The sequence below is a fragment of the Mycoplana sp. 10N416 genome, from assembly GCF_056394765.1.
Window position 1 is genome coordinate 1 of record NZ_JBFTIM010000015.1, and the last position, 53,336, is coordinate 53,336.

A 53,336-nucleotide genomic window follows, 5' to 3' on the forward strand; every position below is an offset into this window, starting at 1 on the left:
AAAGGCACCTGCCTTGCGATCTATTCGCGTGTCGTCAATTCCGAATGCTCCATCACCGACGTCCTCAAGACGGCCTACCCATGGGTGATGGGGTGGGAGGAGCAGCTCAAGGAACTGTTTGCGAGCTATGTCGAGGCCAAGCAGGCGCAGAACGTTCTCGACTACGATGACTTGCTTCTCTATTGGGCGCAGATGGTTTCCGATCCGGAGCTCGCCGGCGACATCGGCAATCGCTTCGACCACGTGCTCGTCGACGAGTACCAGGACACCAACCGCCTGCAGGCGTCGATCCTGATGGCGCTGAAACCAGGCGGGCGGGGCCTGACCGTCGTTGGCGACGACGCGCAATCGATCTATTCCTTCCGTGCGGCAACCGTCCGCAACATCCTCGACTTCCCCAAGGAGTTCTCGCCCAAGCCTGCAGACGTGATCACACTCGACCGCAACTATCGCTCCACACAGCCGATCCTCGCGGCGGCGAACGGCGTCATCGACCTCGCCCGCGAGCGGTTCACCAAGAACCTCTGGACGGATCGGCAGTCAGAACAGCGCCCCCTCCTCGTCACTGTGAAGGATGAAGCCGACCAGGCGAACTATATCGTCGAGCAGGTGCTGGCGAACGGCGAGGTCGGCATTACGCTCAAGCAGCAGGCCGTGCTGTTCCGCTCGTCGAACCACAGCGGCGCGCTCGAGGTCGAACTCACCCGCCGCAACATCCCCTTCGTCAAATTCGGGGGTCTGAAGTTCCTCGACAGCGCCCACGTAAAGGACCTGCTCGCCGTCCTCCGCTTCGCCCAGAACCCGCGCGACCGCGTCGCCGGGTTTCGGATTCTCCAGATGCTGCCTGGCATCGGCCCGCAAACGGCCGGGAAGATCCTCGACACTATTTCCGCCGACCCCGAGCCCCTGCTCTCTCTCGCCGAGATCCCGCCGCCGCCGAAGACGGGCGAGGACTGGACCAATTTCGTCACCCTGCTTTCCGGTCTGAGGAAGTCAGGCGGTGGCTGGCCTGCGGAGATCGCCACGGCCCGTGCCTGGTACGAACCGCATCTCGATCGGATCCACGAGGACGCCGACACCCGCAAGGCAGATCTCCTGCAGCTTGAGCAGATTGCGGCTGGTTATCCCACCAGGGAGCGGTTCCTGACCGAACTCACCCTCGATCCGCCCGACGCCACCAGCGACCAGGCCGGCGTGCCGCTGCTTGACGAGGACTATCTCATCCTGTCGACCATCCATTCCGCCAAGGGACAGGAATGGCGTTCGGTGTTCATGCTGAACGTTGTCGACGGCTGCATCCCCTCCGACCTCGGCGCGGGCACGACGGCCGAGCTGGAGGAAGAGCGGCGGCTGCTCTACGTCGGGATGACCAGGGCGCGCGACAGCCTGACTCTACTCACACCGCAACGCTTCTTCACCCATGGCCAGAACAGCCAGGGCGATCGGCACGTTTACGCATCGCGGACGCGGTTCATCCCCGCCACCCTCCTGCAGTTTTTCGAGGTGACGAGCTGGCCAAAGGTCGCGGCAAGCGCCAGCGAGCGGAGCGCCCGCCAGGTGCGGATCGACGTCGCCGCCAGGATGCGTTCGATGTGGAAGTGAGCGCGTGGGAAAAGCTCTGATTGACGATCCAGCGCCATCGATCCGGAAGATCATCCACGTTGACATGGATGCCTTCTATGCGTCCGTCGAACAGAGGGATAATCCGGATTTGCGCGGCAAACCCGTCGCGGTCGGAAGTCCCCTTGCCCGCGGTGTCGTGGCGGCCGCAAGCTATGAGGCACGCGCGTTTGGTGTTCGCTCGGCCATGCCGTCGGTGACGGCGGCCCGCAAATGCCCCGATCTCATCTTCGTGAAGCCGCGGTTCGACGTCTACCGCGCCGTCTCGCAACAGATCAGGGCGATCTTCGCGGACTATACGCCGATGATCGAGCCGCTGTCGCTCGACGAGGCCTATCTCGATGTCACCGACAACCTGAAGGGCATGACGATCGCGACCGACATCGCCCTGGAGATTCGTACACGCATCAAGGAGGTCACAGGACTGAACGCGTCGGCAGGGATCTCTTACAACAAGTTCCTCGCCAAGATGGCGAGCGACCTGAACAAGCCCAACGGCCAGGCGGTGATCACCCCGAAGAATGGCCCGGCCTTCGTCGAGACCCTGCCGGTGAAGAGGTTTCATGGCGTCGGTCCGGCAACGGCAGAGAAGATGCTGCGGTTGGGGATCGAGACGGGCGCGGACCTCAGGGCGAGGTCGCTCGCGTTCCTCAGCGAGCATTTTGGCAAATCGGGGCCATACTTTTATGGCATTGCCCGCGGAATCGACAACCGACAGGTCGAACCCGATCGCGAGCGAAAATCCGTCGGTGCCGAGGACACCTTTGCGCAGGACATCTCGGAACTGGCCCGTGCGCAAGACGAGCTTGCGCCGCTCGTCAGCAAGGTCTGGCAGTATTGCGAGAGCCATCAGCTTTCGGCAAAGACTGTCACCCTGAAGGTCAAGTACTCGGATTTCCAGCAGGTCACGCGCAGCCGAACGCTCCCCAGATCGTTTTCAGACGAATTCGAAATGCTGGGCGTGGCAAACACGCTGCTGGAAGCGATCTATCCGTTTCCGAAGGCCATTCGTCTGCTGGGCGTGACGCTCTCGTCATTTGAAACCAGCCATTCACAAAATGAGCAACTCAAACTGTCACTACAAAATTGACCGTCAGTGTTGGTGAACAGCCGATCTCATTTTTTCGTTTCCTCTTTGTCAGGGGCATCAGACAGCTCGACCCATGTGGGGGCATGATCGCTGGTGTGCTCCCATCCGCGGACCTCCTTGTCGACCCCGGCCCTCGTCAGCCTTGCAGCGGGCTGCGGACTGAGCAGGAAGTGATCGATCCTGAGCCCCGCGTTCCTCGCGAAGGCATTTCGCGGCCTCAGGCAATTCATGCTACAGCGGCAAACCCTGGCCGCTACGGCTGCATCTGCATCATGTCTTCCATACGCGTCGGGCTCATGTTCTGCATCAGGTGATCCATAATCCAGATCGAACCGATGACGATAAGGAAGACCACCAGGACGCCAAAGGCGAGCGCCAATACATTGTTTGTATTGTCCGGTCCGGTCGTGATGTGGAGAAAGAACACCAGGTGGACGCCCATCTGAGCGATCGCGAGCACAATCAACGCGATTGGCACGGACGGGCCATAGATAATGTTCGTGCCTGCGAGTAGGAACGCCCCGACGGTGAGCAGGATTGACAGGGTTAGGCCCAGATTGGCGTTGCGCACCCAGTGGCCGGAGTCCTCCAGCGGTTCGTCGCCGGGAGAATGGTCCTCTCTGTCATCCAGAATCCCGGTGGGGCGGTCCTCGTCAGATGCAAGATTGCTCATTGGCCCACCCCCATCAGGTAGACGATCGTGAAAATGCCGATCCAGACGATATCGAGAGCATGCCAAAAGAGGTTGAAGCAGATCAACCGGTGAACGATCTCTCGACGAAAGCCCTTCACCACAATTTGCGCCATCATGGTCGCGAGCCACAACAGGCCCACCGACACATGCAATCCATGTAGGCCCACGAGGCCGAAGAAAGATGTCAGCATCCCGCTCCGCTGTGGCGTAATTCCGCGTTGCACCAGTTCGGCGAACTCTTGCAGTTCGAGAAGAATGAACACGAGGCCCAAAATTCCTGTGGCGGCCAGGAATATCTGGGTCCAAAGCTGGCTCCGCGCGTTCGTGGCAGCGAACGACAGCATGCAGGTGTAGCTCGACAGGAGCAGCACCGCAGTCTGCATCGCGACCCGGGGCACTTCGACGATCTGGTCAATCGTGGGGCCGCCGGCTGTTGCTCCCCGCTGGACCGCAAACGCTGCGAAGAAACAGGAGAACACAACGATATCACTCAGAAGGTAGATCCAGAAACCGTACCCGACGATGATGCGCTTGCTGGCTGGCCCTGTCATTCCGTGGCCCGCGCCTGCGATGATTTCGGCAGCCCCATGAGCACGGTGGCCGAGACGGTGTGGGTCCTCGCGGACGCGGCGGATGGCTTCGACGCTTGCAGGGAGTCCTGTGTCGGTCATGGCAGCGCGCCCTCTTCGGATAGTCGCCGCAATAGAGCCTCCCGCGCAGCTCTGCGAGCCCGTTCAGCGCGTGCGACCTCTTCCGCAGGCACTTCGAACTCGTGGACATCGCGCCAGGCGAACACGACAAAACCCGCGAAGGCGGCGATCAGGGCAACGATGGCGAGCCACCAGATGTACCAGATCATCGCAAATCCGAAGACGGTGGCGAAGAACGCCGTATAGATGCCAACCGGGCTGTGAACAGGCATCTCGATCGGCGCGTACTTGGGCTCCGGGGCCAGTTGTTGGGTTTCGATGGCGCGCAGCTTGATGCCCCAGTAGGCCTCCTCCCCCTCGACGTTCGGCATGACCGCGAAATTGAAGAAGGGCGGCGGAGAAGGCGTGGCCCATTCCAGGGAGCGCCCGTCCCATGGGTCGCCCGTCACATCACGCAACAGTTCACGATCCCGGATGCTTAGGACGAGTTGCAGCACCTGAGCGATCACGCCGACGACAAGGATTGCTACGCCGATCACGGAGACATAGAGCCAAGGCCCCCATTCAGGGACGTTGATGTGCTGCAGGCGTCGTGTCATTCCCTCCAGCCCAAGGATGTACAACGGCGTGAAGGTCACCCAGAAGCCGAGAAAGGCACACCAGAAGGCGACCTTGCCCCAACCAGCGTAAAGCCTGAAACCGAAGGCCTTTGGAAACCAGAACTCTGCCCCTGCGAATAGTCCGAACACGACGCCGCCGACGATGACGTTATGAAAGTGCGCCACCAGGAACATCGAGTTGTGTGTAACGAAGTCCGCTGGCGGGATAGCCAGGAGAACGCCGGTCAGGCCGCCGATGATAAAGGTGAAAATGAAGCCCATAGACCATAGCATTGGGACTTCGAACCGAACGCGGCCGCCGTACATAGTGAAGATCCAGTTGTAGATCTTCACCCCCGTGCCGACCGCTATGATGCTCGAGGAAATGCCGAAAAATGTGTTGACCGCCGCTCCCGCGCCCATGGTGAAGAAGTGATGCAACCACACAAGCATCGAGACCACGCAGATGAACAGGGTGGCAGCGACCATGGAGCGGTAGCCAAACAGAGGCTTGCCCGAAAAGGTTGAAAAAATCTCCGAGAAGATGCCAAAGGCTGGCAGGATCAGGATGTAAACTTCTGGGTGCCCCCACGCCCAGATCAGGTTCACGAACATCATAGGGTTCCCGCCTGCGGTATTGGTGAAGTAGTGCCACCCGACGTACCGATCCAAAGTCAGCATCGCCAGTGTGGCAGTCAGGACTGGAAAAACGGCGACGATCAACAGGCACGACGCAAGAGCCGTCCAGGTGAAGACTGGCATCCGCAGATAGCTCATTCCAGGGCAGCGCATCTTCAGGACCGTGGTGACGATGTTGATCCCGGTGATGAGGGTGCCGATTCCAGAGATTTGCACCGCCCAGAGGTAATAGTCGACGCCGACGCCCGGCGAGTAGGTCGTTTCGCTAAGGGGCGGATATGGCAACCATCCGGTGCGGGCGAACTCACCGATCAGAAGCGAAATGTTGACGAGCAGAGCCCCACTTGCAGTCAGCCAGAAGCCTACCGAGTTGAACGTGGGAAAAGCCACATCGCGGACGCCGAGTTGCAGCGGAACCAGATAGTTTATGAAGCCAAGGACCAGCGGCATGGCACCGAACAGGATCATGATCGTCCCGTGAGCGGTGAATATCTGGTTATAGTGCTCCGGCGGTAGATAGCCCTCCGCATTAATTGCCACTGCCTGCTGGGTGCGCATCATGATCGCATCCGCGAAACCCCTGATCAGCATAACGAGGCCAAGAGTGCAGTACATGATGCCAATTCGTTTGTGGTCGACGCTCGTGATCCAGTCGTGCCAGAGATAGGGCCACCAGCCCCGCACGGTAACCAGGGCAACCACCCCCAGGCCGATGAGGATTACGACGGCCGAGGTGATCAACGGGATAGGCTCGGACAGTGGGACTGCGGATAGATCGAGCTTCCCGAACATGATCAATCACTCCCTGTGGACACTTCACGCCCCGCGTGTCCCGGAGCGCCAGGCTGTGGGCCCGATCCCGGGGGTATTTGCTGGGTGGCGATGGCGTGGAAGAGGCCTGGATCCGCGGCTCGGTAGGCTGACGGCGTAACGCGCTGGCTCTGCTTTAGCAGTTCCGAATAGGCAGCCTGGTCCAAAGTTGGTCCGGTCGCGCGGATGCCGTCGACCCAGGGGCCGAATTCGGCATCCGGGAGGCTCCGAACTTCAAAATCCATGTCGGAAAAGCCGTCACCGGAGAACTGGGCCGACAGCCCTACAATCTGCGCCGCCCTGTCCGCCTGCAAATGCAACTCGGACACCATGCCCGGCATTGCATAGATCATCGAACCCAGACGCGGAACAAAGAAGACATTGAAGACGCTAGCCGATGTGATCGAGAAATGGACTGGAGTGCCAACTGGCATAACAAGCTGGTTGACCGTTGCGATACCCTGCTGGGGATAGATAAAAAGCCATTTCCAGTCGAGCGATACAACCTGCACCTCTAGGGCCGGGTTCTTGGAGGGAAGAGGTCGGAAGGGGTCCAGCCTGTAGGAGCCGATCCAGATCAGGCCGCCGATAAACATGATCGTCAGGATCGGGATCGACCAGACGACTGCCTCAATTCGTCCCGAATACGACCAGTACGGCAGATACTCGGCAGCGGTGTTGGAAGCTCGGTATCGCCACGCCACCCAAAAAGCCAGGATGATGGTGGGGATGACGATGACAAGCATCACCACCGTCGCGTCGATCAGGATCTCCGCATTCCCCTCTCCGACTGGCCCGATTGGAGCCAGGATGCCGGAGCAAGATGTTAAACCGGCACTCAACAGGGCGAAGATCGAGCACCGGCACACTCGCAGGCGGTGCGTCGAGATTGTCTCGCGATTCACCTCGACCACCCTCATTTGGGCACGCTCCACCGCCGAGAAAACTGCAAGTGTGATTGAGATTCGTGGCACGGTGTCCGAGCACCGGCATGTCCGAAGTGGCGGCGTCCCGCTCAATATCCAGAGCTCTTCGTGTGGATTGAACGAAGAGATCCGCATTGCGCATAAAATGCGCGCCACTACGGTGCGGACCGCAGTTGTAAGTCAGTGCATGTTACTTCTCATCAGTCCGGAACTCAATCGACATTCGGTGCGAATATCGCGGCAATGCTCTCGTAACGAGCACCGCGCCCGTGCTGCAGAGTGTCGCGTTCGAGTATATCCGCTGATCGCAACTTGATCAGGCGCGTACCCGAAAGCCGATCTGTCACGTACCTGGGCCGTTGCCAGTTGTCACATCCATCTACGTCATCACAATCCGAAACACTCAACTATCTTTGGTGCCCACCGCTTGGACGATTGCTGCAAGTGCCAGCATTCCAGGATCGTCAAGCTCCATGCTTCTTTCGGGCCACAAGCGGGCCCGGCCGACCCGGCATGGCCTGCCTCTGAATTCCTGAATCGCATCTTGCGCCGCCGACATTGCTGCAGATGCGATTTCTGTCGGCCTAGAACAGGCTTCGACTGCGATTGCGATCGCATCAAGGCCATCTATGATCGTTTTATCCCCTAGTTCCGAACGCCCCAATGAAAGCATCTCGTCGCGCGCGGTTTTCAGGAGGATCGACAGATCGGTCAGTGGCAAGCTCGCGCGATCGCCACAGCTGCGTCCCATCGCAAGTAGCGCGGCGCTGACAAGAGTTCCGAGGCTGGAACCCGTGCTGCCCGAAGCAGCCTTGGCCATCGCTCTGAACGTCTCGCCCAGGTTACCACATGCAGCGGTTGCTTCGACCGCTGTCAGCAGACGCGCGAGCATGGTTCCGGTGTCGCCATCGCCAAGACGACTATCGGCCAAATTCAAGTCCGATTCCATGGACCGCGCCGCGGCCGCGCAGCGGCTTGCTAAAGCAACAATGGCGTGGCTTGTTACCATCATTGAACCCTCCAGAAAGGCGATGCCGCCGGCGCGATGAACAGCGGTTCGGTTTCCCGATCGACAAAGCAGATGCTGATCGACAGCCCGGCCATTTCCATTGATGTCGCAAAGGATCCGACGAAGGTTTGAGCGATTGCGATCCTTTTCGCTGTCAGGACTTCGTGTGCTCTCCGCACAGCGATGTAGAGCTCGTCCACCGGTGTCGCACCGAGATTGTTGACGAGGAGAACGGCTCTGCCGCCCTCGCCCGGGTTCCCCCGGTCCTCAACAAGCCTTTCGATCATTTCATCCACCAGAGCATCCGCTGGTCCCATCGGCTTTCGCCAGATTCCGGGCTCCCCGTGGATACCAATTCCAAGTTCGACTTCATTGGACCCCATGTCCGCAAGGGGTGCCTCGGCAGCCGGCAGTCGGCACCCGGACCAGGCAAGCCCGATAGAATAGGTTGAGGCAACAGTCTTCTCAGCAATCCGAGTGACGTCATCAAGGCAAGCGCCCGCTTCTGCTGCAGCGCCTGCGGTCTTGAACGCGAGTGCAAGACCGGCAACGCCGCGCCGCTTTTGGCGTTCCTGCCGGGGAGCACTGGCCACGTCGTCTGTACCAAGGACACTGCGCACTGCTGCTACACGTGCCATCTTTGCAGCCATCTCAAAATTCATTCGATCGCCCCCGTAGTTTCCATAGAGGAGCAAGACGCCGGCGCCGCCATCCGCCATATCGATCGCGTCGACGCAAGACTGTAGCGTCGGCCCTTCGAAGACGTTGCCCACGGCACAGCTGTCAAGCAGTCCATGGCCGATATAGCCGCAGAACAGCGGCAGATGGCCAGACCCGCCGCCAGTGGCGATGCCGACCTTGCCCCGCCTTACGCCGCTGCGCCGGACGATAGTTCGCCCGGTCTGGCCTGCCCGTAACAGGTCGGAATGGGCTGCGACCAATCCTGAAAGGCTCTCGTCGACATAATTCGAAGGACTGTTCATAAATTTATTCAAGATTTCCTCCTTTGGTGCTCAAATTGCTTGTGTCGCCAGCGTTTCTGCCGCTTTGCTAGGCTTGGATTGCCCTTTTTCCAATGCCATGCCCCTCTCGATAGCCCGCACGGCCAACGACGCAGACCAGGCGATCACGAAGTACAATCCGGCAGTCAGCGCAAAAACGTGAAGCGGTAAAAAGCTCTCCGACATGATTGCGCGCGAAATCAGGGTGAGCTCGGGGACGGCGATCAGCGCGCAGATCGAACTGTCCTTGAGAAGCGAGATAAGGTTGACGAGGAGCGGCGCCAGCATGTGCCGGACTGCCTGCGGGAGCAGGACGAGACGGAATGCCTGGACCGGCGTGAGACCAACCGCGAGGGCTGCCTCGCGTTGGCCTGGCGCGATGACGGCCAGACCGGCTCTGAACACTTCAGACAGGAACGCGCCGTAGACGATTGCAAGTCCCAGGGTCCCGGCCGCAAAGGCGCCCAGGATAATGCCGGCGCCTGGTAATCCGAAGTACAGAAGATAGAGGATGACAAGGACTGGCACGCCACGGGCCAGGACGACATAAGATTTGGCAATGGAGCGCACAAGTGCCGAACGGCGGGTCCGAAGGTACTCGATGATCAACCCGATCAGGAACGCCAGACAGAACGCCACCACGGTCAACGCCAGGCTTGTCCAAAGCGCGTCCAGCAGGCGTGGCCCCCAATCGGCGAGATTGGCGTATATTGTTTGCAGAAAGAGCATATCAATACTCCAGCCGGCGTTCGGCGAGCGCGAACATTTGGCCGACCACGAAGGTGAGTGCGAGGTAGAGAAGTGCCGCTGCGCAGTAGACCCAGGCGGTCGCGAATGTCTCGTTCACGATCTGCCGTGCATTGAACATCACTTCCGGAGCGGCAATGGCAGCAACGAGCGAGGTATCCTTGACGAGGCCCAGGGCATAGTTTCCAAGCGGCGGCAGCGACAGACGCAATCCCTGTGGCAAAATCACCAGGCGGAAAGCCATAAGGGGTGCCAGGCCGATAGCCGCCGCCGCCTCGCTCTGACCTTTCGGCACTGATCGAAAGCCCGCCAGGAAGATATCGACGAGCACGGCGCCGCCAATCATTCCAAGACCCACCACCGCCGCAGTCATCGATGACAATCGCACACCGGTGGCGGCTAGCCCAAAGTAGAGTAGAAAAAGGAAGGTGAGGCTCGGAACGTTTCGCAGCAGTTCGACATAGATACGGATTGAAACCACTACGATACGATTGACCGTCAGATGTTCGATCGTGGCCAATACCAAGCCGATCAAGAGCGCCATTGTCAGTGCGCCGATGCTCACCTCAACGGTGACGGCGGCTCCCGACAGAAGCGCATGGAAAATGCGTTCAAAGAGGAGGGCGTTCATGCGCGATTCTCTGACAGGCTGGAGAGGAAGCGCCGAAGCCGCGGCTCTTTCGGTCGGTCAAGGAGTTCCCGCGCCGGGCCTTCCTCGACTACAGTCCCACCATCCATGAACAGGATGCGATCGGCGACTTCACGCGCAAAGGCGATCTCGTGTGTGACGAGCACCATGGAACGTCCTTCGGCTGCAAGTTCCTTGATGACATTCAGCACCTCTCCGACAAGCTCGGGGTCGAGCGCGGACGTAGGCTCGTCAAAAAGCAGAAGCTTGGGGCGCTGCGCGAGCGCCCGTGCAATCGCGACGCGTTGTTGCTGTCCGCCCGACAGTCGGCCCGGAAACTCCTGAGCCTTGTGCGAGAGGTGAACCTTTGCGAGCAACTCGTCGGCCAGTTCGCCGGCGGCGGTCGCGCTCATTCCCCGCACCTTCTTGGGCTGAAGTGCCACGTTTGCTCGTACATCGAGATGAGGCCAGAGATGGAAGTGCTGAAACACCATGCCGATTTCGGCGCGTTGAGGCGCCAGCTCAGCATCGGTGAGCGGTCGTCCACTCTGGTGTCGGCCCACCAGCTGCCCGTCGAGCCTGATCTCCCCGCTTGTCGGGGGATCGAGAAAGTTTATCGCACGCAGGCAGGTGGATTTTCCGGAGCCGCTTGGACCGATCAATGCGATGCGCTCGCCACGCCGGAGCGCAAATGAGACATCCTTGAGGACTGCGAGTTTGCCGTAGCATTTGGTGAGCTTTTGAACAGTGAGAAGGGTGTTGTCAGGCATGACGGCCTCCACGCGGGAATGGGTGCGACCGGCGAGCCGGTCGCATGAGCGGTTATCGGCCGCAGACAGGCGGATTCCAGGTTTCCGGGCGGTCGACACTGGCCCGAAAATTCTTCGGCGAAGGTGCGTAGTTCGCCTCGCTGACATTCCCGTACCTCCGGCCGATGACCTTGACCTCGCAGGTTTCCCAGAGCTTGCGGATCTCGGCGCTCAGCGCGTCGGCCAAATCCTTGTTTTCCTTTGACAGGCCGAAGACGTACTGCCGGCCGACGCCTGTCAGAAGTGGAAACTCGGGGTTGTTGTCGGTGAAGGGGAGATTGCTGAGTCCCCAGCCGGGATTCTTGGAGATTGCATAGTCGATAACCGGTGGGTCTCCGACCAGAGCCTGAATGCGACCGGTGGTCAGGTCACGCATTGCCGCATCCGAGCTGTCGTACAAAGCCAGCTCCAGACCGGAAATGCGCCGAAGCTCGGGCAGGAATGAAAAGCCCGTGATCGAGCCGACCTTCTTGTGTTCAAGATCCGACAGTACATGCCAGCCGGTTTCCGTCTTTGCCGTAATGCCGTTCTGGAAGTATCCGGTTGGATCGGTCAGGGACAAGGCGTCGGCCCGCTGTTCGGTCCAGGCCACGTTGCCGCCGATAATGTCGACGCGGCCGGTCTGGACAGCGGCAATCGCGCCCGACCATTCCATCGGTACAGGCTTCACTGAAAGGCCGAGGCGATCAGCCGCAATCTGCAGGATCTCGCCGTCATAGCCGACAAGCTTGCCATCACGCGCCACAAGTCCCGGCATGTCGCCTGTGATTGCGACCGAAAGCGTGCCAGCCTCGACAAGCTTGTACTTCGACGTCTCTGCCGCAGACGGTAATGCCGGATTGAGTCCAGCCAGCAAAGCGATCGTGCCGCCCATCATCAGTATCAGTTTATTTCTCATCGGTGTTATTCCCCTTCCTTTTTGGTTGGACTTTGTTGGCCGGCGGTGAGGTTGCCGCCGGATCTGGCACCCCGGCGAACCGGGTCATGGATAGTCCTGCGAGGCACGTCGGCGATCCGCCGTCGATGGCAAGCTCGGCCAGGACTGCCCCGACAGCGGGTCCGAGCTGAAAGCCGTGCCCGGAAAACCCGAAGGCGTGGTAGAGGTTGGGGACCGTGGGACTGGGGCCGACGACCGGCAAGTTGTCAGACATCCGGCCCTCGATGCCGGTCCAGCTGCGAACGACAAGAACATTCGCGAGCGCGGGCACCATGTCGATTGCCGCCTTGGCCGCGTCCATGGTCACTGCCGCAAGTGGCCTTGCCCGAAGGGCATCCCTATCGGCGATTCCAACGCCCGACCCGAAGATGATGCTTCCGTGTCCGCTCGCCTGCCTGATATAAATGCCACCGCCACAGATACCGAGATTGGGACCGATCAGCGGGGCGATCGGTTCTGTGACGCACATGTTCGGCGCCATCACGTCTTCGCGGACGGAGTCGCCAAACCATCTGGCTACATTGGCTCCCCATGCTCCGGCAGTGTTGACCAGTCGATGGGCACGGATCGGCGTATCTTGGCCGGTGACATGGATTTCGAACCCGAACGGCGACAGGACTGCGTGTTCGACGGGGCATTCTTCCTGGACATCGGCGCCCAGCTGCCGGGCTGCGCGCGCAAATGCCGGGGCGGCTAACCGTGGGTTTGCCTGTCCGTCTTCGGCGCAGAGAGAGGCGCCATAAAAGCGGTCGCCAATGTAGGGAAAGCGGCGGCGCAAATCGGCCCTGTCGAGAAGTTCAATGGTGATGCCGTGATCCGCGGCGATGGCTTGATGGGCGACCAGGTCGACCATGTCCCCGTCGTTTCGGGCGAGCTTAAGATGACCGGTCGCGATAAATTCGCAGTCGCAGCCGACAAGGGTGTAGAGATTGCCCCATATTCCTCGACTACGCCTTGCGAGCGGCAGCTCTGCGGGGTGGCGACCTTGCTGGCGCACCCCGCCATAATTGACGCCGCTCGCCTGTCCACCGCATCGGCCGCGCTCGAGAAGGATGACGGAAGCCCCCTTCTTCCTCGCGTGCAACGCTGTCGAACAGCCTGCGAGCCCGCCGCCGATGATGGCAAGGTCAAATACCTTCATCGCGGCCTCCTGCCAGCGTTGCAAGGGCGATAGGCTTCAACGGCGCCTGACCTCGAAGCCTGCCAACGTGAAGGATATCGGTCGATGCCGCAGCTGCGATCAGTTCGGCCGCGGCCGGACCGCATACGCGGCCCTGGCAGCGTCCCATGCCAAGTCGTGAAAATGCCTTCACGCGATTAATGTCGCTTTCTCCCGACAGTCCCACGACATCGCGCACAGCCCCCGCGGTCAGACCTTCGCAGCGACAAATGAGAGCCTCATCCGGAAGGGCTTTCAGTTGGTCGGTAGGAAAGGCAAAAACCGAGTCCAAGGCTCTTCGAAATCGCCGCGCCCGACTAATTTCCCGACGTAGCGATCCCGCTTGCGGCGCCTCAGAACCATTCATGTCCGACAATAGCGCAAGGGCTGCCAGCTCACCGGCAATGGCGGCAATCTGATTTCCACGGACCGAGACCCCGTCACCGGCAAGGTAGACACCATCGACACAGCTGCGACCATCGAGATCTGTTGTCGGCAACCACTGGCGCTGCTGCGGATCGAAATGAAAGTCGACCCCAAGAAGATCTGCCAGTTGCGTCTCTGATTTCAGGCCATAGCCGATCGCAAGCGCATCGCACGACAAGATGGTCTCGCGCCCCTGCCCCTTCCTGCGGTAACGCAGTCCGTTGGTTCGGCCATCGGATCCATGCAGGATCTCAAGCGGCTCAATGCCCGTCTTGATCGGCACGCCATGTGCCTTGAGCCAGGCAATATAGAAGACGCCCCTTGCGAAGGTCGCTCCTCCGGACGCTAGCGCTGGCAGGTCGGAAAAGCGCCGGAAGGGTCGCCCGACTTCCAAAACTGCTACAACGCGTGCACCCGCACGGGCGTATTGGTAGGCCACCAGGTAAAGCAACGGACCGCTACCCAGAAAGATGACGCTTTTTCCAATGATAGAGGCCTGTGCCTTGAGCGCGATTTGCGCTGCCCCCAGGGCGACAACGCCGGGGGCCGTCCAGCCGTTCGTCGGTACGATGCGGTCCATGGCGCCGGTCGCGAGAATGAGCCTCTTCCACGGCTGACATGTCGTCTTGTCGCCACGCGCGAGATGAAGGAGGTTGGACTCAACTGCCCAAACCATTGTTTCGGCGTGGTAGACGATAGAAGGCAACAGCGCGGCAAATTCGTCATGAAGGCGCCGGGCGCGGCGGGCATCGAAACCGTAGAGCTTTTCGTCGCTTTGCTGCAGCGGCGAAGGTGGGCGACGAAAGGCCTGGCCGCCGGGAAACATTCCTTCGTCGACGAGGATTGGTCTGTGCCCGGCACCCACCAGCGTCCGCGCCGCGCTGACGCCCGCAGGTCCGGCACCGACCACGACGATTGGCGGCTCGTCCCTCATCGGCCTAGTCCCGAAGCGGCGGTGGACAGGCACATACCGTCTTTGACCAGGCTGGAGCACGCACGGATGCGTTCTCCAGAGTCGGTCCAAAGCCAGCAATCCTGGCAGGCACCCATGTAGCAGAACCCAGCTCGCTTCTCGTCGCGAAACTCGAAGTCGCGGATGTGGCCGAACTCGGTGTTGAGGGCAGTCAACACGGTCTCCCCCTGGTGCGCCGAAAATCTCCGCCCATCGACCATCAACTCAACCTGAGGTGACAGTGAACGGTCCAGCCGTGCCGGTCCTTTCGATTGTTGTCGCTGCAACTCGCTGGCTCCTTCGCACAGTTGATAGTTGCAGACTAAGTAGCCATAATGTGGATGTCAAATGCGGAATCACCCATAGTATGGATACTCTAGCTGCAGGTGTACGAAAGTTCTCGACGACCTGGGGTAGTAGTCGAAAGGATGCTTATGCCAAATGCCTTCAGTCGGATTGCAGCTTTCACACGTTCGATTACCAAGGTGCCGAGCAAGCAGCGCGATGCCGCGTGCCGAACGCTTCTCGACACGCTCGGGGTTGCTGCAAGCGGAGCAGGAACGTCAGCCGGTCAGGCGTCGCTCGATGCAGCTCACGAGATCTGGGGCTCCGGATCATCATCGATCTGGTTCTCCACGAAGCGGTTGACGCCATCCGGTGCAGCTTTCGTCAACTCGACCTTTGCCTCAAGCCTTGACCTCGACGACGGTCATCGGGCGGCGGCGGGGCATCCCGCTGCCGCCATTGTCCCAGCGGTGTTGGCATTGAGCGAAAGTCAGGAGATATCCGGTCACAAAATGCTGTCGGCAATCGCGATCGGATACGAGGTGGCGGTTCGTGCGGCTGCTTCGCGCGACATCAATGAGCTTAGAACCACCGACACCGGTCTATGGTGCGGTTATGGCGTGGCGGCAGCCGCCGGCTGGCTCATGCAGTTGCCTGAGGATGTAGCTGCCCATGCCACGGCCATCGCCGGTCAGACGGCGACCGGCCAGTTCGGAACGGGCTGGACCCGACTTGGCCACACGGTCAAGGAGGGTATTCCCTGGGCAACCGCAAATGGACTTCAGTCGGCCTTTCTCGCAGCCGCCGGGCATACAGGTCCGCTTGACATGCTCGACGAGGAATCGCTCTACGACCAAAGGGTGCTTGTTTCGGGGCTGGGGGATGGCTGGGCTATCGAGCATGCCTATTTCAAGCGCTACAGCTGCTGCCGATGGGCTCATGCTGCGATCGATGCGGCAGTCCAATTGAAGGAGCGTCTTGGGGTTTCGGTTCTCGAGATCGACGAAGTCGTCATCGAGACATTCACCCGTGCGCTGTCTTTGCCGAACCAGGCGGCTCCTGTTTCGAGCGAGGCTGCGCAGTATAGCATTCCGTTCTGCACTTCCGTAGCCCTTGTTCGTGGGGCGGCTGCGCTGATGCCGCTCAAGCATGAAAGTCTTGGCGACGAAGAAGTGCTCGCTCTCGCTTCGAAAATTCGGCTTGTCGCCAGCCCCCTCTATGCCGGATCGTTTCCCGCGACCACACCAGCCAAGGTGACCCTGACTGTCAGGGGAAGGCCGGTGACACTGGAGATCGTGCACCCGAAAGGTGAACCCGGAAATCCGATGAGCGACGAGGAACTCAATGCCAAGTTTGCAGTGCTGACATCGCGTGGGCCACTATCGCAAACCCAATCGAAAGCGGTCGCCGACGCCGTACACGCTCTTTTGGACGACGCGCCGACCAGGCCGCTGTTCCATGCCCTTTGCAACCCGTCATAGTCATTCTACAAAGCTGCCATCTGACAAAGAGTGCTCGGCAGACGGATGGGGTTGAAATGGCAAAGGACGAGATCGCGGCGACAGGCACACAGCTGCTCGACAGAGCGGTCGCGATTTTGAAGTTCTTGGGTGATGTTGGTCAGCGCGGTGCGACAATGGCCATGATTGGCGAGGCCATGGGGCTAAAACAATCGACCGCGCATCGAATTGTGACCGCGATGGAGCGCCATGGTCTGGTTGACCGGGAGCGTGAAACGAAACGCTACCGTCTTGGGCTTGCCTTGTTTGCCATGGGCGCTGCGGCAGCCGACGGTACAGGCTTGCGGACAATGGCACGCCCTGCCCTCGTGCGGCTTTCTGCAAACACAGGAGATTCCGTCTTCTTAATGGCACGAGCCGGGTTCAACACCGTCTGCGTCGACCGCCAGCAGGGGACGTACGTCATAGACAGCCTGACGGGCCATACTGGAGGACAGATTCCAATGGGCGTCGGGCCGGCGAGCCAGGCGATCCTTGCATTCTTGCTCCCAACGGAGGCCGAGGTTGTCATGACGACAAATGCGCCTCTGTACAAGCAATATGGCGGACTGACTGAAAAGAAGGTCAAGAACGCTTTGGCCGAAATCCGCCATAACGGCTATGCGATTGATCGGGGCGCGCTGGTGGCTGGGATATCTGCGATCGCAGTGCCGATCCTGCCGCCTGGTCGGGACGCGGTGGCCGCAATTGCCATAAACCTGACAAGCGCGCGCTTGACGGACGAACGTCTTCCCCAGTTGGTCGAGATGCTGAAAGCCGAAGTTCGAAACATCGAGGCTTCTCTCAACCCATTGGATGAACTGCATGTCGGATAGTCGACAGCCGTTTCCTAGCAAAGGGCAAACCTCAGACCGGTCCGCCGCCGCCTTTCGGATTCCAGGAAAATGTTGGCAGTACGAACTTCGGGGAAACGTTGCTATCCAAGCACAATTGATGCAGTCGCTCATATGCCAGGCTTTGTTGTCGAAGCGTATCCTTGTGCAGGCCCGTCAGCACGAGCGCTGCATCGATTCCCGCTCTGATTGCGCCGGCCACATCCGTCTCAAGACTGTCTCCGATCGCAAGAACCACACGTGCGGGCACACCGAGTAGGTGAAGGGCAAGCGCATAGGCTGGCTGGAATGGCTTGCCGTAGTAGAGGACGGCTCCGCCGAGGAGTTCATATTGTTTGGCCACGCCGCCGGCGCATTCGATCAGCTTGTCTCCGATGAGCACGGTTCGGTCCGGATTGGCGCACACCATGGGGAGGCCCCTCGCACGGGACTGACCAAGAACCCGTTCGAGTTCCTCCGGTGGCTCTGTCGTTCCGGTTGCAAGCAGGAAGCTCGCTTCGTCGATCGAAGAAGCCGACGTTCGGCCGGAGCCCGCAAGAAGGTTGGCGAGTTCTGCTGGGCCAACGTGTAGGTAGCGATCGCCGAGACTGTCGCGACCCGTTTTCAAGCTCAACGCCTCAAAGGCGAGTTCGCCAGATGTCACCAGGCCGCTGTAGAGATCAGACGGGAAACCCATTTGGGCAAGCCGCATCGCAACCTCTTTGCTCCGCCGCGGGGAATTGGACAAGAGGCAAACGGCAATGTTCCGCCGTCGCAACTCAATGAGAGCGTCGAGCGCGCCTTCCAATGGCGTCACGCCGTCATGGATTGTTCCGAACAGGTCGAGAATGATCGCCCGGTATCCCTCTGCGATATCGCAAAGGCTCACTAACGTGCGCGGTAGGATCATGGCTTCTCCTGGCCTTGGCGGGTTCGCTGCTGCAGAAGATGGGTGACGATCGCAGCGATGATGAAAGCGCCGCCGAGCATACTTGGCGTCGAGGGACGTTGGTCGAAGAACAACCAGACCCAGAGTGGGGACAAGGGCGTTTCGACAAGCGATAGGAGTGCCGCTTCGCTGCTCGGAAGCAGTCGTGCGCCTTTGCCATAGAGCACGAGCCCCCCTGCCATCTGAAAAGTCGCAAAGCACAGGAGCGTCACAATCTCCGTGAAGGAAACGCCAATTGCTGGTGTAAACCACGCAGCCGCCGTGGCCGCGACGGTATTGGATGCCCCGACGATCCAAAGGATATTGTCACTGCGGCTCGCCCGAAGCGATATGGTCATGGCTGCCATCGATAGGGTCATGAGCAGGGCGAGAAGGTTGCCCAGTTGACCGACGGCGGAGCGCCCTGTTCCTGCAAATATCAAAAGCGCGCCAAAGAGGGTGAACCCGGAGGATATAAGAGTGGTTCGGGCGGGTCTTTCGCGCAGAATGAGGTTGGAGGCGATAGCGGCAACGAGCGGCAGTGAAGCGTGGATCATCGCAACGTTTGCAACGGATGTCAGCTGGAGCGCCGGGACAAAGGCGATCATTCCCAGCGCGGAAAAGAGTGTTGCGATCATGCCTGCCCGATCCAGCAAGAGCGGTTTGGACAAGGCGCGCCATAGCAATATTGCGACGATGAATACCAATGTCGCGCCAAAGAGGCTGCGCCAGAAGAGGATAGTCCAGACATTCACCGACGCGAGTAGCGCCATGAACAGGCCCGCAGTGCTCCAAAGTGAGGCAGCGGCAACGACAAAGATCGTGCCGCACTTGCGATCATTCATGGGCTACCAGCCTGTGGCTGCCAAAATCCAGGGGCGTCACGACAAGGCTGGGTGTAGTGCCGGCGACAGTTCGCTCCAAGTCTGATGAGTAGCTCCTGGGGGATGGTATGGGCCGCTTTTGCCATTGTCTCGATTGGCAAACTTGGTCCTATGAATTGAACGGGCTGTCCTTCGGTGCAAAGTTCTGCTGGAACGTCGCTGAGATCGACAGCCACGTATTCCATGGCGACGCGGCCAACCACTGGGACTTTATACGCGCCGATCAGTGCAGCAATGACGTTCCCTGCCGACCAAGGGAGGCCTTGCGCGTAGCCCAGTGCAACGATCCCAATTCGCATTGACCGGGTGGCGCGAAAACTCGCTGCGTAACCGACGACTTCTCCGCAATGCACGGCCCTGACTTCCGCAAGTCTGGCGATGAGTTGCACGACAGGCCGGAGCGGATTTGGTTCGACACCGGCATTGTTCAGGCCGAAAAGAGCCGATCCCGCCCGCACAAGATCGAAATGATAATTTTGCCCGAGCCAGACGGCTGCCGACGCTGCGAGACTTCGCCTGCGTGGATTGACTATTTGGCACATCGCGACGAAGCGGTCGCGTTGCATGCGGTTCGTGGTATCGATCGGGTCATCGGCGCAGGCGAGATGACTAATTGCGAGGTCGGGCTCACGTCGGACCATACGCTTGAATGCTCGTAATTCCGCAAATGTAAGGCCGAAACGCGAGAAGCCGGTCTCAAGGCTTAGAACGAGCTCTGGAAGCTTTCGAGCGGCAAGGATTGCGTCCTGCAAGCGACCGCAGACAGGTGCAAGCCGATACGAACGATAGACGTCCAACTCGTTGTCTTCGATTCCCGCGAGAATGTTTATCCGGACCGAGCTTGTCAGCCTTGTCCGGATTTGCATCGCCTCACGGAGATTTGCGACAAAGAACGTACGGCAGCCAGCCTCCAGAAGCACTGGAACGACCAGATTCATGCCAAGACCGTAAGCATCGCTTTTGACCACGGCTGCAACTTCGGTGTTGGATCCAACAAGTGATCTGAGATGGTGGAAGTTTGCGGCGATCGCTGAGAGATCGACCTGCAATTCGGGTTCCCTATCTTGATAAGTGTGCGTCCACATCCACAACCCCAGGTAAGAGTATCCTTGCAAAGTAACTAAATATCGGGCAGATTACAACCCTAGATTGGTATTGCGAATTAACTCGGTGGGTTGGAGGGCTCGTCATGGCCAGGGAGAAGCGAAAGAAAATCATTCTCATTATTGGAAGCGGTATACTCGGTGGGGCAGTCCTCGACTTCCTGCTTCAGAGCAGACGGAACTACGCCTTGGTCGTCGGGGCGAGGACGCCGGAAAAGGCCCTGCATCGGATCAATCTGGCCAGATACACCGCGATGAATCTCGGTTGCGAGGAAACGGCGGTTTCGATATCGCCTCTAGACCTGATGGATGTCGATCAGACCGCAGAGCGTTTGCACAGGCTAAGTCCCGACATCATCTTCAATGCCACTACCCTTCACAGCTGGTGGATCATCACCAGGCTTCCGTCCGAGGCGTACAAGCGCCTGGATATGGCCAGGGGTGGCGTGTGGACGCCAATGCACCAGGTTCTCACGCGTCGCCTGATGAAGGCAGTCAGATTGGCGGATAGCCGTGCGACGGTTGTGAATGCGTCCTATCCGGATGTCGTTAACGCCTCGCTTGCCGCTGAGGGGCTCGCACCTGCAGTGGGCATCGGCAACATTGCAAATGCGGTGCCCGGTATTCGTCTTGCCGCCGCCTACATGCTCAAGCGTAGTCCTGCAGCGATCGACGTTCGGTTCTTCGCCCACCACTACATAAGCTATCGCATGCCAAGCACAGGAGGCACTGACGGAGCTCCCTATCACCTGACGATCTACGCGGACGGTAAAGAGGTTCCCCGTGTTGAAATTGATCACGATCGCCTGTTTTCGAATGTTGCCGGGCGTTTCCGCCGCATCAAGGGACTTGCCGGACAATCCGTTACCGCCTCGTCGGCCACTGCAATGCTGCATGCGGTTGCTGACGGCTCCGGTCAGGTCGTCCATGGACCGGGACCGCTCGGCCTCGTCGGCGGTTATCCCGTCCGCATGACGCAATCGGGCCCGCTGATCGACCTCCCATGCGGACTGACGCTCGAGGAGGCGGTTGAAGTCAACCGGCAGTGCCAGCGGTTTGACGGGATCGAAAGCGTCGACGATGACGGGACCGTACGGATCACGGATGAATCTGCGGAAATCATGAGAGAGGCGATGGGCTATGAGTGCCGTGCATTCCGTCCCGATGAATGCGAGGAGAGAGCTGCTGAGCTTGCTTCCCGATTTGCGGAATATGCTCGTCAATTCGGCATGAGTAATCTTGCCTCTGCTTAGACAACGCTCTCATGGGCGAAGTCAAATGCGTGGTAGACGCCACGATCCGGTCGCCCGAGGCAGATCGAAGCACGCCGATCCCTGCACTCGAAGACGACCGAGAATGCCGTCTGCGTCGGCTCGCGCTCCGATGCGGTTTTGCAGATCGCGTCTGGCGCTCCGGTCGTATTCCGTAGGAGGCGGTGGATGTCTGCGATGCCTTCAAGGCTCGGACTATTTGCTGAGCGCAGCCGTTCCCGGCTGGAGGGATAGATGCGGGCCACCGCCTCGATGTCTTCCATGATGGCGATCGGTGGTGTGATGGGATGATTGGTATGGACGATCTGGTTGCCGGTCAGGGGAACGCAGCCAATTAATGGCGAAATCTCGCACCCTGCAACATGCCCGTTGGCATCGCCGAAAAGATAGCAGCGACCGGAAAGGTGATCTGCCACGCGCAGTCTCGCAAGCACCCCTGAAACGTCCCGTTCCTGCAGGAGCAGGCGCCGGACGACGAGACTTGGAATTCCCTGCCTGGCGGTATCGACGATGAGATCATTGGTAACGAGGGCTAATCCGGCCCAGTTCATGCCCACCCAACCAAGCGTTCCGGGGGAAGCCACCATTGCAACACCATAGTCCTTGTCCTGGTGGAGTAGCATCGCAAGTTCTTGTTCGGTGCCGGGTGGGGCATCCCAGTTTTGGGCAACGACTGCCTCCTTGCCGTCGGTTACTGCAACTGTCGTGCAGCCCCCGGGCGGAGTGGTGTCGAGGAACTCGAAACCGGAAAGGAGATAGGCGTAGAGAAGTGATATTTCGCTGCCCTCGGCGATGCCTTTGATTTCGGCCGCGATGTCTGGCGCCAGGTCTTCAAGCTGCAGCCAGGAATGCCCCGCTAGGCGTTCGGCACGGCTCCAGGCCCCGTTCGGCGACGAGCGTTTGAGGCGGGAGAGTGACGCGTGGATTGCAGTCGACAACGCCTCGCCATGCTGTCTTCCACGAGAATAGGGATCCCCTCGCAAAGTGAGGAAAGGCATTCTTCCGATATTCATATTGCAGACCCACTGTAAATGTGTATCCACATTATGGATGCCACACCGCCGGCGTCCATCCGCATGCAAGTCGTCGCTGTACGAAAGTTTGGCACTACCGTGGATAGAGCCGCCGCCGACCTCCTGCCCTCGCATTGTAGGATTCAACAGTTCTTGGCGGGGGCCGTACCCTGCACACTGCTCAGGCCTGCATAAGCGTAACCAGCAGGGGGGTGCAATGTCTCACTCATGTGATCAAGGAAACCCGGTTGGGGACCAGGCAGCGTGATGGGCCGGCGAGGAAAATCACTCACGGAAGGTCCGGACGCCGAGCAATTGGTTAAGGCGTTCGTGTATGACGAAGCAAGCGCCCTTCTGCGAATCGTCCAGGAGACCTCGCAGCGATACCCGGGGCGCGATGACCTTCAGCTTCTCCACCATCTATTGGGCATGGTTGTTCAATTGACACAACCGGAAGCGCCGCCGCATAGCAACTGACGAGGCAGTTCGGACAAAGCTGTTTGCAATTAATAGTTGATTCGATGTATGCTTAGCCCGAGGCAATCCTTGTTGTCTTGGGGCGTGGAAACCCCGATTGAATCGCTACATGCGCGCAAGTCGTGCCTTTTCTACGATCCGCAAGGGTCGGGGAACCTGTGACGTATGCAAGAGGCCCATCGGGCTAAAGGTCACGGGGGCCTGTCAATCGGCTTTCCAATTCCCCGACTTTTACCATCGCGTCAGGCGTTCCGATCGCCTGGCGTCGTGTAGGAGCTGCGGAAAATGGCGCAACGAACTACGGCGCAGGCACTGGCCTCATCCAGCACAATCAGCGACGCCGCCAAACTACATCCAGTCGATCGAGAGGTCGGAAACCGAATTAGGGTCAGACGCTTGCAATTACGCATGTCGCAAGCGGCGCTTGGAGCCGGCATCGGCGTCTCTTTTCAGCAGATCCAGAAATATGAGAGCGGCGTCAATCGCGTGAGTTCGTCCGTACTCTATGCGATCGCCGATGTCCTCGATGTGCCGATGACACACTTCTTTGAAAAGCTGCCACGTCCGGGAAAAGGCAATACGAAAGGTATCATTCAAAGGGCGGATGTCCGCCAGGATTTCGTTGCGACAACTGAAGGCCAGCGGCTTGTCGACGCATTCTTGGCGTTGCCCCAGAAGACGCGTTCGAAATTTGTGGCGCTCATCGAGGTTTTCGGCAGAAACGATTTGTAGTGCCTCCGAGCATCGCTACATTCGGCAGCCCGGTCCAACTTCCCTCGGTTCTTCGCGACGGCCTCTCTTCGACGAAGGGTGCAGCGATCGCGTTGGTCCAAGGCCGAGCGCCGCCCTTGTTTGGATATCCGTTGCGTTTTTCAATCCGCCTCCGTCACGCAAGCACTCCTGGTTGTCAGGTTGAAGTCCGCCAGTCTTGACGCTATATTGCGTCATATTTGCTGACACTGATCAACGGAGGCGCACTGTGGGTCTCGCACAATATGCTGATGATGGGCTCTTCGCACCGCGCAAGATCGCCGACGCTTTCCGCACGACCAGCGAGGAGGTCGCCCGCACTGCCGGTTTGGGAAAGGACGCGGTTCAACGCAAGGACCGCATTCGCTCAGACAAGACACAGCGGCGTCTGCGTGAGATGGTCGAAATCGTCAACAAGGTCGAGCCGCGCTTCGGGTCTACCTTGGTGGCCTATGCTTGGTATCGGTCGGAACCACTGTCCGGTTTTTCCGGTCAGACAGCGATGCAACTGGTTCGAACCGGTCGTGCGGACGACGTGCTCGATTACATCGACGCGGTCGACGCTGGCGTCCACGCATAACTTATCAGATGCGCTTCACCGGAAAACTCTACCGGGCGTTGAACCCGGTCTTTGCACGCGATCCAATGTCAGGTCGAGGCGCCGAACTTTATGGTGGCCGGTTCAATCCGAGGGGAATGCCTGCGCTCTACACGTCTCTATCGATCATGACAGCTCTAAGAGAGGCTAACCAGGTCGGCAATCTCCAGCCGACAATGCTTGTCTCCTACGATGCGGACATCGTGCCTGTCTTTGATGGTCATGATGAGGCGGCGTTGAAAGCACAGGATATGGATGCGATGGCATTGGCCGATCCAACGTGGCGCGATCAAATGCAGGCTTCCGGCGAGGCTCGATCGCAGGTTTTCGCACGGCGGCTTGCAGCTTCCGGCTACCAAGGGTTGATCGTCCGGAGCTTCGCGCCCGGCGCGACTTATGACGATCTCAATCTGGTTCTGTGGAAATGGGGTGACGTTCTTCCCTCTCGTCTTGCGCTGATCGACGACGAGCACCGACTTTTGCGTTAGCAGGTCGTCTCCTTGCCCGGGATCGATTGAGCGCTAGCTGGCGCATATCGCCGCATTCCAGCTGCCGAACGGGACAGCAAGTGTCTTACCTCTGATCCGCGGGCGCGGTCTGTTTTGGGCTGACCGGCTAGGGGCCGCAAAGGTTTGGGATTTAAAGCCTTAGATCAGGTCATGGTCTTTGGCGATAGCTACAAGTTGTGGAACCGTGGCCGCTTCAAGCTTCCTGCGGGCGTTGTCCAGGTAGTGTTGGACTGTACGCTGCTTAATGCCTGTGAGTTCGGCGATATCAGGAGCAAGCTTGCCTTTGGTCGACCATGCGAGGCATAGCATTTCTCTCGGTGACAGCAGCCTTTTTGGACCACGGGCGATGGCCCCGCCCATTGTTTTCAGTCGATAGTGAATAGCAAGTACGGCTTGAACCGCCTTCGTCGGTTCCAGCGATAGCAACCCGCTCGACTGCGCGGTTGGCGAAGCGAAAGTCAGCATGATGGTCGCACCGAAACCTCCTTCCACAGGAACTGTGATCCCCGAGCGCAATCCGTAATCGATAGCATGATCGCGGAATGCTCGCATCTGCCCGGATCCTCTTGCCGGCCAGCTTTCCGCGGTCCAAGCGAACATCGACATACGCCGCTTTGCCTCAGTCACAACCGGATCGATACGGGAATATTGGTTGCGCAGGTATAATGCCTCCCACTCAGGGGGATAAGTATTGAACGTACGGATCTCCGCACCCTCAGTTTGAAGATATGCGAAGCGCTCAAATCCGCATGAGTGCGCGAAAGTGGTTAGGGCGCTCTTGATCATCCATGGATTGTGAGCAGCATCAACCATATCGATGAGGGAGCGAATGTGTCGGTTCACAATCTAACCTCCTGGCTCGGCTCCGCGCGGCTCGTCCATGGCTGGCACGCAGAATCTCGTGTTGCGCCAGCATTTGCCCACGGGCTCTGAAAAACCCTGCGGCGCACGGGTGAGTTGCATGGAACTTTGCACTCGCCTGATTATAGAGGCAAGATTAGACCTCATCTTCCCGGGCTTTAGGTTTAATTGAAACCACTGGCGTTGCAGGTTTGTCACTATAAAATTGACTGGCGTCATACGGTGTCGTGGCGTGGCCATTTTCCTTCTGGTCGATTGCGTTGAACCCCGTGACGGTTTGCCCGTCGGTTTTGCTGCGGTCTGAACCAGCGTACGTTCGCTTCGTTCCGCGCCGCGTGGCGGCCGGATCCCGCTGTCCTGCGCAGAGCAGATCCGCTTGATCGTCGCAGGGCTTAAGCCCCGCTCGCCCGCAGATCGGCTCCGCTTGTCCTGGCTAGGCCCGGACCTTGAAACGCCCGTCTTCCGCCGGTTCGGGGCGACCGCACCGAAGGGCAAGCCGGCACGGGCCGGAACCACTTCGGGATGAAAGGAAATGACATGGCCAAGCCCGCATCCAACACTCGCCAGTCCCGCGTCGTGCCGCTCCGCAAGGGCACAACCATCGAGATGGTCCGGTTGACATGCCCGGACAGCGCCCAGGCGCTGAAGATCGCCGAAAGCTTCGGGACCGCGGTCATCGACAGTGACGGGATCCGCGATCTCCATGAGCGCCTGATTTCCGAGACGGCAGATGCTCTCAGCGAAGGCCTTGGTGAGCGCGCCATGCAAATCCACCTGCAGCGGATTGTCGGCGCCTTCGTCGGCTCGGCCCATGGCGCGGGCCAGTTCTACAGCAAGGCCGTTACCGAAGCGCGCGATGCCACGGCCAAGGCCGCAAACAACGCGCGTAATGAGGATCTCGACGGTCCCGTCGGATATGATAGTGCCGCCACCCGCAAGCGGGAATTCGCCGCCGACATGGGGATCCAGGCCCACGCGCTGCGCATGGCCGCAGAAGGCGCCGTCGCAGCCTACAGGCACATTGTCGGCGAGAGCTGGAAGCCCTTTGATCGCCCGGTCGAAAACCCCGGCCATTCCGTGGATCGGAAGGCGGCCGAAGCACAGATGTCAGCCTTCGATTGACACCATCACGGCGGGGTTTGCCCCCCAGCCGTTCAGGCCGTCCCTGCGGGCGGCCTTTCGCACGTCGGCTTCCGCCGGAGGAAAGGCGGAAAATGGATTCTGATCAAGCCGTTTGCGGCCCGTCTCGTGCGTCGGACCTGCAGGAGCCGCCTACAGCCGGCAACAGCTTCGCCGTCCTCCACGTCGTTTCGGCCGTTCCGGTGCAGGACGTCGGCTCAAGGCCCCTGCCCCAGGCCTCCGCGACGGGGCCGCGATTGGCGCGGCTCCGAATAGTGGAGATGAGAAATGAGCAAGATCGAAAGCCAGCGCACCGACATCTATTCCCGGATCACCGATCGGATCATCGAGGACCTCGCCAGCGGGGTGCGCCCCTGGATGAAGCCTTGGAATGCGGCGAACACGGCCGGCCGGATCACCCGCCCACTCCGCCACATGGACTCCCCTACTCGGGCATGAATGTGCTGCTGCTCTGGTCAGAGCAGATGTCACGGGGCTTTACCTCTTCGATGTGGATGACGTTCAAGCAGGCGCTCGAAGTCGGTGCGGCCGTGAGAAAGGGCGAGACCGGATCGACGGTCGTGTTTGCGAGCCGGTTCACGAAGTCGGAGGCGGACGGAACGGGAGGCGAAGTCGATCGGGAAATCCCCTTCCTCAAAGCCTATTCCGTGTTCAACGTTGAGCAGATCGAGGGATTGCCCGAGCATTACTACAACCGGCCGGAGGTCGTGCTCGATCCCGTCGCACGGATCGAGCAGGCCGACCTGTTTTTCCGCAACACTGGGATGGTGATCCGACATACCGGCAATCAGGCATTCTACGCGCCCGGCCCTGACCTCATCCAGATGCCGCCATTCGAGACATTCAAGGATGCCGCGAGCTACTACGCCACGCTGAGTCATGAGGCGACACACTGGACCGCGGCAGAGAACCGCGTCGGCCGCGATCTCTCGCGCTATGCCAAGAACAGAAGCGAGCGTGCTCGCGAAGAGCTGATCGCCGAACTCGGCAGTTGCTTCCTTTGCGCCGACCTCGGCATCGCCCCCGAGCTCGAACCGCGGCCTGATCACGCCTCATATCTCCAATCCTGGCTCAAGGTACTGGCCGACGACAAGCGCGCAATTTTTCAGGCGGCCGCCCATGCGCAGCGAGCGACGGCATTCCTCCACGGGCTTCAGCCGGAGGCGGCAGATGTTCGAGATGCTGCCTGAATGCTTGGGGTAGGTTTACAGTCGGTCACCGCTCTCGGCGGTGGCCGGCTCCAACACCGGCGTCGCGGAGACGGCATGATCGTCGGCAACACTCAAATCCAACTTCCCCCAGATCGACGGTTTTTGGTTGCCGGGTTTCGGCTTCCGGGACTGCTTGATTTCGACGATAAACGGCTTTTTCTGTTGACGCATTTTTCCTCCAGGCGACGAATCGCAACGCAACTCTATCGCGGCAAATTGGTCTCGCAAGTCGACCGTGGCCGAAGGTCCCGGGAGGGGTGTGCAAATCTTCACACAATGTTGGTCAACACGCCGCAGCCTGGGTGAGGGCCATTCGACTTGGTTCTGATTGTGCGGATTGGCATTTCCTTTCGCGGACCCAACCGGGACTCCATGTGCGGGCTCGATGGGGCAGGTCTGACCGGGGAACGGCTACGCCTCGATCGTGTCCCCGCAACGGCGCCATAAAACTTTCATCCCCTGCCGGCTGAAGCCGTCATTCCTCGCGCTACAAGAAAGTTTCTTCGCGCCGCCCTCCACGGTGTTTCGGCCTTTCAGGTGCGGTCCGATCGTCTCCGGCCTTTGCGACTGCCATCGAGGCCGCAATGGAGTGGCCCGAAACAGCAAAAGGAATCCGACAATGGCTACCATCGGCACCTTCACCTCCACCGAAAACGGCTTCACCGGCTCGATCCGCACCCTCGCCCTGAACGTCAAGGCTCGCATCGCCCGCATCGAGAACCCTTCGGACAAGGGCCCGCAGTTCCGCATCTTCGCCGGAAGCGTTGAGTTCGGTGCAGCCTGGCAGAAGCGCTCCGAGCAGACGGACCGCGACTATCTCTCGGTCAAGCTCGACGATCCGAGCTTCCCCTCCCCGATCTACGCGACCCTGACGGAGGTAGAAGGTGAGGATGGCTACCAGTTGATCTGGTCCCGCCCGAACCGCGACTGAGATCGCCAGGCCCCGCCCGACAAGGCGGGGCTTTCCTCTCCTCTCTGATGAAGCCGAGACAGGCATCGAGACCGTCTGGCTTTTTTCGTGCCACACGAGAGGGGAGGTCTGCTCAGAGGGACGCAGGGGGCCGTGCCGAGCGCGCAGCCTCAAGGACCTGTCGTTACCCGCGGTCGATATCCCCTTGCTCTTTTTTTGCGGGTCAGCGTGAGAAAGAGATCGACGGCCTCTTCTTCCCGTTCGAAATGATGGCTCATGTATTGGCCACGCTTCCCGATACGTCCCCATGAGCGCGTGAGGCAGGCTTCCCCGAACAAAGTCGTCGTGATTTGCATGGAATAATAGCGAGCCATGTTCTTTGTGGCATCGGTCCGTTCGACATAGAGGTGGTAGGGCTGTGCGCTCATGGCAACAGAATCTGAAATTACCCTCATGCCGTCCAACGACAATTATGAATCGATTGCGCAGCATCGATTCATGTCAGTGAAGTCTTTGGGCGAGACGCCGTTGGCGCACGGTTCTAGTCGCGCTGCGACCGGAGCTCGCAAGCGGTCTCCTCCCATCCGGGTAACGATCCTCTCGCGAGTTCCTATGTTTTGAAAGTCAGGGTTCCTTGAGCTCCAAGCGGTGCATCATGCCCGACATAATTGAGGTCCAGCAATCAATCCCGTCACAACACAGTCTCACCTCGGATATGGAGGCTCTGAGCTCGCGCGCTGCGCGGTTGGACGATGAAAGCGGTTTTGTCCGACACAGCTTTTCATATCGTTGCGCCGGAACCAAATTGCGCGGCCGCATCTAAGCGGAGGGTTACCTGCGGTGAAGACGATCTGCTCGTCGGCCCGCATTCGGAGCACCTCATGCGGCTGAATGAGCGGGCGGGCGGCAAGCTGCTTAGATCGTGTCCTCGAGGAACCGCGTGCCTGAATATTGCGGCTAACCTGGTCGATCTCGACGGTCGTCATCCCGCAGCGGCGCGAAATATAGTCAGCGGTCTCAGGATCGTTGATCGCGGCAAATGAGATCCAGCTGGCGCTTTCAAACCATTTGCTCGACGCATCGCGCCCGCCATAAGTTTCGCGTAGCTGGCCGATGGACTGATAGATCATCGTCAGGGTTATGCCATATTTGCGGCCGGCATCACGCGTTGTCTCCAGGATGCGCATGTAGCCAAGCCTCGCCACCTCGTCGAGGAGGAAGAGGGCACGGCCTTCGATGGCGCCGTCCCTGTTATAGATCGCGTTGAGAAACGAACCGATGATGACGCGCGCCAGCCCCGCATGCGTCTCGAGTGTTTTCAGGTCGATGTTGATGAAGACGTCCGTCTTGCCCGACGCGATATTGTCGGTCGAGAATCCCGAGCCAGACACGAGAGCGGCATAGTTCTGGTACGATAGCCAATGGGTTTCCTTGATCGCATTGGCATAGACGCCGGAGAAGGTTTCCGGCGTCATGTTCACGAAGGCGGCCACGTTCTCTTTGACGAATTCAGACTCAGAATTGTCGTAGATATCTTGCAGCCGCTGGCGCAGTTTTGGTTCGGGCTCCGAGAGATTAGCTCTCACTTGGCGCAAGGTCTGTTGCTCCGGGGGCGTGTGACCTGACAAACAGACATCGGCGATAATCGCGGTCAGAAGCTGGAGGCCGGACGCTCGGAAGAAGTCGTCGCGGATCGCCCGACCGCTCTCGCTCATGATCCATGACGCGACGGACGCAATGTCCTCTTCCTTGGTGCCGCCGAACTTGCCGATCCAGTCGAGTGCGTTGAAGCCGGTCTTCGGCTGGCGCGGATCGAGGGTTCGGATCCTGCGCCCCGCCCCTTCGCGATGCTGCGATACCATCGGTGCAACCTCGTTTGATGGGTCGAGCACAATCAGTGTTCCGCCCCATTTGAGTGCCGTTGGGATCGTCACCGACGTCGTCTTGAAGCCGCCGGAGCCGGCGAACACGATCCCATGGGATGAGCCGAAGGATCCATCGAAGCAGAGCAGCGGAGCCTTCCCTCCACCACCCCAGCTTTCCTTGTCATCCGCCCGAAACCCGCGCGCCGCGGCGCCATCGCGATCAACGCGATATCGTTCCCCGACAACAATGCCGCCAGTGTCACCGAACAGCCGCGTGGCGTCGGTCAACTTCATCCAGTCCGCCTCTCCGTGAAGGGCACGTTTGCCGACGATCCGCTTCGGCTCCGGTCGAACGAAAGCTGCGTTTCCGATCACGGCAACACGAAGTGCGAAGCAGCCCACCATCACGGCGCCGGCAGCGCCGATCATGGTGGAGGGGTCGAGGTAGGCGAAGACGGATTTGCCCTCGGGAATCTCGTCGGCGAATGCAGCCAGGCGCGATGTCTCGCGCGCCACCGCCACCAGAATTGTGCCAACGTTTCCGGCGACCGTACTCCAGCCCACGAACCGAATGCTCGCCGATCCGGCCGACGCAAAGGGCCAGATGAAGCCAATCGCCGCCGCAGCGATATAGGGTGTCGCGATGCCGATCCTGCCTAGCATCAAGCGCGCCGCTTCGGTCTTGCCCATAGGCGCAAACCATTGCTCGACCCCGGTCAATCCTATGGTGACGGCGATCATTAGGGCGGCCGGCACGATGGAGAGAAGAACCCTACTCGCTGTCATTGCCGAAGGCCTCCGCCCCGATCGAAGTCAGCCTCGCGCGCTCACCGGCATCAGCCTTGAGGCGGCTTGCAAGCTCGATCAGCGCGCCAAGTAACATCGCTCGCTTTTCGAGGCGCAGACCCGCCTTCACGATCAGTCCGCCGAGCTCGATCTTTTCGCGCGTGTCCTTCTTGCGGGCGTCAGATGTCGTCGTCCTCGCCATTCGCTCAACCCTCGCCAGCGCCGCCCGAAGCCTCGCCAGGCGGGTTCGACGAGGCCTGCCCGGCGCTCGTGCTTGCCCTCTCCTTCCCGCTTGATCCGCCCTTGCCTCCCCGAAACCGTTTCGCCACGTCCTCGAACGCGGCCTGAAGGTCAGGGTCATCGATCTCGATCTCAGCGAGCCCAGCCTTCAATGCGATGCGTCCGATCCGCTCGGCGTCTCGTGTTTCCGCCGCCTTGAGCTGTTCCTGCATCTTGGCGATGTCATTCCTGATCTTCTGCGTTGATTTCCGCATTTGCTGTCTCCTTGTGCTGAAAATCGATGCCATCAGGCAGAGGTTTTCAGACCGGAGTGCGGAACGCACTACTGTGAATCCTGCAATCGCCAAGGGCGATGCTTTTGTGAATGATCCCGTCCGTTCCGCAGGAGCGGATCCGAAGGGCGCAATTATACGTCGCTGATGCGACGCTCTGCTTTTGCCCCCCGGTGGGGCCTCCCGCTCCTGACGAACACATTGAATTCGTTCGATCAAAGGAGCTTTTGCTGCCATGGCCGTCCCGCATTTCTCAGTCAGCATCGTTGCCCGCGGCTCCGGCCGCAGCGCCGTGCTGTCGGCGGCCTACCGGCATTGCGCCAAGATGGACTATGAGCGGGAAGCCCGGACGATCGACTACACCCGCAAGCAGGGATTGCTGCATGAGGAGTTCGTCATCCCGGCCGATGCCCCGAAATGGCTCCGGTCCATGATCGCCGACCGCTCGGTATCCGGGGTGTCGGAAGCCTTCTGGAACAGGGTCGAGGATTTTGAAAAGCGGTCGGATGCGCAGCTCGCCAAGGACGTCACCATCGCCCTGCCGATCGAGCTGTCTGCCGAGCAGAACATCGAGCTCGTCCGGGATTTCGTGGCGCGTCACATCACGTCCCAGGGTGTGGTGGCCGACTGGGTCTTCCACGACGCGCCGGGCAATCCGCATATCCATCTGATGACCACCTTGCGACCGCTGACAGAGGATGGGTTTGGTTCGAAGAAGGTGGCGGTCACTGGTCCTGACGGGAATGTGCTGCGCAATGATAGCGGCAAGATCGTCTATGAGCTTTGGGCCGGCGGGGTCGGTGACTTCAACGCGATTCGCGATGGCTGGTTTGCCTGCCAGAACCGGCATCTGGCACTTGCCGGCCTGGACATCAGGATAGATGGCCGGTCCTTCGAAAAGCAGGGCATCGAGCTGACGCCGACCATCCATCTCGGCGTCGGCACAAAGGCGATCGAGCGGAAGGCGGAGGGGGCAGACGAGAAAGCTGCGCTCGAACGCCTGGAGCTGCAGGAGGAGCGGCGGGCGGAAAACGCCCGCAGATTGAGCCGCAATCCGGAGATCGTGCTCGACCTGATCACGCGGGAAAAGAGTGTCTTCGACGAGCGCGATGTCGCGAAGGTCCTGCATCGCTATATCGATGATGCGGGCCTCTTCCAAAGCTTGATGGCGCGCATCCTGCAGAGCCCCGAAAGCCTCCGTCTTGACCGCGAACGGCTGGACTTCGTGACCGGGGTCCGGGCTCCGGCAAAGTATACCACACGCGAGCTGATCCGGCTCGAAGCCGAGATGGCGAACCGCGCGGTCTGGCTATCCCAGCGGTCTTCGCATGGCGTCCGCCAGTCCGTGCTCGAGGCGACGTTTGCGCGGCATGATCGGCTGTCTGACGAGCAGCGCAGCGCGATCGAGCACGTCGCTGGCAACGAGCGGATCGCAGCAGTGATCGGCCGCGCCGGCGCCGGCAAGACCACCATGATGAAGGCAGCCCGCGAGGCTTGGGAAGCGGCCGGCTATCGCGTCGTCGGTGGCGCGCTCGCCGGCAAGGCAGCAGAAGGTCTGGAGAAGGAAGCCGGTATCGTCTCGCGCACGCTGTCGTCATGGGAACTCCGTTGGGATCAAGGGCGCGGGCAGCTCGATGACAAGACGGTATTCGTCCTAGACGAGGCCGGCATGGTGTCGTCGCGGCAGATGGCGATGTTCGTCGAAGCCGTCACCAGGGCCGGCGCCAAGCTCGTCCTCGTCGGCGATCCGGAGCAGCTTCAGCCGATCGAGGCGGGTGCTGCGTTCCGGGCTATCGCCGATCGCATCGGTTATGCCGAACTGGAAACCATCTATCGCCAGCGCGAGCCATGGATGCGGGACGCATCGCTCGACCTTGCGCGCGGCGAGATTGGCAAGGCAGTCTCAGCCTATCAGTCTAATGGCAGGATGATAGGCGCAGAGCTGAAGGCTGATGCCGTCACCAACCTCATCGCAGACTGGAATCGCGATTACGATCCTGCCAAGTCCACACTGATCCTCGCTCACCTGCGCCGTGATGTCCGCCTGCTGAACGAGCTGGCACGGGCAAAGCTCATCGAGCGAGGCATCATCAAACAGGGTTCGCCGTTCAAGACCGCCGAGGGAAACCGCAACTTCGCGGCCGGCGACCAGGTCGTATTCCTGAAGAACGAGGGCTCGCTTGGCGTCAAGAACGGTATGCTGGGCAAGGTGGTCGAAGCTGCGCCCGGCCGCGTCGTCGTCGCGATCGGCGAGGGTGACGATCTGCGCCAGGTCACGGTCGAGCAGCGCTTCTACAACAATGTTGACCACGGTTACGCCACCACGGTCCACAAGAGTCAGGGCACGACGGTCGACCGGGTCAAGGTGCTGGCGTCCCTCTCCTTCGATCGTCACCTGAGCTATGTCGCGATGACCCGTCACCGCGAGGACCTCGGCGTCTATTACGGCCGCCGATCCTTCGCCAAGGCGGGCGGTCTGGTCGAGATCCTGTCGCGCAAGAATTCGAAGGAAACGACGCTCGATTATTCCGGCGGCAGCATCTACCGGCAGGCACTCCGCTTTGCCGAAGCGCGCGGGCTTCACATCGTCAACGTTGCCAGGACCGTCGCGCGTGACCGTCTCGAATGGACGGTACGGCAGAAGCAGAAGCTTGTCGATCTCGTCGGTCGGCTCGCGGCCATCGGCGCCAAGCTCGGCTTCGCGACGTCGACAGCCAGAACAGTTCCCATTGCAGCAAAGGAGGCCAAGCCCATGGTTGCCGGTATTACCACCTTCCGGAACTCGATCGATCAGGCAGTCGAGGACAAGCTCGCCGCCGACCCTGCGCTCAAGAAGCAATGGGAGGACGTCTCTATGCGCTTCCATCACGTTTACGCGCAGCCTGAAGCCGCGTTCAAGGCGACGAATGTCGATGCGATGCTGAGCGATCAGACGATTGCGGCGAAGACGATTGCGAGGATGGCTGCCGAGCCGGAAGCCTTCGGCACACTCAAGGGCAAGTCCGGGGTTTTCGCAAGTCGATCGGACAAATCGGACCGGGATCGGGCGCTCAAGAATGTCACGCCGCTCGCCGACAGCATCAGTGACTATCTGCGGCAACGCGGTGACGCCGAACGGCGAAATCATGCCGAGGAGCTGGCAGTACGCAAGCAAGTCGCGCTCGAGATCCCTGCTCTCTCGGCCAACGCGAAAAGCGTGCTGGAACGCGTTCGCGATGCCATCGATCGAAACGATCTGCCTTCCGGTCTCGAATATGCGCTGGCGGATAAAATGGTGAAGGCTGAGCTCGAAGGTTTTGCCAGGGCGGTCACCGAGCGTTTTGGGGAAAGAACCTTCCTTCCTCTCTCCGCCAAGGACACGAACGGCGAGGCGTTCCAGCGGGTCACGTCGGGCATGAACACCACGCAGAAAAGCGAAGTCCAGCAGGCCTGGAACACGATGCGGACCGTTCAGCAGCTATCGGCCCATGAGCGAACCGTGGCGGCGCTGAAAGCATCCGAGGCAATGCGTCAGACAAAGAGCCTGGGACTGACGCTCAAATGACGGTTGCGGTTGAAAAGGTCGCGCCCCTTCGGCGCAGTCGCCGGGCCGCGGTTCTGTTTTCAGGCGGCTCGGTAGTCGTGACGTTCGCCGGGATCATTGGTCTCGGCACCGCCGGCTTCCGGGTCAATGTCACCCCGAGCGAGCCCTTGGGCATTTGGCGGATCCTGCAGCTGGATCGTCCGATACAGGTTGGCGATCTTGTCTTCGTCTGCCCGGCAGTCTCGGACGTCATGCGCGAGGCGCGTGCGCGTGGTTATCTTCGCCATGGGCTTTGCGCGGGCGGTTTCGCACCGCTGATCAAGACCGTAGCTGCGACCACCGGCCAGCGCATCGAGGTCGACGATCTTGTTCGCATCGATGGACGGTCACTTCCGCACTCACGAACCATGCGCAAGGATGGTCAGGGGCGGCGGATGGTGCCCTATGGTGGCGGCATCATTCCGCCAGGAGCCGTCCATTTGCATTCCGATTTTCCCGGATCGTTTGACTCGCGGTACTTCGGACCACTTCCAGTCGAGAACGTCCTCGGATTGGCGCTGGAGGTTTGGACCCATGCGCCTTGATCATCTTCGCACACCCTCGCTTATCGTGGGATCCACCGCGGTCGGTTGGATCGGTTGGAGCGGCAACGTCTTGTCGCTTCCTGTCGCTGTCCTGTTCCCCGCCCTCTGGTCGCTGTCGAGAACGCGCTGGCAAGCGGCCGCCGTCTCCGCATCATATTTCCTGGCCGCGTCGCGAGGTCTTCCGCAAGGCGTGGCGAACTTCTATTCCTCGGATATCTGGCCCGGTCTCTTGTTATGGCTGATCGCCTCGGCCGGCTTCGTCATCGTGCATGCAGCACTCTGGACTGACCATGCAGACTGGCGAAAACCGCTTCGCTACCTGATCGCCTGTGTCGTCATGGCCATCCCACCCTTCGGGATCACGGGATGGGCGCATCCGATCACGGCCGCCGGGGTTTTGTTTCCGGCTTGGGGCTGGTCGGGGCTGGTGATGCTGGCAGCCGGCTTGAGCGCAATGACGACACGCCGATGGCCGGCTGCAGCCATTGCTATGACAGGCATTTGGCTCTGGTCCGCCGCTAAGTGGACGGAGCCGATTCCAGATGCGTCGTGGCAGGGTGTCGATCTGGAAATGGGATCCTCTCTCGGGCGCGATGCCAGTCTCGAGCAGCAAGAGGCGCTGATTACGATCGCTCTTCGTCAAACGCCCGGAGCCATTGTTGTCCTGCCGGAGAGCGCCCTCGGATTGTGGACACCGACCATCGCGCGGCTGTGGCAGGCAGAGCTTGCCAGGAGCCGAACCACAGTGATCGCTGGCGCAGCGCTCATCGACGTGAATGGCTACGACAACGTGCTCGTTTCGATCAGCTCCGAAGGAAGCACCGTTCTTTATCGCGAGCGGATGCCAGTCCCCGGTTCGATGTGGCAACCCTGGAGGAGCCTCGCCGGAGATGGCGGCGGCGCCCGTGCGCACTTCTTCGCGAATCCCGTCGTCGAGGTCGGGGGCGCCGAAGTTGCTCTGTTGATCTGCTACGAGCAGCTCATAGTCTGGCCGGTTCTCCAATCGATGCTGCACTACCCCGGCGTTATCGTTGCTGTGGGCAATGGTTGGTGGACGGTTGGAACCTCGATCGTCGACATCCAGCGCGCGAGCGCCCGTGCCTGGGCTCGCCTCTTCCACAAACCCGTCATTTTCTCTTTCAATACCTGACTGGGGAGTCCTCATGCTAGACGCAGCGCTTATCGAAAAATGTGCCGATCCTTCCCTGACGCCCGCAATCGTCGAGCAGTTCGTTGCGGTGGCCGGCTCTGATGATCCTCTGGCAATTACTGTGAAGTCCGGAGGGAAGCTGGTTCTGGTACCTAAACCGCAATCACCCGAAGAGGCGCTCGATATCATGCAGCAGCATGTTGGAAAGGCGATTGTGCGTGTCGGTATCACGCAGTATCCCGCAGGCGTGGGCATCGCAGACATTGGTCAGCTTGATGTCGGGCTCGTTGATCCCTGCGGAAACCTGAAGCGCGGCACGGCTCTGTTCGCGAAGGTCGCACGCATCGTGACCAAGTGGTATGGCAACCCGACGAGCAAAGAGGTCATGCCTCAGATGTTCGAGGACGCCGTCCATGCATGGCGGACTGGCGAGTTCGAGGGCACCAAGGTGTTCCAGTCCGACGATCCTGGAGGTGCAACGTTTCTACGGGGTAAGCCTTTGCCCCCGGAGGCGAAGGACGATAAGCCCACGGAGAGAAAAGCTGTCACGCCCATAGAGGACGATCACGTGCCGCCTACGGATGAAAACAAGGCAGGCTCGGCGGAGATGCGCATCGATCTTTCAAGAATCGGCGGCCAGAAGTGAAAATGAAGGTATGCGCCAAGCGCAATGATGTGCTGATCAAAGGTTCAGCGATAGCTACGGCATTCAGCGCACTACCTGAGCGGGAGCGACATGCAAGCACCGGCTAAAGAATAGGCACGCGTGATTGCGCGGTCATAGTGCCGCGCGACTGAAGGACGGCATCCGTCCGCATCAAAGGCCTGCTAAAGCTATTGGTTTCCTCGGTATGCGGAAGGGAAAATGATGTCTTGATCGACGAGGGCGTTGAACTTGTAACCCGGTCGAATCTGTATCGTCGGCTGGACATTGAGGTTCTTCGAGATGGTTTGCTCGGCGACGCGGCCGAACGATTCGGCGAAATTTCTGCGCGCCGCGTCGGAGGCGGTGTCCTGTGTCGCAAGCGTTGAGCTCTGTGGCATTGACATGTCGATGCCGGTGCCGATCAGCGCTACGAGTGCAGCGGAGCCGAACGTTCGCCATAGGTGACGATCAACCTTGTCCTTGAACCCGCCATATCCCTCGGCGTCAGTGCCAGCCATGCCGCCGATCTGCAGCGTCGAACCGTTCGGGAAGATGAGGTCGGTCCATACGACCAGAACCCGCTCCTGACCAAAGGAAACTTTGGAATCGTAGCGACCGAATAGCTTGGCCCCTTGTGGTATCAAAAGGCGATAGCCGGTGGCGCTGTCGTAGACGTTTTGACTGACCTGCGCAGTGATCCGTCCTGGAAGGTCGGAGTTCAGGCCGCTTATAAGTGTGGCAGGGATGACCGAGCCACGCTTCAGCTCGTAGAGCGATATCTGTGGCACCACCCTGTTCGGAAGATAACCCAGGTCCTTGATGTCCTGATTGAAGAAGTCTTCCTTGCTCGGTTGGCCATTGGGATCGACGTTTTGCCCGAGCAGCCCCGATTTCATGGCGGTCGCGTAGAGATCGGATGCGCTGTTCGCCGTTACATTGCCCGGCTGGCTTCGGTCCTCAGCAACCTTTGTGGTCTCGGCCACATCCGAAACATCGACCTTGAGGGGCGAATCGAATGCGGTTGCTCTTGCCTGCAATCGGGCCAGCCGCTGACGCTGTGCCTCACGGATGTACTGTTCGTCCTGCTCTCTCTTCAGCCGAGCCTTCCACTCCTCCTCCGGTTCTAGCCGCGACCGGCGATCCTCGCGCACTTCCTGTCGCTCGATAACCGGCTCTTGCTTTTCCTCTTTCTGGACTACGCCTGGCGTCGGCTGGAAAATCTCTCGGCTTTCCGGCTCGCCGATGATCCCGTCGGTCACACCGCGCTTCAACTGGTCGCCGAAATTCGTCGCCGGGGTGCTGGAAGCGCTGTCGAGGGCGCTGTCCCGATTGAATGAGAGGCCGCGCCAGGACAGGCCGACAACGACCACGCCAAAGAACAGCACGATGATCGCGATGGCAATGATGATCGGCAGGCGATTGAGCCGGCGCATCCCATGCTGGCCATCAGACCCTGCGGAAGTCCCAAGTTGGAGCGACTGGACCATAGAGTTGGCCTCCTCAGTTTCGCTGCATAACGGAAAGGGGGCTGGACGGCGTCGCACCCGCGTCGGTCACTCGGTAGGTCCGACCGAGCGCGACTGACGGCGTTCCGAGGTGCGCCAGGAGTTGTCCATCGAAGCTATCCAGGGAATAGGATATCTCTACAGGCTTTTGGTCTCTTGCCACCTTTCCATCTGTAATGACGGTGTAGCCCCATCCCTTCAACGCCGCCTCGAGCGCTGTCGCATACTCGGTGTTGTCATTTTGCATCTTAATGGAGGTCGTGCCGGCCGGTCCGATCCGCTCTGCGAGGCGGCTCGCCATATCGCCAGCAATAGCGCTTGTGGCAGGACCTGTGACGGTTACCGGGGTGGAGCTGGTGGTCAGGGCCTCATCTGCGCTCTGGCAACCGGAGGCAAGCGCGGTCGTTAGCACGAGGATAAAGAGCGTTCGCATGGGTCACCCTCCCCGCCGAATGGTGATCTTCTGTTGGCGCCAGCCGACACCCGAAACAAGGATCGCCTTATCGACGGCATAGTCGACGATCATCATGTCGTTCTTCATTCGATAGTTGACGATGCGGTTGTGTCCGCCGCTCACCACGAAGAGAACCGGCGCATCCTGCCCCGCTATCGACTTCGAGAATTGAATGTAGGTTTTGACACCATCGGAATAGACCCGCTTCGGCTTCCAAGATGCGCTTCCGCTCACCGTGTAGGAGAAGTTCAATTTGTCGGGCGCGTTCCCTGGAATTCCACCTGTCTCGAGCCTCGCATTGATATCGGCGAGCTTCGCCGACGTGTCTTCCGGATATTCGAAGCCCACACGGGCCATGTACTGGCTCGGGTGAGACTTCAGCTGAATATGGTAGGTTCGGCGAGACGTGGTCACGACCATCGAGGTGACAACGCCGGACTCAGATGGCTTGATGATGAGATGGATCGCTTGCCCGCCTGTCGCGCCCGAAGTCGCCGGTTCCACTTTCCAACGAACGGTGTCACCAACAAGCACGTCGCGGACGATTTCCCCGCCCTGCAGTTCGATGTCGCAGACCTGAAGCGGCGAGCAAACCACGGATGGCTGCGTTTCTCCGAATAAGAAAATGACCTTGCCATCCGGTCCTGTTGTGACCAGGCCAGGTGTGCCTCGCCATTTGCGCGAGATGTTCGTTCCCTTGACCTCGTTCGATGTCATGCTTTGCGCTATCGCACCGTCCGCAAGGACGAGTCCGGCCATGCAGCCGATGGCCGCGATCAATCCAGTTCTGTGCATAAATATTCCCCTGCCCTTAAAGCTGTGCGGTCCAGTCGAAATCCTGGACGTAGAGACCGATCGGGTTGAGGCGGATGATCGCCTCGTCCTGTGGCGCCGTCAGTGCGACGGTCGCAATACCGCGGAACCGGCGTGTTCCGGTTTCCTTGCCTTTGCGATCGCGCTCGTATTCCGTCCAGTCGATCTGATAGGTCTGGTTGGAGAGCGCCACGATGTTGTTGACCTCGATGGCGACCGTCGACGTCTTCGCCCGCTCGAAAGGCGAGTTTCCGCGAAACCACGCATTGATCTTCTGCGTCGAGGGATCCGAGGTGCGCAGAAGCGCGTAGGTGCGGTCGATGTATTGCTTCTGAACCACGGCATCAGGTGTGATGGATTTCAGGCTGGTGATGAAATTGCCGAGCGTTGCCCGCACCACCCTGGCGTCCGCGTACTCGATCTGTTGCGGGAAGCCGGCCGTCACCGAGCTTCCGAGCTTGTCCACCTCGACGATGTAAGGGACGAGCTTGACCTGCGTGCTCAGGTACATGGCATAGCTGAAGCCGATCACCGCCATGGTCAGGCCGATGATCCCAACAATTCGCCATGCCCTGGCGGCCTGCACATAAGATCCATATCTCTCCGTCCACTCTTGCCGTGCGGCAAGGTACGGGCTCTCAGGGGCGCGGTTCGCGGCCATTCAGGTTTCCCTCTCGATTTACGGTTTGTCTTTGCGTTCTGGAGGCGTGGGCTTGCCGCCCTGACCACCTCGACTGCCGTCGAGTTTCGCGTTGGCGAGGCCGAGAAGGGAGCCGGCATAAGCTCCCGGTGAGCCAATCGCTTTTTCCTTTGCGGCCGATCCGGCCGCCTTCGCGCCGGACCCGATCGCTGCGCCAATTCCCCGCAACGCGGCGCCTGCCGTCGATGACCCGGCCGCCCGCGCCGACTGCGCGGCTGCTGCGCCGGCCCCTGCAGCGCCAGCCGCAAGCGTCGCGGCTCCGGCAGCAAACGATGCGGCTTGGCCACCATGGCGAATGGTTTCCATGCCACCGGTGACGGAAGCGCCCTGGACCACGCCCTGAATGATGTTCGGCACGTACATCGCGATAATGAAAACCACGACTGAGATGCCGGCGATTGCCAGCGTCGTGATGAACTGATCGGTCTCTGCAGTCGGAGCTTGGGCCAGGCCCAGCAGAACCTCCGAGCCGACTTTTGCGATCATGACCAAAGCCATGAGCTTCATCCCGACGCCGAATGCATACACCAGATACCGGACCGCGAAATCCTTCGTATAAGACGACCCGCCGAGACCGAGCATGATCATGCCGGCAAGCAGACCGACATACATTTCGACCATGACGGAAACGAAGATAGCGGCCACCAGTGAGAAGCAAATCACGACAATGCCCATGGCGAGGAGGGCTGCAATAGCAAGCGCGTTGTCTTCAAACACACCGAACTTGGCCTGCTCAGACATCTGCGAAGCAACGCGGATTCCGGCGTCGAACACTTCGGCCGGTGACGCCGATCCGCCACCCGCGCCGATCTGGAAGAGGCTGTCGACGACCGCGCGAGCGACGGTTGGTCCCTGATCCAGAACGAAGGCGAAGAAGCCGATGAACATGATGCGGCGGACCAGTTCAGCGAACCAGCTATCGAGGGAGGCCGCTTGGATCGCGAGCCAGACGGCGGCCATGCCAACCTCGATCGCCGCGAGGATCCAGAAGAGCGATCTCGCGGCATCCATGATGGTCGTTTCCCAGCCCTTCGCGGCTGTGGAGACCTGGTTCTCGAGTTCGGTCAATACTTGACCTTGCTGGGCGAAAGCCGGCCCTGCGATGACAATGCAGAGGAGACCGATGGTGAGGAAAGCGCCATTTATCCTGATTTCTACCATCTCGGGCCGCATCTCCTGACCTTCCTTGATTGGCGGCAGCTCTTTCTACCGAGGAACTTCTCGCGAACTGCCTTTTGCTCCTCAGCCATCACTGGCTCGGCGCCTTCCGCTTCTACGAAGAGCACGGCCGTCGGGCTCACCAGCGTGGCTCCATTTTTTGGCCCGTCGGAACGGTCCGGACATCGGCGTTGAAGAACTTCTCGCGTCGAGCCTGGGCAAGATCCTTGTCCCTCTGCTCGGTCTGCAGCCAGGTTCCCATCATTGTCATTTGCTGGGAAACCAGACCGCGGAGCTTTTGCATCTGGGCGACCTGCTGTGCGGCGATCTGATGGCCGACCTGGAGTGCCTTCATCTGCCCGTCTGCCGATTCCGACATTCCGCGCAGCGAGGTCATGGTGCCTTCTTCGCTCCCGAACTGATCCGCCGTCAGACTAGCGGCTTTCAGCGTACTGGCGATCGTGTCGCGGTTCGTGTCCGACCAGCTTTGATAGCTTGACGAGAAGCTTTCGGCTTTCGGCAGGTTTGTCTTGAAGTCGGCGTAGCTCTGGAATCTCTGTTTCAGAACGTCGTCGGCGTTCGCCATCGAGAAGGAAATGCTTTGGCCCTGTTCAACGATATCCCGGAGCCGGTTCAGGTCTCCTTCGACCTGTCCCCAGATGTGGTGGGGAAGCTGCGCGGTGTTTTGCAGCATATTCTCGTAGATCTTCAACTGGTTCTGGATTTGCTCCGCCAGCTGGCCGATCTGGGTGATCTGATTATCGACCTGGATCCCGGAACTGTTCAGAAGATCGATGAGCTGCGCATTGTTGGCAAGCTGCGTCCATTCGGTCGCAGCGCCGGTAGCCGATCCGGCCCACACAGCGGGAGTGGCTTCGAACACAAAGGCGCTGGCCATCAGGCCGGCAAACAGTCTACGCGAAGTTGGATAGCGGTACGGCATCGTCAACTCCTCTCGATTCAAGCCACTTGATCGGCCAGGTTTGGCCATGCTCGGCCTTCAACGCACGGATGCGCTTCAAGTTTTCTTTTCCGGAGGCACCGACAAAGCTGAGCGCGACCGGCCCGAGCGACATGTCGAACAGTCGTCGGCCATCAGGTGTCGCGACGTAGTATTCGCGCTTTGGAATGGCGCTCGACACGATCTCGATCTGGCGCTGGTTGAAACCGAGACGCTCATAGAATTCCCGAGTGCCCGGCTCGCGAGCCGCGCCGTTCGGCAGGCAGATTTTCGTCAGGCAGGATTCCTTCAGCACATCGATGATGCCGGATCGCTCCGCGTCGGAGATCGATTGGGTCGCCAGCACGACGGCGCAATTGGCCTTGCGAAGGACCTTGAGCCACTCACGGATCTTGCTGCGGAAAACCGGGTGACCCAGCATCAACCAGGCTTCATCGATGAGGATAATGCTGGGGGAGCCGTCCAGCCGCTTCTCGATGCGGCGAAACAGGTAGATCATGACCGGTACCAGATTGCGTTCGCCGAGGTTCATCAGATGCTCGATCTCGAAGCACTGAAACGCGCGGAGCGTGAGGCCATCTTCCTCGGCATCGAGCAGCTGACCCATGGGTCCATCGACGGTATAGTGATGAAGAGCATCCTTGATCTCGCGCATCTGGACGCCACTCACGAAATCCGAGAGTGATCGGCCGGGAGCCGTCGCCATCAAACTCACCTGACGCGAGATGGCGTTGCGGTGGTCGGGCGTGATGGTCACCCCTTGCAAGGCGACGAGCATTTCAATCCACTCGGTAGCCCAGGCGCGGTCGCCATCCGTCGACAGATCGAACAGCGGGCAGAACGACAGCGCTCTCCCCTCCTCTCCATGATCACCGCCGATCTCATAGTGATCGCCGCCGGCGGCCAGGGTCAGCGGCAGGAGAGAATTGCCTTTGTCGAATGCGAAAATCTGGGCGAACTCGTAGCGTCTGAACTGTGCGGCAACGAGCGCCAGGAGCGTGGACTTGCCTGAACCGGTCGGCCCGAAAATCAGGGTGTGGCCAACATCATCGACATGGAGGTTCAAACGAAACGGTGTGGAGCCGCTAGCGACCTGCATGAGAGGTGGGGAGTTTGGCGGGTAGAATGGGCACGGTGCTATCGGATTGCCGGACCAGACCGAGTTGAGCGGGATTAGGTCGGCGAGGTTACTGGTATTGATCAACGGTTCGCGGATGTTCGCGTACCAGTTCCCCGGCAGGCTGCCGAGAAACGCGTCGGTCGCGTTGAGGGTCTCGATCCGAGCTCCAAAACCTTCCGCCTGGACGAGACGGCGGATCGCCTCGGCCTTCTCCTGCAGTGCCTCGCGATCCTCGTCGAAGAGGATGACGACGGGTGTGTAATAGCCATAGGCGACCAGCTGCGATGAAGCCTGCGCAATCGCATCTTCAGTCTCGGCCACCATGGTCATTGCGTCCTGATCGACGGACCGGCTTTGTGTCTGGAATAGCTGGTCAAAGAAGGGGCGGACCTTCTGCTGCCACTTCTTACGGGTTCGCTCCAGCTTCTGTCTTGCCTCCTCGGCATCCATGAAGATGAAGCGAGACGACCACCGATAGGTCAACGGCATCAGGTCGAGATTATTCAGAATGCCCGGCCAGCTTTCGGCCGGCAGGCCATCGATCGCGACAACACCAAGAAACCGGCTTTCCACCTTCGGAGTCAGCCCGTGTTCGAGCTCGGCCGTGGCGACCCAATCCAAATACATGGGCACGTCCGGCAGCCGGATCGGATGGTTTTCGCCGGTGATGCAGAACCGAACGAACTGGAGGAGTTCGTCATAGCGGGCTGTCCTCTCGCCTCCTCGCTCAGTGACCTCGCGCGTCGCCATTCGGATGATTGAAACGGTGCTCGCCAGGTACTGCTCGATTTCGCGGATTGCGTTCTTGAACACGAAGAGAACGGTATCCGCATAGGATTTCTTGCGGCTTTCTTCGTCAGAGTAGATGTACTTGCTCAGCGCGGTCTTCTTGGACTCGAGAGGGCGATAGGTCAGGACCAGAGCGTGCCTGCTTTCGAAATGCCCCTGCTCGCGGCCGAAATGAGCGCGGCGCTCGGCATCGATTGCTCGCGTTACGGGATCTGGAAAATAGCAACGATCTTCGCCCGGGTAGTCGATCGTCGGCACCCGGATAGCCTCGACCTGGATCATCCAACCGCTGCCAAGTCGTGAAAGGATGGCATTGATCTGTCGCGAGAGCTCATTGCGTTCGACGTCGGTCGCACTCTCGGAGTCGGGGCCGGCGAAATACCAGCCAGCCATCAAGCTGCCGTCCTTCAGCAGAAGAACCCCATTGTCCACCAGGCCAGCATAGGGGACGAGTTCCGCGAACGACGGTCCGGTGGCTCGAAAGCGTTTGAGCGCTGCCATCACCGCCTCCTCAAAATTTCCGCCACGGCGACGTCGTCGGCCTGTAGTAGGGCTTGTAGGAAATGTGCCGCAAGTAGACTTGCCGCATCAGCGGGTCCGCCTTTGCCATCATCCGGAGGACCCCGACGATGACGATCCAGACGGCCACGCCGAAAAGAGCGGAGTAGACCGTCAGAACGACGAAGATCAAAATGACCGCCGCAAGGCCCGTGATGAGGACAAGCTCACGGTCCGCCCCCATCAGGAGGTTCGGCCGAGAAAGTGCACGGTGGATTCGATTACAGTGCAGGCCGGACAGATAGTCAGCCATTTCTCCCCTCCCCTGCCCCGAGGGGCTGGAGGGTGGAAATCAATTCCTGCGGAATGCCGATCGATGCGCCCGTCGCACCGAACAGGCCCACAATCGTGGTCGCGCCGAGCAGGATGCCTGCAACAAGGACCACATACATGAGCCTTCGTGCAAAATCGTTGAGTTCGCCACCAAAGATCAGCATGCCACCAGCGATCGCGACAGCGGCAAGCGCGATGTAGCCGGCCACGGGCCCTGTAATCGACTGCTGGATTTTTTCGAGCGGACCCTCCCAGGGGAGACTTCCACCCGTGCTTGCCAGAGCCTGCACTGCAGAGGCCAGGACGATCGGTGCTGCAACGATGACACTGGTGAGAAGAGTCTTTTTACGCAACATGGCGCGCTTCCTGTTCTTCGGTGAGCTGATCGGATTGGATTTCGTATTCGCCGTTGGCAAAGCGCTCGACGTGGATGACGTCACGCACTCGGCGGCCGCGCGGCGTGCGCTCGATGGAAACGATGAGATCGACAGCCTCGCCGATGACTTCGTGCATTGGTTGGTGGCTGGCTTCAGCGGTCAGTTGCTCGAGCCGCCGCAACGCGGATGTCGCGGTATTCGAGTGGATGGTCGCCACACCGCCCGGGTGGCCCGTATTCCATGCCTTCAGCAGCGTAAGAGCTGCTCCGTCACGAACTTCACCCACTATGATGCGATCGGGACGAAGGCGCATTGTGCTCTTCAGCAGGCGCGCCATGTCGACGGCGTCGCTTGTGTGCAGAAGTACCGCGTTCTCGGCGGCGCACTGGATTTCCGCTGTGTCCTCGAGGATGACCAGCCGATCCTCCGGCGCGCTTTTGACGATCTCGTCGATCACGGCATTGGCGAGCGTTGTCTTTCCCGATCCCGTTCCGCCAGAGATGATGATGTTCAAGCGCGAAGCGATCGCGCTTCGTATTGTGCCCGCCTGAATGTCAGTCATGACGCTGCTGCGAACATAGTCATCCAGCGGAATGAGACGTGATGCATGGCGGCGGATCGTGAAGGCCGGTTTCGCAACGATCGGAGGGAGCAGACCTTCAAACCGATGTCCTCCGATCGGCAGTTCACCTGAGATGATCGGCTGGTCCGTATCGACCTCTGACTGAAGAGCATGTGCGACAGTCCCAATGACCATCTCGGCTGCAGCGGAAGACATTTCGCCAGCAGGCGCCACGCCGTGACCGAGCCGTTCGATAAAAAGCTTGCCGTCGGGGTTGAGCATGATCTCGACGACGTTGCTATCGTCGAGCGCGACGCAGAGCTGATCGCCAAGCGCTTCCTGGAGTTTGCGCACAAGTCGGGGATGAGAACTAAGCTGGGTCACGTGCTTCTCCTTAGGCTGCCTGACTGAAGGGGGTGGTGATGAACGAGCGATGGTGCTCACGCCGGCGCCGCTGAAAAATGCCGCTCGGTCTGCGGGCAGAGTACCGGTGACCGCTGTAGTGACGCCGATTTTCTTGTGCGGGCCTAACCGCTGAAGGGCCATCCGACACGACAATATCCGCTCGAACCCAGGTCAGTGACTGTGACGATCTCGCTGTAGCCGTTGGCGATCGACCATTCGATGATGCCTGCGAACATCGCGAGAGTGACAGTTCGCCCGATATGATCGGCTGGTCGGCGTCGACCTCGGACTGGAGCCCGTAGGCTACCTCGTCAATGACGCGTTCCGCAGCCGAAGACGGCATCTTGCCTGCCTGGGTCACTTCCTGTCCGAGACGCTCGATAAAGAGCCTGCCGTCGGGATTGAGCATTTCTACGACGTTGGCATCATCGAGCGCGATGCAGAGTTCGTCGCCGAGCGCCCCCTGGGGCTTGCGCCCCAGCCGGTGGTGAGAACCGAGCTGAGTCACGGAAATCCCCTATGCGACCCGGCCGACCGCAACGAGGTCGGAGCTGTAGTCTGACGGGCAGAGCCTTTCGAATGTCTCCGTATTCACGGGCAACGTGCCTGCGACGGCCATGGTTGCGCCAATTCTTCGCGGCTCACCCAGCCGGTCAAGCGGCCACCCTGCCCGCGCAAGGATCCGCTCGAACCTGAGGTCGGTAACGGTAATGATCTCGGTGTATAGATTGACGATGCACCATTCGATGATGCCGGCGAACATGGTCAGCGTCGCCGCGTGGATCCAGCCATCTCCCCTCCCCTCAGCGAGATTGGTATCGACGCAGAAGCGAGAGCTTTCGACCATTGCGGGATGGGCGTGCAATCGTCCGTCTGGAAGAAGGGAGGGAAATACGGCTGCCAGCATCGTTGGACCGATGGCGGGAAGAAGCCTTGCGCATCCTGCTACTTTTCCGCCTTCCAGTACGGCGAGAATGTATGTCGGCCGGAGTCGATCGAAGCGATCACACTCCCGGCCATCCTTGACATCAACCTCCCAGCCAAGGCGCTCGGAGAAAATCTTTGCGCGCAGACGATGCTGAGCGTCGACCAGTCGGTTTTCCTTTGTGCTTTGTGCTGCTGAAATCGCCACAATTCGCATCGTTCCCCTCCACCGTTCCGGTTTGAAGGAACTTTCAGCACGGAACCCCGGGGGCCGGCAGTTGTAGAGTTCGACAAGCCACAAATGACTGTCTTCGCTCAAAGCATGGCTCGACTGACGACTATGTTACCAATCAGAGGCGCGCCCTCACCGAACCCGGGCCGGTCAGGGGCTGTCTGCAGGGTGAGTCGCAACCGGCCACCTGATTCTCCGAACTGGATGACCTGTCCCAGCAGAGCGCTTATTGTATGATTCACAGGTGAACGAACGGCGTACGTGCAACCGAAAAACTGATCTATCTAATTGAATTGATATATGAAATGCTCATATCGATTGATTTTGCGTGATGTGGGCTGGAAGCGCGACAAGCTGTTGATTTACCGATGCTCCTTGCCAGCGCTGGCGAGAATCAACCATAATAACGCTTAGAATGGCGCACAAAGCCAAAAACCGTTATTTGGGAGCTCTCCCTCTATGAACGCTACTACGCCGCAAATGGCAGCAATGCGACCTATGCATTTCGAGGAGATGATCCTTGAGCAGGGCGATTTGATTTCCAAGAAGCTGCATTTGCTAAGCATGCAGCAGTACCCGCCCAATGCCAAGAAAGGGCTGCGACACTTCTCGTTGGCAGAAGTCGCACAGTTTGTTGGCGTCTCGCAAAGCACATTGAAGAAACTGCACTTGGAAGGAAAGGGCCCCCTTCCCCAGACGTCGTCTTCCGGCAGGCGCTCCTACACTGCCGAGCAAATGGGCGATCTTCGCCAGTACCTGGAGGAGCATGGTCGCTCCGAGGCGAGAAATTACGTTCCGCACCGTCGCCCTGGCGACAAATTGCAGGTCATTGCCGTTGTCAATTTCAAGGGCGGGTCAGGCAAGACGACAACGGCCGCGCATCTGGCCCAGTATATGGCGCTAACCGGCCACCGTGTCCTGGCGGTCGACCTTGACCCGCAGGCCTCGATGTCTTCGCTTCATGGGTTCCAGCCTGAGCTCGATCTTACGCCGTCGCTCTATGAAGCAATCCGCTATGATGGAGAACGGCGCTCGATTTCCGAAATCATTCACGCGACGAACTTCCCAGGCCTTGATATCATCCCGGCAAATCTGGAGCTCCAGGAGTTCGAGTACGATACGCCGCTTGCCATGTCCAACAAGGGCTCCAACGAGGGGAGAACCTTCTTCACGCGGATATCGCGCGCCCTTGCCGAAGTGGACGATCGCTACGATGTCGTTGTCATCGATTGCCCGCCGCAACTGGGCTATCTCACGATTACCGCCCTGACGGCTGCAACGAGCGTACTCATCACAATTCATCCCCAGATGCTGGACGTCATGTCGATGGGACAGTTCCTGTTGATGCTCGGCGGAATATTGAAGCCGATCAGGGACGCAGGCGCTGAGGTTAACCTCGAATGGTATCGCTATCTCATCACCCGGTACGAACCGATGGATGGGCCGCAGGCTCAGATGGTCGGATTCATGCAGACCCTCTTCCACCAGTTCGTGTTGAAGAACCACATGCTGAAATCAACGGCAATCTCTGATGCGGGTATTACGAAGCAGACCCTCTACGAGGTTGAGAAGAACCAGATGACACGCACGACCTACGAACGCGCAATAGAGTCTTTGAACGCGGTCAATGCCGAAATTGTGGATCTGGTGCACGCGTCGTGGGGGCGAAAAGTTGTCAGCTGACAAAAACGACAATTTTTCCTTTAGCTTCAGACAGTTGCAGCGATTGGGAACGAAGTAGATGGCAAGAAAGAACCTACTGGCTGGTCTTGTGGACGATGGGGAGGCATCCCAAGCGGATCAGCCTCAAACCTACCCCATGCGCGGGGCCTCGCGAAGCATGGTTCGCTCGCTGGATGAGTTGTCGAAACAGGCAGAGAAGTTTCTTGAAGGCGAGGCTGTTGTAGAGCTAACCCCCGATGTTATCGACAGCTCATTCGTGTCAGATCGAATGGAAGGCGATTCAGATCAGTTTGAGGAGCTCAAACAGGCGATTGCTGAACGCGGCCAAGACACTCCGATCCTGGTTCGGCCGCACCCTATGGCCGAGGGACGCTACCAGATCGTCTTCGGTCATCGACGCGTCCGTGTCGCCCGCGAACTCGGTCTAAAGGTCAGGGCCGTCGTCAAGAAACTCGATGACCGCACGCATATCATCGCGCAGGGCCAAGAAAACTCCGCACGCTCCAATTTGACCTTCATCGAGCGCGCTTCCTTCGCGCGTCGGCTGGAGAATTTGGGGTATGATCGAGGTGTCATTTCGTCCTCGCTGGCGGCCAATGCCGCGGCGGTCTCCAAGATGATGTCCATTACGGAACGGATACCAGCCTCAGTGATCGAAGCGATCGGTTCGGCTCCAGCAGTCGGACGTGAGCGCTGGTTGGAACTCTCACTGCTCGCCGGCAAGGATGCCAACGCGGAAAAGGTAAGAGAGTTGATGCTCGAGCCAACGTTCGCCTCATTGAATAGCGACGCGCGGTTCGATCACCTTTTCAAAGCACTGAACAAGGCTGGAAAGCCGGTCAAGAAAGCCGTGACCAATGTAAAAGACACTTGGCAACCGGCAGACAAGGGCGTTTCAGCGCAATTCACGAATACAGGAAAGGCGTTCGCGCTCTCGATGAAGTCGAAGAACGCAGGCCGATTCGGTCAGTTCCTGGCAGGGAACCTGGATCGGCTTTATGCCGAGTTCCTCTCAGTCGATGGTAAGGGAGACTAGCCGCAAAAGAAAAAGGCCCCCAGACGGTAACCATCGTGGAAGCCTCTCTCATCGTTTAGCAGCCTGAGAATCGCATTTCCACGAATCACAGTCAAGAGTCTTTGGCACCGTTATTGGTGAGCTGATCTTCTTTTGCCTATTGGAAGGTGAAGGAAAATGCAGAGTGGAAATGTGACGACGCCTTTTGGGCGGCGGCCGATGACGCTTGCCTTGGTGAAAGGGCAGTTTGATTCAGCCAATATCAGGGCGGGAAAGTCCGTCGACAAATGGAAAGTGTATCGGGATGCCTGCGATGCTCGCACGCTGCTGGGGGTGCGTGATCGAGCCTTGGCGGTTTTGAATGCGCTGATTTCATTCTATCCGGAAACAGACCTGACCGAAGACAGCAATCTCGTTGTCTTCCCTTCGAACGCACAGCTCTCCGCACGCGCGAACGGCATAGCCGGTTCAACGTTGCGCGAAAACCTGGCGCTCCTGGTCGATGCCGGTTTGATCCATCGAAACGACAGTCCGAATGGCAAGCGCTATGCACGCAAGGGCAGGGACGGCGCGATCGAGGCGGCGTATGGCTTCAGCCTGGCGCCGCTGCTGGCGCGTTCGGAAGAACTCGCCCAGTTGGCCCAGCAGGTGGCCGAAGAGCGTCGACGGCTGAAGATCGTCAAGGAACGCATTTCGATTTGCCGTAGGGACATTCGCAAGCTGATTTCGGCGGCGATAGAGGAGGGTGCTGCCGGCGACTGGGGCATGGTCGAGGGCTACTACGTGGCGGCCGTCGGGCGGCTCGCAAAGGCAAAGACCGAGCCGGAGCTCGTAGAATGCCTGGAAGAAATGACGCTGCTGCATGCCGAAGTGGTCAACCTTCTGGAACTTCAGCTAATTTCGCAAAAAAGCGACACCAATGGTGCCGAATACCGTCAGCACATACAGAATTCAAATACCGAATCCAGCAATGAACTTGAACCTAGCTCTGGAAAAGAGCAGGGGGCATCGGCGGTGCGAACCAGCGAGCCTTTGCGGGAGGCGATCAGGGCGTTTCCGTTGGGCATGGTGCTGCGGGCCTGCCCGGAAATTGCCATGTACGGCCCGGGCGGGGCGATATCGAGCTGGCGCGAGTTGATGACCGCCGCGGTCGTGGTCCGCTCGATGCTCGGGGTCAGCCCATCCGCCTACCAGGAGGCCTGTGAAGCGATGGGGCCGGAAAACGCTGCCGTTGCGGTTGCCTGTATCCTCGAAAGGGCAGGCCACATCAATTCGGCCGGGGGCTATCTGCGCGATCTGACCCGGAAAGCGGCGCGCGGCGAATTTTCGCTCGGGCCGATGCTGATGGCCTTGCTGCGGTTGAATGCAAGGCCGGTGCAGAGTACGGGCTGATCGGCGGCAGGGTGCCTGGTTGGCACTTGGGGTAGGCGAGGGGGATGATGGGAATGGCGGCTCAGTTTGACATGTTTGCGGATGATGCGCCGATCATGGACAGTCGAACGGATGGACGCGCGACGCCGGCGATGAACGAGGACGACATGGTCCGGCATCTGCAGGCAACGGGCCGCTATCGGATCCTGTCAAAGCTCCAGCCTCGGCCGGTTGTCCGGTTGCCAGATTCGGTCTTTCCGTTGCGCGGCGTCATCATCGACACCGAGACGACCGGTCTCAGTTCGCGCAAGGACGAGATCATCGAGATCGGCGCTGTTGCCTTCAGCTTCGATGAGACCGGCACGATCGGTGCGGTGACCGCCGTCTACGGCGGACTGCGGC

At 59.7% G+C, this 53,336-nt stretch carries 52 protein-coding genes and 3 pseudogenes; 19 read left to right on the forward strand and 36 right to left on the reverse strand.

What is annotated here, in order from left to right:
* Both AC1DDS_RS22370 and dinB read left to right on the forward strand, forming a co-directional pair.
* Positions 1-1,602, forward strand: a 1,602-nt coding sequence (locus AC1DDS_RS22370; protein ID WP_477480864.1) for an ATP-dependent helicase, incomplete at its 5' end; no start/stop codon positions are given.
* Between the two features lie 4 nt (positions 1,603-1,606).
* Positions 1,607-2,710 (forward strand): DNA polymerase IV, encoded by a 1,104-nt coding sequence (gene dinB, locus AC1DDS_RS22375; RefSeq protein ID WP_477480865.1) that lies wholly within the window; start codon positions 1,607-1,609, stop codon positions 2,708-2,710.
* Positions 2,711-2,736: 26 nt separating this feature from the next.
* On the opposite strand, the pseudogene AC1DDS_RS22380 reads toward dinB, so the two are convergent.
* From AC1DDS_RS22380 to AC1DDS_RS22445, 14 genes and pseudogenes are all read right to left on the reverse strand, one after another.
* Positions 2,737-2,922 (reverse strand): annotated as a pseudogene (locus tag AC1DDS_RS22380) (exodeoxyribonuclease III); the annotation flags it as partial.
* Positions 2,923-2,963: 41 nt separating this feature from the next.
* A complete protein-coding gene (gene cyoD, locus AC1DDS_RS22385) occupies positions 2,964-3,383 on the reverse strand; it encodes a cytochrome o ubiquinol oxidase subunit IV (RefSeq protein ID WP_477480866.1) in 420 nt (139 codons plus the stop codon).
* Positions 3,380-4,075 carry a cytochrome c oxidase subunit 3 gene (locus tag AC1DDS_RS22390; RefSeq protein WP_477480867.1) on the reverse strand — a complete coding sequence of 232 codons (696 nt, stop codon included), beginning with the start codon at positions 4,073-4,075 and terminating at the stop codon, positions 3,380-3,382. Before AC1DDS_RS22390 ends, cyoD begins: the two co-directional genes overlap by 4 nt.
* A complete protein-coding gene (locus tag AC1DDS_RS22395) occupies positions 4,072-6,084 on the reverse strand; it encodes a cbb3-type cytochrome c oxidase subunit I (RefSeq protein WP_477480868.1) in 2,013 nt (670 codons plus the stop codon). The genes AC1DDS_RS22390 and AC1DDS_RS22395 overlap by 4 nt, the downstream gene beginning before the upstream one ends.
* A 2-nt stretch (positions 6,085-6,086) precedes the next feature.
* Complete coding sequence (cyoA, locus tag AC1DDS_RS22400) at positions 6,087-7,022, reverse strand: ubiquinol oxidase subunit II (RefSeq protein WP_477480869.1); 936 nt, start codon at positions 7,020-7,022, stop codon at positions 6,087-6,089.
* Positions 7,023-7,431: 409 nt separating this feature from the next.
* Positions 7,432-8,040 carry a dihydroxyacetone kinase subunit L gene (locus tag AC1DDS_RS22405; RefSeq protein WP_477480870.1) on the reverse strand — a complete coding sequence of 203 codons (609 nt, stop codon included), beginning with the start codon at positions 8,038-8,040 and terminating at the stop codon, positions 7,432-7,434.
* Positions 8,037-9,020 (reverse strand): dihydroxyacetone kinase subunit DhaK, encoded by a 984-nt coding sequence (locus tag AC1DDS_RS22410; protein ID WP_477480908.1) that lies wholly within the window; start codon positions 9,018-9,020, stop codon positions 8,037-8,039. Before AC1DDS_RS22410 ends, AC1DDS_RS22405 begins: the two co-directional genes overlap by 4 nt.
* A gap of 30 nt (positions 9,021-9,050) precedes the next feature.
* Positions 9,051-9,767, reverse strand: a complete 717-nt coding sequence (locus AC1DDS_RS22415) for an amino acid ABC transporter permease (protein WP_477480871.1) — start codon at positions 9,765-9,767, stop codon at positions 9,051-9,053.
* 1 nt (position 9,768) lies between these two features.
* Positions 9,769-10,416 carry an amino acid ABC transporter permease gene (locus AC1DDS_RS22420; RefSeq protein ID WP_477480872.1) on the reverse strand — a complete coding sequence of 216 codons (648 nt, stop codon included), beginning with the start codon at positions 10,414-10,416 and terminating at the stop codon, positions 9,769-9,771.
* Entirely contained in the window at positions 10,413-11,183 is a 771-nt protein-coding gene (locus AC1DDS_RS22425; protein ID WP_477480873.1) for an amino acid ABC transporter ATP-binding protein, read from the reverse strand. Before AC1DDS_RS22425 ends, AC1DDS_RS22420 begins: the two co-directional genes overlap by 4 nt.
* 52 nt (positions 11,184-11,235) lie before the next feature.
* A complete protein-coding gene (locus AC1DDS_RS22430; RefSeq protein WP_477480874.1) occupies positions 11,236-12,120 on the reverse strand; it encodes a substrate-binding periplasmic protein in 885 nt (294 codons plus the stop codon).
* Complete coding sequence (locus AC1DDS_RS22435; RefSeq protein WP_477480875.1) at positions 12,110-13,300, reverse strand: NAD(P)/FAD-dependent oxidoreductase; 1,191 nt, start codon at positions 13,298-13,300, stop codon at positions 12,110-12,112. The genes AC1DDS_RS22430 and AC1DDS_RS22435 overlap by 11 nt, the downstream gene beginning before the upstream one ends.
* Positions 13,287-14,678 (reverse strand): FAD/NAD(P)-dependent oxidoreductase, encoded by a 1,392-nt coding sequence (locus AC1DDS_RS22440; RefSeq protein WP_477480876.1) that lies wholly within the window; start codon positions 14,676-14,678, stop codon positions 13,287-13,289. The genes AC1DDS_RS22435 and AC1DDS_RS22440 overlap by 14 nt, the downstream gene beginning before the upstream one ends.
* Positions 14,675-14,917, reverse strand: a complete 243-nt coding sequence (locus AC1DDS_RS22445; protein WP_477480909.1) for a (2Fe-2S)-binding protein — start codon at positions 14,915-14,917, stop codon at positions 14,675-14,677. Before AC1DDS_RS22445 ends, AC1DDS_RS22440 begins: the two co-directional genes overlap by 4 nt.
* Before the next feature lie 213 nt (positions 14,918-15,130).
* Here AC1DDS_RS22445 and AC1DDS_RS22450 point away from each other — a divergent pair, with 213 nt between their 5' ends.
* Complete coding sequence (locus AC1DDS_RS22450) at positions 15,131-16,462, forward strand: MmgE/PrpD family protein (protein WP_477480877.1); 1,332 nt, start codon at positions 15,131-15,133, stop codon at positions 16,460-16,462.
* Between the two features lie 56 nt (positions 16,463-16,518).
* Positions 16,519-17,316 (forward strand): IclR family transcriptional regulator, encoded by a 798-nt coding sequence (locus AC1DDS_RS22455; RefSeq protein ID WP_477480878.1) that lies wholly within the window; start codon positions 16,519-16,521, stop codon positions 17,314-17,316.
* A 31-nt stretch (positions 17,317-17,347) separates the two neighbouring features.
* Here the strand turns inward: AC1DDS_RS22455 and AC1DDS_RS22460 are convergent, their stop codons facing one another.
* From AC1DDS_RS22460 to alr, 3 genes are read right to left on the reverse strand one after another with little or no spacing between them, the layout of a single operon-like run.
* Positions 17,348-18,223 carry a TIGR01459 family HAD-type hydrolase gene (locus tag AC1DDS_RS22460; RefSeq protein WP_477480879.1) on the reverse strand — a complete coding sequence of 292 codons (876 nt, stop codon included), beginning with the start codon at positions 18,221-18,223 and terminating at the stop codon, positions 17,348-17,350.
* On the reverse strand, positions 18,220-19,086 hold the full coding sequence (locus AC1DDS_RS22465) for a DMT family transporter (protein ID WP_477480880.1): 867 nt from the start codon (positions 19,084-19,086) through the stop codon (positions 18,220-18,222). The genes AC1DDS_RS22460 and AC1DDS_RS22465 overlap by 4 nt, the downstream gene beginning before the upstream one ends.
* Positions 19,083-20,174, reverse strand: coding sequence for an alanine racemase (alr, locus tag AC1DDS_RS22470; protein WP_477480881.1), 1,092 nt, complete (start codon positions 20,172-20,174; stop codon positions 19,083-19,085). The genes AC1DDS_RS22465 and alr overlap by 4 nt, the downstream gene beginning before the upstream one ends.
* A 140-nt stretch (positions 20,175-20,314) precedes the next feature.
* Between alr and AC1DDS_RS22475 the strand changes: the two genes are divergently transcribed.
* Complete coding sequence (locus tag AC1DDS_RS22475) at positions 20,315-21,481, forward strand: hypothetical protein (RefSeq protein ID WP_477480882.1); 1,167 nt, start codon at positions 20,315-20,317, stop codon at positions 21,479-21,481.
* On the opposite strand, the gene AC1DDS_RS22480 is transcribed toward AC1DDS_RS22475, so the two are convergent.
* The gene (locus AC1DDS_RS22480; RefSeq protein WP_477480883.1) at positions 21,478-22,647 is read right to left on the reverse strand and encodes a C45 family autoproteolytic acyltransferase/hydolase; all 1,170 of its coding nucleotides are present in this window, start codon (positions 22,645-22,647) and stop codon (positions 21,478-21,480) included. The two genes, AC1DDS_RS22475 and AC1DDS_RS22480, sit on opposite strands and share 4 nt — an antisense overlap.
* Positions 22,648-23,274: 627 nt before the next feature.
* Here AC1DDS_RS22480 and AC1DDS_RS22485 point away from each other — a divergent pair.
* The 3 genes from AC1DDS_RS22485 to AC1DDS_RS22495 all read left to right on the forward strand — a co-directional run bounded on the left by AC1DDS_RS22485 (position 23,275) and on the right by AC1DDS_RS22495 (position 24,825).
* On the forward strand, positions 23,275-23,721 hold the full coding sequence (locus tag AC1DDS_RS22485; protein ID WP_310421445.1) for a helix-turn-helix domain-containing protein: 447 nt from the start codon (positions 23,275-23,277) through the stop codon (positions 23,719-23,721).
* Between the two features lie 247 nt (positions 23,722-23,968).
* Positions 23,969-24,319 carry an MbcA/ParS/Xre antitoxin family protein gene (locus AC1DDS_RS22490; RefSeq protein ID WP_310421447.1) on the forward strand — a complete coding sequence of 117 codons (351 nt, stop codon included), beginning with the start codon at positions 23,969-23,971 and terminating at the stop codon, positions 24,317-24,319.
* Between the two features lie 8 nt (positions 24,320-24,327).
* On the forward strand, positions 24,328-24,825 hold the full coding sequence (locus AC1DDS_RS22495; protein ID WP_477480884.1) for an RES family NAD+ phosphorylase: 498 nt from the start codon (positions 24,328-24,330) through the stop codon (positions 24,823-24,825).
* A gap of 159 nt (positions 24,826-24,984) precedes the next feature.
* Here AC1DDS_RS22495 and AC1DDS_RS22500 read toward each other — a convergent pair whose 3' ends face one another.
* Positions 24,985-25,689 carry an autoinducer binding domain-containing protein gene (locus tag AC1DDS_RS22500; protein WP_477480885.1) on the reverse strand — a complete coding sequence of 235 codons (705 nt, stop codon included), beginning with the start codon at positions 25,687-25,689 and terminating at the stop codon, positions 24,985-24,987.
* 555 nt (positions 25,690-26,244) lie between these two features.
* Here AC1DDS_RS22500 and AC1DDS_RS22505 point away from each other — a divergent pair.
* Entirely contained in the window at positions 26,245-26,829 is a 585-nt protein-coding gene (locus tag AC1DDS_RS22505; protein ID WP_477480886.1) for a hypothetical protein, read from the forward strand.
* 285 nt (positions 26,830-27,114) lie between these two features.
* Positions 27,115-28,037, forward strand: a pseudogene (locus tag AC1DDS_RS22510) (ArdC family protein).
* Positions 28,038-28,052: 15 nt separating this feature from the next.
* Here the strand turns inward: AC1DDS_RS22510 and AC1DDS_RS22515 are convergent.
* Positions 28,053-28,229 (reverse strand): hypothetical protein, encoded by a 177-nt coding sequence (locus AC1DDS_RS22515; protein ID WP_477480887.1) that lies wholly within the window; start codon positions 28,227-28,229, stop codon positions 28,053-28,055.
* A 448-nt stretch (positions 28,230-28,677) separates the two neighbouring features.
* On the opposite strand from AC1DDS_RS22515, the gene AC1DDS_RS22520 reads away from it, so the two are divergent.
* On the forward strand, positions 28,678-28,989 hold the full coding sequence (locus AC1DDS_RS22520) for a DUF736 domain-containing protein (RefSeq protein ID WP_310421465.1): 312 nt from the start codon (positions 28,678-28,680) through the stop codon (positions 28,987-28,989).
* A 149-nt stretch (positions 28,990-29,138) separates the two neighbouring features.
* Here the strand turns inward: AC1DDS_RS22520 and AC1DDS_RS22525 are convergent, their stop codons facing one another.
* The 4 genes from AC1DDS_RS22525 to traC form a co-directional block, all read right to left on the reverse strand.
* The gene (locus tag AC1DDS_RS22525; protein ID WP_477480888.1) at positions 29,139-29,396 is read right to left on the reverse strand and encodes a WGR domain-containing protein; all 258 of its coding nucleotides are present in this window, start codon (positions 29,394-29,396) and stop codon (positions 29,139-29,141) included.
* 276 nt (positions 29,397-29,672) lie between these two features.
* The gene (gene traG, locus AC1DDS_RS22530) at positions 29,673-31,619 is read right to left on the reverse strand and encodes a Ti-type conjugative transfer system protein TraG (RefSeq protein WP_477480889.1); all 1,947 of its coding nucleotides are present in this window, start codon (positions 31,617-31,619) and stop codon (positions 29,673-29,675) included.
* Complete coding sequence (gene traD, locus AC1DDS_RS22535; RefSeq protein WP_477480890.1) at positions 31,606-31,821, reverse strand: type IV conjugative transfer system coupling protein TraD; 216 nt, start codon at positions 31,819-31,821, stop codon at positions 31,606-31,608. The genes traG and traD overlap by 14 nt, the downstream gene beginning before the upstream one ends.
* A 4-nt stretch (positions 31,822-31,825) precedes the next feature.
* Complete coding sequence (gene traC / locus AC1DDS_RS22540; protein WP_477480891.1) at positions 31,826-32,113, reverse strand: conjugal transfer protein TraC; 288 nt, start codon at positions 32,111-32,113, stop codon at positions 31,826-31,828.
* Between the two features lie 253 nt (positions 32,114-32,366).
* Between traC and traA the strand changes: the two genes are divergently transcribed.
* From traA to AC1DDS_RS22560, 4 genes are read left to right on the forward strand one after another with little or no spacing between them, the layout of a single operon-like run.
* Positions 32,367-35,675 carry a Ti-type conjugative transfer relaxase TraA gene (gene traA / locus AC1DDS_RS22545; protein WP_477480892.1) on the forward strand — a complete coding sequence of 1,103 codons (3,309 nt, stop codon included), beginning with the start codon at positions 32,367-32,369 and terminating at the stop codon, positions 35,673-35,675.
* Entirely contained in the window at positions 35,672-36,238 is a 567-nt protein-coding gene (traF, locus tag AC1DDS_RS22550; protein WP_477480893.1) for a conjugative transfer signal peptidase TraF, read from the forward strand. The genes traA and traF overlap by 4 nt, the downstream gene beginning before the upstream one ends.
* On the forward strand, positions 36,228-37,388 hold the full coding sequence (locus AC1DDS_RS22555; RefSeq protein ID WP_477480894.1) for a conjugal transfer protein TraB: 1,161 nt from the start codon (positions 36,228-36,230) through the stop codon (positions 37,386-37,388). The genes traF and AC1DDS_RS22555 overlap by 11 nt, the downstream gene beginning before the upstream one ends.
* Positions 37,389-37,401: 13 nt before the next feature.
* Complete coding sequence (locus tag AC1DDS_RS22560) at positions 37,402-38,034, forward strand: TraH family protein (protein WP_477480895.1); 633 nt, start codon at positions 37,402-37,404, stop codon at positions 38,032-38,034.
* Positions 38,035-38,222: 188 nt separating this feature from the next.
* Here the strand turns inward: AC1DDS_RS22560 and trbI are convergent, their stop codons facing one another.
* The 12 genes and pseudogenes from trbI to traI all read right to left on the reverse strand — a co-directional run bounded on the left by trbI (position 38,223) and on the right by traI (position 48,850).
* Positions 38,223-39,521 (reverse strand): IncP-type conjugal transfer protein TrbI, encoded by a 1,299-nt coding sequence (gene trbI / locus AC1DDS_RS22565; protein WP_477480896.1) that lies wholly within the window; start codon positions 39,519-39,521, stop codon positions 38,223-38,225.
* 13 nt (positions 39,522-39,534) lie between these two features.
* Positions 39,535-39,972, reverse strand: coding sequence for a conjugal transfer protein TrbH (gene trbH / locus AC1DDS_RS22570; RefSeq protein ID WP_477480897.1), 438 nt, complete (start codon positions 39,970-39,972; stop codon positions 39,535-39,537).
* A 3-nt stretch (positions 39,973-39,975) separates the two neighbouring features.
* Positions 39,976-40,788, reverse strand: coding sequence for a P-type conjugative transfer protein TrbG (gene trbG / locus AC1DDS_RS22575; RefSeq protein ID WP_477480898.1), 813 nt, complete (start codon positions 40,786-40,788; stop codon positions 39,976-39,978).
* A 16-nt stretch (positions 40,789-40,804) separates the two neighbouring features.
* Positions 40,805-41,467, reverse strand: a complete 663-nt coding sequence (locus AC1DDS_RS22580) for a conjugal transfer protein TrbF (RefSeq protein WP_477480899.1) — start codon at positions 41,465-41,467, stop codon at positions 40,805-40,807.
* Positions 41,468-41,485: 18 nt separating this feature from the next.
* Positions 41,486-42,667: a P-type conjugative transfer protein TrbL gene (gene trbL / locus AC1DDS_RS22585; protein WP_477480900.1), complete on the reverse strand. Its 1,182-nt coding sequence runs from the start codon at positions 42,665-42,667 to the stop codon at positions 41,486-41,488.
* 136 nt (positions 42,668-42,803) lie between these two features.
* A complete protein-coding gene (trbJ, locus tag AC1DDS_RS22590) occupies positions 42,804-43,607 on the reverse strand; it encodes a P-type conjugative transfer protein TrbJ (RefSeq protein ID WP_477480910.1) in 804 nt (267 codons plus the stop codon).
* Positions 43,579-46,035 (reverse strand): conjugal transfer protein TrbE, encoded by a 2,457-nt coding sequence (locus AC1DDS_RS22595; RefSeq protein WP_477480901.1) that lies wholly within the window; start codon positions 46,033-46,035, stop codon positions 43,579-43,581. The genes trbJ and AC1DDS_RS22595 overlap by 29 nt, the downstream gene beginning before the upstream one ends.
* Before the next feature lie 10 nt (positions 46,036-46,045).
* Complete coding sequence (locus AC1DDS_RS22600) at positions 46,046-46,345, reverse strand: conjugal transfer protein TrbD (protein ID WP_477480902.1); 300 nt, start codon at positions 46,343-46,345, stop codon at positions 46,046-46,048.
* Positions 46,338-46,721 (reverse strand): TrbC/VirB2 family protein, encoded by a 384-nt coding sequence (locus AC1DDS_RS22605; protein WP_477480903.1) that lies wholly within the window; start codon positions 46,719-46,721, stop codon positions 46,338-46,340. Before AC1DDS_RS22605 ends, AC1DDS_RS22600 begins: the two co-directional genes overlap by 8 nt.
* Complete coding sequence (gene trbB / locus AC1DDS_RS22610; RefSeq protein WP_477480911.1) at positions 46,711-47,688, reverse strand: P-type conjugative transfer ATPase TrbB; 978 nt, start codon at positions 47,686-47,688, stop codon at positions 46,711-46,713. The genes AC1DDS_RS22605 and trbB overlap by 11 nt, the downstream gene beginning before the upstream one ends.
* A 264-nt stretch (positions 47,689-47,952) precedes the next feature.
* A pseudogene (locus tag AC1DDS_RS22615) lies at positions 47,953-48,217 on the reverse strand (P-type conjugative transfer ATPase TrbB); the annotation flags it as partial.
* A gap of 9 nt (positions 48,218-48,226) precedes the next feature.
* Entirely contained in the window at positions 48,227-48,850 is a 624-nt protein-coding gene (gene traI / locus AC1DDS_RS22620) for an acyl-homoserine-lactone synthase (RefSeq protein WP_477480904.1), read from the reverse strand.
* 474 nt (positions 48,851-49,324) lie between these two features.
* On the opposite strand from traI, the gene repA reads away from it, so the two are divergent.
* The 4 genes from repA to AC1DDS_RS22640 form a co-directional block, all read left to right on the forward strand.
* The gene (gene repA / locus AC1DDS_RS22625; RefSeq protein ID WP_477480905.1) at positions 49,325-50,548 is read left to right on the forward strand and encodes a plasmid partitioning protein RepA; all 1,224 of its coding nucleotides are present in this window, start codon (positions 49,325-49,327) and stop codon (positions 50,546-50,548) included.
* Positions 50,549-50,606: 58 nt separating this feature from the next.
* Positions 50,607-51,584, forward strand: coding sequence for a plasmid partitioning protein RepB (gene repB / locus AC1DDS_RS22630; RefSeq protein ID WP_477480906.1), 978 nt, complete (start codon positions 50,607-50,609; stop codon positions 51,582-51,584).
* Positions 51,585-51,740: 156 nt separating this feature from the next.
* On the forward strand, positions 51,741-52,955 hold the full coding sequence (gene repC, locus AC1DDS_RS22635; RefSeq protein ID WP_477480907.1) for a plasmid replication protein RepC: 1,215 nt from the start codon (positions 51,741-51,743) through the stop codon (positions 52,953-52,955).
* 95 nt (positions 52,956-53,050) lie between these two features.
* Positions 53,051-53,336, forward strand: a 286-nt coding sequence (locus tag AC1DDS_RS22640) for an exonuclease domain-containing protein (RefSeq protein WP_477480912.1), incomplete at its 3' end; no start/stop codon positions are given.

Excerpts from the sequence above, each read along its gene's own strand:
- cyoD (WP_477480866.1), bottom strand. The coding sequence starts at position 3,383 with ATGAGCAATCTTGCATCTGACGAGGACCGCCCCACCGGGATTCTGGAT.
- AC1DDS_RS22390 (WP_477480867.1), bottom strand. The coding sequence starts at position 4,075 with ATGACCGACACAGGACTCCCTGCAAGCGTCGAAGCCATCCGCCGCGTC.
- AC1DDS_RS22395 (WP_477480868.1), bottom strand. The coding sequence starts at position 6,084 with ATGTTCGGGAAGCTCGATCTATCCGCAGTCCCACTGTCCGAGCCTATC.
- cyoA (WP_477480869.1), bottom strand. The coding sequence starts at position 7,022 with ATGAGGGTGGTCGAGGTGAATCGCGAGACAATCTCGACGCACCGCCTG.
- AC1DDS_RS22405 (WP_477480870.1), bottom strand. The coding sequence starts at position 8,040 with ATGATGGTAACAAGCCACGCCATTGTTGCTTTAGCAAGCCGCTGCGCG.
- AC1DDS_RS22410 (WP_477480908.1), bottom strand. The coding sequence starts at position 9,020 with ATGAACAGTCCTTCGAATTATGTCGACGAGAGCCTTTCAGGATTGGTC.
- AC1DDS_RS22415 (WP_477480871.1), bottom strand. The coding sequence starts at position 9,767 with ATGCTCTTTCTGCAAACAATATACGCCAATCTCGCCGATTGGGGGCCA.
- AC1DDS_RS22420 (WP_477480872.1), bottom strand. The coding sequence starts at position 10,416 with ATGAACGCCCTCCTCTTTGAACGCATTTTCCATGCGCTTCTGTCGGGA.
- AC1DDS_RS22425 (WP_477480873.1), bottom strand. The coding sequence starts at position 11,183 with ATGCCTGACAACACCCTTCTCACTGTTCAAAAGCTCACCAAATGCTAC.
- AC1DDS_RS22430 (WP_477480874.1), bottom strand. The coding sequence starts at position 12,120 with ATGAGAAATAAACTGATACTGATGATGGGCGGCACGATCGCTTTGCTG.
- AC1DDS_RS22435 (WP_477480875.1), bottom strand. The coding sequence starts at position 13,300 with ATGAAGGTATTTGACCTTGCCATCATCGGCGGCGGGCTCGCAGGCTGT.
- AC1DDS_RS22440 (WP_477480876.1), bottom strand. The coding sequence starts at position 14,678 with ATGAGGGACGAGCCGCCAATCGTCGTGGTCGGTGCCGGACCTGCGGGC.
- AC1DDS_RS22445 (WP_477480909.1), bottom strand. The coding sequence starts at position 14,917 with ATGGTCGATGGGCGGAGATTTTCGGCGCACCAGGGGGAGACCGTGTTG.
- AC1DDS_RS22450 (WP_477480877.1), top strand. The coding sequence starts at position 15,131 with ATGCCAAATGCCTTCAGTCGGATTGCAGCTTTCACACGTTCGATTACC.
- AC1DDS_RS22455 (WP_477480878.1), top strand. The coding sequence starts at position 16,519 with ATGGCAAAGGACGAGATCGCGGCGACAGGCACACAGCTGCTCGACAGA.
- AC1DDS_RS22460 (WP_477480879.1), bottom strand. The coding sequence starts at position 18,223 with ATGATCCTACCGCGCACGTTAGTGAGCCTTTGCGATATCGCAGAGGGA.
- AC1DDS_RS22465 (WP_477480880.1), bottom strand. The coding sequence starts at position 19,086 with ATGAATGATCGCAAGTGCGGCACGATCTTTGTCGTTGCCGCTGCCTCA.
- AC1DDS_RS22475 (WP_477480882.1), top strand. The coding sequence starts at position 20,315 with ATGGCCAGGGAGAAGCGAAAGAAAATCATTCTCATTATTGGAAGCGGT.
- AC1DDS_RS22480 (WP_477480883.1), bottom strand. The coding sequence starts at position 22,647 with ATGCGAGGGCAGGAGGTCGGCGGCGGCTCTATCCACGGTAGTGCCAAA.
- AC1DDS_RS22485 (WP_310421445.1), top strand. The coding sequence starts at position 23,275 with ATGGCGCAACGAACTACGGCGCAGGCACTGGCCTCATCCAGCACAATC.
- AC1DDS_RS22495 (WP_477480884.1), top strand. The coding sequence starts at position 24,328 with ATGCGCTTCACCGGAAAACTCTACCGGGCGTTGAACCCGGTCTTTGCA.
- AC1DDS_RS22505 (WP_477480886.1), top strand. The coding sequence starts at position 26,245 with ATGGCCAAGCCCGCATCCAACACTCGCCAGTCCCGCGTCGTGCCGCTC.
- AC1DDS_RS22515 (WP_477480887.1), bottom strand. The coding sequence starts at position 28,229 with ATGCGTCAACAGAAAAAGCCGTTTATCGTCGAAATCAAGCAGTCCCGG.
- AC1DDS_RS22520 (WP_310421465.1), top strand. The coding sequence starts at position 28,678 with ATGGCTACCATCGGCACCTTCACCTCCACCGAAAACGGCTTCACCGGC.
- AC1DDS_RS22525 (WP_477480888.1), bottom strand. The coding sequence starts at position 29,396 with ATGAGCGCACAGCCCTACCACCTCTATGTCGAACGGACCGATGCCACA.
- traG (WP_477480889.1), bottom strand. The coding sequence starts at position 31,619 with ATGACAGCGAGTAGGGTTCTTCTCTCCATCGTGCCGGCCGCCCTAATG.
- traD (WP_477480890.1), bottom strand. The coding sequence starts at position 31,821 with ATGGCGAGGACGACGACATCTGACGCCCGCAAGAAGGACACGCGCGAA.
- traC (WP_477480891.1), bottom strand. The coding sequence starts at position 32,113 with ATGCGGAAATCAACGCAGAAGATCAGGAATGACATCGCCAAGATGCAG.
- traA (WP_477480892.1), top strand. The coding sequence starts at position 32,367 with ATGGCCGTCCCGCATTTCTCAGTCAGCATCGTTGCCCGCGGCTCCGGC.
- traF (WP_477480893.1), top strand. The coding sequence starts at position 35,672 with ATGACGGTTGCGGTTGAAAAGGTCGCGCCCCTTCGGCGCAGTCGCCGG.
- AC1DDS_RS22555 (WP_477480894.1), top strand. The coding sequence starts at position 36,228 with ATGCGCCTTGATCATCTTCGCACACCCTCGCTTATCGTGGGATCCACC.
- AC1DDS_RS22560 (WP_477480895.1), top strand. The coding sequence starts at position 37,402 with ATGCTAGACGCAGCGCTTATCGAAAAATGTGCCGATCCTTCCCTGACG.
- trbI (WP_477480896.1), bottom strand. The coding sequence starts at position 39,521 with ATGGTCCAGTCGCTCCAACTTGGGACTTCCGCAGGGTCTGATGGCCAG.
- trbH (WP_477480897.1), bottom strand. The coding sequence starts at position 39,972 with ATGCGAACGCTCTTTATCCTCGTGCTAACGACCGCGCTTGCCTCCGGT.
- trbG (WP_477480898.1), bottom strand. The coding sequence starts at position 40,788 with ATGCACAGAACTGGATTGATCGCGGCCATCGGCTGCATGGCCGGACTC.
- AC1DDS_RS22580 (WP_477480899.1), bottom strand. The coding sequence starts at position 41,467 with ATGGCCGCGAACCGCGCCCCTGAGAGCCCGTACCTTGCCGCACGGCAA.
- trbL (WP_477480900.1), bottom strand. The coding sequence starts at position 42,667 with ATGGTAGAAATCAGGATAAATGGCGCTTTCCTCACCATCGGTCTCCTC.
- trbJ (WP_477480910.1), bottom strand. The coding sequence starts at position 43,607 with ATGCCGTACCGCTATCCAACTTCGCGTAGACTGTTTGCCGGCCTGATG.
- AC1DDS_RS22595 (WP_477480901.1), bottom strand. The coding sequence starts at position 46,035 with ATGGCAGCGCTCAAACGCTTTCGAGCCACCGGACCGTCGTTCGCGGAA.
- AC1DDS_RS22600 (WP_477480902.1), bottom strand. The coding sequence starts at position 46,345 with ATGGCTGACTATCTGTCCGGCCTGCACTGTAATCGAATCCACCGTGCA.
- AC1DDS_RS22605 (WP_477480903.1), bottom strand. The coding sequence starts at position 46,721 with ATGTTGCGTAAAAAGACTCTTCTCACCAGTGTCATCGTTGCAGCACCG.
- traI (WP_477480904.1), bottom strand. The coding sequence starts at position 48,850 with ATGCGAATTGTGGCGATTTCAGCAGCACAAAGCACAAAGGAAAACCGA.
- repA (WP_477480905.1), top strand. The coding sequence starts at position 49,325 with ATGAACGCTACTACGCCGCAAATGGCAGCAATGCGACCTATGCATTTC.
- repB (WP_477480906.1), top strand. The coding sequence starts at position 50,607 with ATGGCAAGAAAGAACCTACTGGCTGGTCTTGTGGACGATGGGGAGGCA.
- repC (WP_477480907.1), top strand. The coding sequence starts at position 51,741 with ATGCAGAGTGGAAATGTGACGACGCCTTTTGGGCGGCGGCCGATGACG.